At 67.5% G+C, this 56,539-nt stretch carries 52 protein-coding genes (2 of these 52 running past the window's edge); 33 read left to right on the top strand and 19 right to left on the bottom strand.

Going from position 1 to position 56,539, the window contains the following annotated elements; all coding sequences use genetic code 11:
• The 11 genes from ACZ5TO_RS23760 to ACZ5TO_RS23710 all read left to right on the top strand — a co-directional run.
• A protein-coding gene (locus ACZ5TO_RS23760) for an acyl-CoA dehydrogenase family protein (protein WP_184142759.1) crosses the window boundary here: on the top strand, positions 1–321 show its 3' end. It extends 990 nt beyond the left edge of the window; the window shows 321 of its 1,311 coding nt (coding positions 991–1,311); its start codon lies beyond the left edge, outside the window; its stop codon occupies positions 319–321.
• Positions 322–324: 3 nt separating this feature from the next.
• A complete protein-coding gene (locus tag ACZ5TO_RS23755; protein WP_464801109.1) occupies positions 325–1,572 on the top strand; it encodes an alpha/beta fold hydrolase in 1,248 nt (415 codons plus the stop codon).
• Positions 1,569–2,246 carry a TetR/AcrR family transcriptional regulator gene (locus ACZ5TO_RS23750; protein ID WP_464801108.1) on the top strand — a complete coding sequence of 226 codons (678 nt, stop codon included), beginning with the start codon at positions 1,569–1,571 and terminating at the stop codon, positions 2,244–2,246. Before ACZ5TO_RS23755 ends, ACZ5TO_RS23750 begins: the two co-directional genes overlap by 4 nt.
• 2 nt (positions 2,247–2,248) lie before the next feature.
• Positions 2,249–3,592 (top strand): glutamine synthetase family protein, encoded by a 1,344-nt coding sequence (locus tag ACZ5TO_RS23745; RefSeq protein WP_464801107.1) that lies wholly within the window; start codon positions 2,249–2,251, stop codon positions 3,590–3,592.
• 22 nt (positions 3,593–3,614) lie between these two features.
• A complete protein-coding gene (locus ACZ5TO_RS23740; RefSeq protein ID WP_464801106.1) occupies positions 3,615–4,103 on the top strand; it encodes a flavin reductase family protein in 489 nt (162 codons plus the stop codon).
• A 78-nt stretch (positions 4,104–4,181) separates the two neighbouring features.
• A complete protein-coding gene (locus tag ACZ5TO_RS23735; protein WP_464801105.1) occupies positions 4,182–5,624 on the top strand; it encodes an APC family permease in 1,443 nt (480 codons plus the stop codon).
• Between the two features lie 289 nt (positions 5,625–5,913).
• Entirely contained in the window at positions 5,914–7,314 is a 1,401-nt protein-coding gene (gene uxaC, locus ACZ5TO_RS23730) for a glucuronate isomerase (RefSeq protein WP_464801104.1), read from the top strand.
• 54 nt (positions 7,315–7,368) lie between these two features.
• Entirely contained in the window at positions 7,369–8,544 is a 1,176-nt protein-coding gene (locus ACZ5TO_RS23725) for an extracellular solute-binding protein (RefSeq protein WP_184142737.1), read from the top strand.
• Positions 8,545–8,621: 77 nt separating this feature from the next.
• Entirely contained in the window at positions 8,622–9,722 is a 1,101-nt protein-coding gene (locus ACZ5TO_RS23720; RefSeq protein ID WP_464801103.1) for an ABC transporter ATP-binding protein, read from the top strand.
• The gene (locus tag ACZ5TO_RS23715) at positions 9,719–10,597 is read left to right on the top strand and encodes an ABC transporter permease (protein WP_464801102.1); all 879 of its coding nucleotides are present in this window, start codon (positions 9,719–9,721) and stop codon (positions 10,595–10,597) included. Before ACZ5TO_RS23720 ends, ACZ5TO_RS23715 begins: the two co-directional genes overlap by 4 nt.
• Positions 10,598–10,648: 51 nt before the next feature.
• Positions 10,649–11,491, top strand: a complete 843-nt coding sequence (locus tag ACZ5TO_RS23710) for an ABC transporter permease (RefSeq protein ID WP_184142730.1) — start codon at positions 10,649–10,651, stop codon at positions 11,489–11,491.
• A gap of 14 nt (positions 11,492–11,505) precedes the next feature.
• Here ACZ5TO_RS23710 and ACZ5TO_RS23705 read toward each other — a convergent pair whose 3' ends face one another.
• Positions 11,506–12,339: an alpha/beta hydrolase gene (locus tag ACZ5TO_RS23705; RefSeq protein WP_464801101.1), complete on the bottom strand. Its 834-nt coding sequence runs from the start codon at positions 12,337–12,339 to the stop codon at positions 11,506–11,508.
• 301 nt (positions 12,340–12,640) lie between these two features.
• Between ACZ5TO_RS23705 and ACZ5TO_RS23700 the strand changes: the two genes are divergently transcribed.
• The 7 genes from ACZ5TO_RS23700 to ACZ5TO_RS23670 all read left to right on the top strand — a co-directional run bounded on the left by ACZ5TO_RS23700 (position 12,641) and on the right by ACZ5TO_RS23670 (position 19,679).
• Positions 12,641–14,257, top strand: a complete 1,617-nt coding sequence (locus tag ACZ5TO_RS23700; protein WP_184142726.1) for a benzoate-CoA ligase family protein — start codon at positions 12,641–12,643, stop codon at positions 14,255–14,257.
• A gap of 1 nt (position 14,258) precedes the next feature.
• On the top strand, positions 14,259–15,095 hold the full coding sequence (gene kynA, locus ACZ5TO_RS23695) for a tryptophan 2,3-dioxygenase (RefSeq protein WP_464801100.1): 837 nt from the start codon (positions 14,259–14,261) through the stop codon (positions 15,093–15,095).
• Between the two features lie 40 nt (positions 15,096–15,135).
• The gene (locus ACZ5TO_RS23690; RefSeq protein ID WP_184142723.1) at positions 15,136–16,272 is read left to right on the top strand and encodes an ABC transporter substrate-binding protein; all 1,137 of its coding nucleotides are present in this window, start codon (positions 15,136–15,138) and stop codon (positions 16,270–16,272) included.
• An 82-nt stretch (positions 16,273–16,354) separates the two neighbouring features.
• Positions 16,355–17,275, top strand: a complete 921-nt coding sequence (locus ACZ5TO_RS23685) for an ABC transporter permease subunit (RefSeq protein ID WP_184142721.1) — start codon at positions 16,355–16,357, stop codon at positions 17,273–17,275.
• Between the two features lie 7 nt (positions 17,276–17,282).
• Positions 17,283–18,254 (top strand): branched-chain amino acid ABC transporter permease, encoded by a 972-nt coding sequence (locus ACZ5TO_RS23680; RefSeq protein WP_464801099.1) that lies wholly within the window; start codon positions 17,283–17,285, stop codon positions 18,252–18,254.
• Entirely contained in the window at positions 18,247–18,996 is a 750-nt protein-coding gene (locus ACZ5TO_RS23675; RefSeq protein ID WP_464801098.1) for an ABC transporter ATP-binding protein, read from the top strand. The genes ACZ5TO_RS23680 and ACZ5TO_RS23675 overlap by 8 nt, the downstream gene beginning before the upstream one ends.
• The gene (locus ACZ5TO_RS23670; RefSeq protein ID WP_464801097.1) at positions 18,993–19,679 is read left to right on the top strand and encodes an ABC transporter ATP-binding protein; all 687 of its coding nucleotides are present in this window, start codon (positions 18,993–18,995) and stop codon (positions 19,677–19,679) included. Before ACZ5TO_RS23675 ends, ACZ5TO_RS23670 begins: the two co-directional genes overlap by 4 nt.
• 7 nt (positions 19,680–19,686) lie before the next feature.
• Here ACZ5TO_RS23670 and kynU read toward each other — a convergent pair whose 3' ends face one another.
• From kynU to ACZ5TO_RS23650, 4 genes are all read right to left on the bottom strand, one after another.
• Positions 19,687–20,934: a kynureninase gene (gene kynU / locus ACZ5TO_RS23665; protein ID WP_464801096.1), complete on the bottom strand. Its 1,248-nt coding sequence runs from the start codon at positions 20,932–20,934 to the stop codon at positions 19,687–19,689.
• 15 nt (positions 20,935–20,949) lie between these two features.
• Positions 20,950–21,873, bottom strand: a complete 924-nt coding sequence (locus ACZ5TO_RS23660) for an ABC transporter permease (protein ID WP_464801095.1) — start codon at positions 21,871–21,873, stop codon at positions 20,950–20,952.
• A gap of 4 nt (positions 21,874–21,877) precedes the next feature.
• Positions 21,878–22,657, bottom strand: a complete 780-nt coding sequence (locus tag ACZ5TO_RS23655; RefSeq protein ID WP_184142702.1) for an ABC transporter ATP-binding protein — start codon at positions 22,655–22,657, stop codon at positions 21,878–21,880.
• 65 nt (positions 22,658–22,722) lie between these two features.
• On the bottom strand, positions 22,723–23,709 hold the full coding sequence (locus ACZ5TO_RS23650) for an ABC transporter substrate-binding protein (protein ID WP_184142699.1): 987 nt from the start codon (positions 23,707–23,709) through the stop codon (positions 22,723–22,725).
• A 160-nt stretch (positions 23,710–23,869) separates the two neighbouring features.
• On the opposite strand from ACZ5TO_RS23650, the gene ACZ5TO_RS23645 reads away from it, so the two are divergent.
• From ACZ5TO_RS23645 to ACZ5TO_RS23605, 9 genes are all read left to right on the top strand, one after another.
• Positions 23,870–24,607, top strand: a complete 738-nt coding sequence (locus ACZ5TO_RS23645; RefSeq protein WP_184142696.1) for a GntR family transcriptional regulator — start codon at positions 23,870–23,872, stop codon at positions 24,605–24,607.
• Positions 24,608–24,678: 71 nt separating this feature from the next.
• Positions 24,679–25,203, top strand: a complete 525-nt coding sequence (locus ACZ5TO_RS23640) for a MarR family winged helix-turn-helix transcriptional regulator (RefSeq protein ID WP_184142693.1) — start codon at positions 24,679–24,681, stop codon at positions 25,201–25,203.
• Between the two features lie 122 nt (positions 25,204–25,325).
• The gene (locus ACZ5TO_RS23635) at positions 25,326–27,644 is read left to right on the top strand and encodes a bifunctional salicylyl-CoA 5-hydroxylase/oxidoreductase (protein ID WP_464801094.1); all 2,319 of its coding nucleotides are present in this window, start codon (positions 25,326–25,328) and stop codon (positions 27,642–27,644) included.
• Positions 27,644–28,414, top strand: a complete 771-nt coding sequence (locus tag ACZ5TO_RS23630) for an SDR family NAD(P)-dependent oxidoreductase (RefSeq protein ID WP_464801093.1) — start codon at positions 27,644–27,646, stop codon at positions 28,412–28,414. The genes ACZ5TO_RS23635 and ACZ5TO_RS23630 overlap by 1 nt, the downstream gene beginning before the upstream one ends.
• Positions 28,415–28,425: 11 nt before the next feature.
• Positions 28,426–29,268, top strand: a complete 843-nt coding sequence (locus ACZ5TO_RS23625; RefSeq protein WP_464801092.1) for an enoyl-CoA hydratase family protein — start codon at positions 28,426–28,428, stop codon at positions 29,266–29,268.
• Between the two features lie 2 nt (positions 29,269–29,270).
• Positions 29,271–30,452: an acyl-CoA dehydrogenase family protein gene (locus ACZ5TO_RS23620; RefSeq protein ID WP_464801091.1), complete on the top strand. Its 1,182-nt coding sequence runs from the start codon at positions 29,271–29,273 to the stop codon at positions 30,450–30,452.
• Between the two features lie 6 nt (positions 30,453–30,458).
• Positions 30,459–30,890 (top strand): acyl-CoA thioesterase, encoded by a 432-nt coding sequence (locus ACZ5TO_RS23615; protein WP_464801302.1) that lies wholly within the window; start codon positions 30,459–30,461, stop codon positions 30,888–30,890.
• A complete protein-coding gene (locus tag ACZ5TO_RS23610) occupies positions 30,868–31,263 on the top strand; it encodes a RidA family protein (protein ID WP_464801090.1) in 396 nt (131 codons plus the stop codon). The genes ACZ5TO_RS23615 and ACZ5TO_RS23610 overlap by 23 nt, the downstream gene beginning before the upstream one ends.
• A gap of 10 nt (positions 31,264–31,273) precedes the next feature.
• A complete protein-coding gene (locus ACZ5TO_RS23605) occupies positions 31,274–33,253 on the top strand; it encodes a 3-hydroxyacyl-CoA dehydrogenase NAD-binding domain-containing protein (RefSeq protein ID WP_464801089.1) in 1,980 nt (659 codons plus the stop codon).
• A 10-nt stretch (positions 33,254–33,263) separates the two neighbouring features.
• Here ACZ5TO_RS23605 and ACZ5TO_RS23600 read toward each other — a convergent pair whose 3' ends face one another.
• From ACZ5TO_RS23600 to ACZ5TO_RS23555, 10 genes are all read right to left on the bottom strand, one after another.
• Entirely contained in the window at positions 33,264–34,154 is an 891-nt protein-coding gene (locus ACZ5TO_RS23600; protein WP_464801088.1) for a DMT family transporter, read from the bottom strand.
• Between the two features lie 112 nt (positions 34,155–34,266).
• Positions 34,267–36,618 carry a polysaccharide biosynthesis tyrosine autokinase gene (locus ACZ5TO_RS23595; RefSeq protein WP_464801087.1) on the bottom strand — a complete coding sequence of 784 codons (2,352 nt, stop codon included), beginning with the start codon at positions 36,616–36,618 and terminating at the stop codon, positions 34,267–34,269.
• A gap of 82 nt (positions 36,619–36,700) precedes the next feature.
• Entirely contained in the window at positions 36,701–37,606 is a 906-nt protein-coding gene (locus ACZ5TO_RS23590; RefSeq protein WP_464801086.1) for a UTP--glucose-1-phosphate uridylyltransferase, read from the bottom strand.
• Between the two features lie 5 nt (positions 37,607–37,611).
• The gene (locus ACZ5TO_RS23585) at positions 37,612–38,625 is read right to left on the bottom strand and encodes a glycosyltransferase family 2 protein (RefSeq protein WP_464801085.1); all 1,014 of its coding nucleotides are present in this window, start codon (positions 38,623–38,625) and stop codon (positions 37,612–37,614) included.
• Positions 38,622–39,545, bottom strand: coding sequence for a glycosyltransferase (locus ACZ5TO_RS23580; protein ID WP_464801084.1), 924 nt, complete (start codon positions 39,543–39,545; stop codon positions 38,622–38,624). Before ACZ5TO_RS23580 ends, ACZ5TO_RS23585 begins: the two co-directional genes overlap by 4 nt.
• Positions 39,542–40,540, bottom strand: a complete 999-nt coding sequence (locus tag ACZ5TO_RS23575; RefSeq protein WP_464801083.1) for a glycosyltransferase family 2 protein — start codon at positions 40,538–40,540, stop codon at positions 39,542–39,544. The genes ACZ5TO_RS23580 and ACZ5TO_RS23575 overlap by 4 nt, the downstream gene beginning before the upstream one ends.
• Positions 40,530–41,735 carry a glycosyltransferase gene (locus tag ACZ5TO_RS23570; protein ID WP_464801082.1) on the bottom strand — a complete coding sequence of 402 codons (1,206 nt, stop codon included), beginning with the start codon at positions 41,733–41,735 and terminating at the stop codon, positions 40,530–40,532. The genes ACZ5TO_RS23575 and ACZ5TO_RS23570 overlap by 11 nt, the downstream gene beginning before the upstream one ends.
• Positions 41,736–41,746: 11 nt before the next feature.
• Positions 41,747–42,523 carry an endo-1,3-1,4-beta-glycanase ExoK gene (gene exoK / locus ACZ5TO_RS23565; protein ID WP_464801081.1) on the bottom strand — a complete coding sequence of 259 codons (777 nt, stop codon included), beginning with the start codon at positions 42,521–42,523 and terminating at the stop codon, positions 41,747–41,749.
• Positions 42,524–42,525: 2 nt separating this feature from the next.
• Positions 42,526–43,641, bottom strand: a complete 1,116-nt coding sequence (locus ACZ5TO_RS23560; protein WP_464801301.1) for an acyltransferase family protein — start codon at positions 43,639–43,641, stop codon at positions 42,526–42,528.
• 369 nt (positions 43,642–44,010) lie between these two features.
• Entirely contained in the window at positions 44,011–45,489 is a 1,479-nt protein-coding gene (locus tag ACZ5TO_RS23555; protein ID WP_464801080.1) for a lipopolysaccharide biosynthesis protein, read from the bottom strand.
• Positions 45,490–45,612: 123 nt separating this feature from the next.
• On the opposite strand from ACZ5TO_RS23555, the gene ACZ5TO_RS23550 reads away from it, so the two are divergent.
• Positions 45,613–46,572, top strand: coding sequence for a glycosyltransferase family 2 protein (locus ACZ5TO_RS23550; RefSeq protein ID WP_464801079.1), 960 nt, complete (start codon positions 45,613–45,615; stop codon positions 46,570–46,572).
• A 25-nt stretch (positions 46,573–46,597) separates the two neighbouring features.
• The gene (locus ACZ5TO_RS23545) at positions 46,598–47,527 is read left to right on the top strand and encodes a polysaccharide pyruvyl transferase family protein (RefSeq protein WP_464801078.1); all 930 of its coding nucleotides are present in this window, start codon (positions 46,598–46,600) and stop codon (positions 47,525–47,527) included.
• Here the strand turns inward: ACZ5TO_RS23545 and ACZ5TO_RS23540 are convergent.
• Positions 47,518–48,510: a glycosyltransferase family 2 protein gene (locus ACZ5TO_RS23540; protein ID WP_464801077.1), complete on the bottom strand. Its 993-nt coding sequence runs from the start codon at positions 48,508–48,510 to the stop codon at positions 47,518–47,520. The two genes, ACZ5TO_RS23545 and ACZ5TO_RS23540, sit on opposite strands and share 10 nt — an antisense overlap.
• Positions 48,511–48,600: 90 nt before the next feature.
• The gene (locus tag ACZ5TO_RS23535) at positions 48,601–48,924 is read right to left on the bottom strand and encodes an exopolysaccharide production repressor protein (protein ID WP_464801076.1); all 324 of its coding nucleotides are present in this window, start codon (positions 48,922–48,924) and stop codon (positions 48,601–48,603) included.
• 693 nt (positions 48,925–49,617) lie between these two features.
• On the opposite strand from ACZ5TO_RS23535, the gene ACZ5TO_RS23530 reads away from it, so the two are divergent.
• The 4 genes from ACZ5TO_RS23530 to ACZ5TO_RS23515 all read left to right on the top strand — a co-directional run bounded on the left by ACZ5TO_RS23530 (position 49,618) and on the right by ACZ5TO_RS23515 (position 53,938).
• Positions 49,618–50,295 carry a sugar transferase gene (locus ACZ5TO_RS23530; protein ID WP_464801075.1) on the top strand — a complete coding sequence of 226 codons (678 nt, stop codon included), beginning with the start codon at positions 49,618–49,620 and terminating at the stop codon, positions 50,293–50,295.
• 73 nt (positions 50,296–50,368) lie between these two features.
• The gene (locus ACZ5TO_RS23525) at positions 50,369–51,583 is read left to right on the top strand and encodes a polysaccharide biosynthesis/export family protein (RefSeq protein ID WP_464801300.1); all 1,215 of its coding nucleotides are present in this window, start codon (positions 50,369–50,371) and stop codon (positions 51,581–51,583) included.
• A 7-nt stretch (positions 51,584–51,590) separates the two neighbouring features.
• Positions 51,591–52,844: an O-antigen ligase family protein gene (locus ACZ5TO_RS23520; protein WP_464801074.1), complete on the top strand. Its 1,254-nt coding sequence runs from the start codon at positions 51,591–51,593 to the stop codon at positions 52,842–52,844.
• Positions 52,841–53,938: an acyltransferase family protein gene (locus tag ACZ5TO_RS23515; RefSeq protein WP_464801073.1), complete on the top strand. Its 1,098-nt coding sequence runs from the start codon at positions 52,841–52,843 to the stop codon at positions 53,936–53,938. Before ACZ5TO_RS23520 ends, ACZ5TO_RS23515 begins: the two co-directional genes overlap by 4 nt.
• Here the strand turns inward: ACZ5TO_RS23515 and ACZ5TO_RS23510 are convergent.
• Complete coding sequence (locus ACZ5TO_RS23510; protein ID WP_464801072.1) at positions 53,871–55,244, bottom strand: aminotransferase; 1,374 nt, start codon at positions 55,242–55,244, stop codon at positions 53,871–53,873. The genes ACZ5TO_RS23515 and ACZ5TO_RS23510 overlap by 68 nt on opposite strands.
• A gap of 134 nt (positions 55,245–55,378) precedes the next feature.
• On the bottom strand, positions 55,379–56,539 hold the 3' portion of the coding sequence (locus ACZ5TO_RS23505) for an NAD-dependent succinate-semialdehyde dehydrogenase (RefSeq protein WP_464801071.1). Its footprint extends 336 nt past the window's final position; the window shows 1,161 of its 1,497 coding nt (coding positions 337–1,497); its start codon lies beyond the right edge, outside the window — the gene reads right to left on this strand; it ends in the stop codon at positions 55,379–55,381.

Here is a 56,539-nt window from a genome sequence, read left to right as displayed (position 1 = left end):
GGCTTTCCGAGCAAGGCGCAGGTCATGCGCATGTATGCCGCCCAGTACAATGTGATGGAGGGCGTGCAGGAGATCGCGGCGCTCGCCATCCGCACCTGCGGCGGGCAGTCCATGCTGAAATCCCTGCCGCTGGAGCGCATGTATCGCGACAGCCGCTGCGGCGCGCTGATGCTGCCCTATACGTCGGAGATCATGGAGGACTACCTCTCCGTGCTGACGCTCTACGACCTGGACGAGCTCGACAAGGCGCCGGGCGACGAGGGCGGCGCGCGCTCCTCGCTCTGGCGCGGCACGGGCGGAACGCTGAAGGGGCTTCGCTGAGCCATGGCCGAGGAGCAGGTTCAGGTCATCGGGCGTTGCGCGGCGGAACCTGCCGCGGTCTGGGCCGTTGCCGGGAATTTCTGCGGCGCCTGGCACCCGGCGATTGCGGAAATCCGGGCCGAACGCGATGCGCGCGGCGCCCTGATCCGCGCCTTCACGGCAAAGGGCGAGGACACGCTCTACCGCGAACAGCTCACCTACCGCTCCGATACCGACCGGGTGCTCGCCTATACGCATCTCGAAGGCATTGCCGGGGTGGAGCGTTACGACGCCCGGCTTGCGGTTTTCTCCGACGAGGGCGGCGGCAGCCGGATCGAATGGTCGGCACGGTTTTCCGCCTCCGCCGAGCGCGCCCCGGCGATTGCCGCCGGCACGAAGGCGATCTTCGAGATGGGGATCGCCGCGCTCGGCAAGCTTTCGGGAGACCTCGAAACCGTCATCCTCGACGGCGAGCCGCCGCTGGCGCTGACCGTCACGCCGCAAAGGCCGGGGCCGCTCGTGCTTTTCCTGCACGGCATCGGCGGCGGGCGGATGAACTGGCTGGCGCAGCTTCGCGCTGTGGCGCCGGCGGCGCGGGCCGCCGCGCTCGACCTGCGCGGCTATGGCGAAAGCGGGCGCGGCGCGGCGCAAAGCACGGTCGAGGATTATTGCAGCGACATCCTCCGGGTCGCCGATGCGCTGGGCGCGGCGCGGCTCGTGCTCTGCGGCCTTTCCTACGGGTCGTGGATCGCCACGTCCTTCGCCATGCGCCATCCGGAGAGGCTGGCGGGCCTCGTCCTTTCCGGCGGCTGCACGGGCATGTCGGAGGCCGGCATCGCCGAGCGCGAGGCATTCCAGGCCGCCCGCGAAGTGCCGCTGAACGCCGGCAGGACGCCGGCCGATTTCGCGCCGGCGGTCGTCGACGTGCTGGCGGGGCCGGATGCGGACGAGGCGGTCCGGCAGGCGCTGTTCGCTTCCATGGCGGCCATTTCGGCCGCGACCTACCGCGATGCGCTCCATTGCTTCACCCATCCGGCGGAACGCTTCGACTTCTCCCGGCTCGCCATGCCGGTGCTGATGATGACGGGGCGGCACGACCGGCTTGCGCCCCCCGATGAGATTCGCGGGGTTGCGGGCCGCATCGTCGCGGCCGCGCCGCGCGCCTTCGTCCGCTTCGAGGTGATCGAGGATGCGGGCCATGTCTGCAATGTCGAGCGGCCCGAGGCCTACAACAGGGTCCTCTGCGCGTTCCTGTCGGAGGTCGTGCGATGACCGCCCTTCCCAAGCGCCAGCAGAACCGCATCCTGCGCGAACGCCGCATTCTCGATGCCGCGCTCACCGTCTTCTCACAGAAGGGCTTCGTCAGCGCCTCGATGGACGACATCGCGGCGGAGGCGGGGCTCTCCAAGCCGACGCTCTACCAGTATTTCCCCTCGAAGGACGAGCTCTTCACCGCCATGATGACCGAGGAGCGGGACCACATGCTCGAATCCTTCGAGTATCCCACCGCCTCGGGCATGGTCGCCGAACTCCACGCCTTCTCCTGGCACTATGCCGATGTCGTGCTCCGTCCCGACATGCTGAACCTTGCCCGGCTGATCATCGGCGAGGCGCAGCGGCTGCCGGATGTCGGCCGCGCCTACCAGGCGTCCGGCCCCGACCGGGTGCTCGCCGGCATGATCGCCTATCTCGAACGCCAGCGCGCGGCGGGCCGGCTCGTCTTCGACGACGCCGAGCTTGCGGCGGAAGACCTCTGGGGCCTCATCCTCTCGGCGCCGCGCAACAAGGCGCTGCACATTCCCGATGCCGTGCCCGACCGGGCGACCATCGAGCGCTACATCCGCAACGGCCTTCGCGTCTTCCTGCGCGCCTATTCCACGGCGCCGGACAGGGACCTTGCCGTTCTCTCATCCCTGACGCCGCCGCCGGCCACCGAAACGGAGTGACCATGACCCTCGACGCCTACCTCGCCGATCCTGCAAGCCGTTTCGCCACCGTCGCCATGACCGATACGAACGGCCTTCTTCGCGGGCAGATGGTGTCCGTGCGCTCGCTCGCCGGCATCGCCCGCGCCGGCATGGGCATGTCCCCGGTCACCTTCGCGCTGGACCCGACGGACGTCGTCCTCAACATCCCGGGCGTCTCCGACGACGCGTCGGATTTCCACGACGACCCGCTGGTGGTGGATCCCGCGACGGTGCGACGCCTGCCCTGGTCGAAGCCGGGGCACGACCTGCTCGTCCTTTCCAACTATGGCGGGCCGACGGCTGAGCTTTGCCCGCGCTCGCTCCTGACGCGCGTTCTGGCCCGCGCCGGCAAGGCGGGCTTTGCGCCACGCTACGGCATGGAACTGGAATACACGCTGTTCGACGAGACGCCGGAAAGCGCCCGCGAAAAGGGCTACCGCAATCTCAGGACCGCGACCATGCACAAGAGCCACGACCTCGTGCTCTACCAGGTGCAGCAGACGGAATGGTACGAGGCGCTGGCCGAGATCTGCGAGCCGCTGAGGATCGACCTTGCCAAGATGCACGAGGAGATCGGCGGCGGTTTCCTCGAGGCGTGCATTGCGGCCGGCACGGGGCTGGAGCCGGCCGACCAGCTCGTGCTGCTGAAGAATTTCGTGCGGGCGCTGGCGCAACGGCAGGGCAAGTGCGTCACCTTCATGCCGCGCTGGACGGAGGATGCCGACAGCCAGTCGATCCACCTCCATGTCAGCCTGACGGACGGGCAGGGGCGGAAGGTCTTCCACGATCCGGCCGGCCGGAACGGCATGTCGCAGGCCTTCCGCCACTTCATCGGCGGCCTGCAGAGATATATCGGCGACATGACGCTGATCTTCCAGCCGACCGTCAATTCCTACCGGCGTTTTGCGCCCGGCACCTTCGCCCCGCCGGGCCTCACCTGGGGCTTCGAGAACCGCACGACCTGCTTCCGCGTCGTCGGCCACGACGCGGGCTCGCTGCGCGTCGAAAACCGCCTGCCGGGCGCCGACACCAATCCCTACCTGACGGTCGCCGCGACCGTCGCGGCGGGCGTTGCCGGCATTCTGGAAGGCATCGAGCCGGAGCCGGAGGTGATCGGCAACGGCTATGTGCAGGCGGGCGCGGGGCCGGATTTCGCCCGCTCCATGCCGGAGGCGATCGCGCGGCTGCGCACCTCCTCCTTCGCGAAGGACTGGCTCGGCGAGCGTTTCGTCGAGGCCTTCGCCGCCAGCCGCCAGAGCCAGCACGACGAATTCTGCAAGAAAGTGCCCGATGTAGAACTGCAACGCTTCTTTGACCTGGGGTAGCGCCATGAAACCGGAACTTCGCATGCAATTCCTCGAAGGCATGAGCCGTGCGGCCACCTTCGTCGCGGTGGTGACGACGGACGGCGAGGCGGGACGTTTCGGCGTCACGATCAGTTCGCTGACCTCGGTCTCGGCCGATGGCGACCACCCGTCGCTGCTCGCCTGCCTCCACCACATGAGCCCCGTCGCGGCGGCGATCCTGAAGAACCGCACCTTCTGCGCCAATCTCCTCCACGAGGACCAGCATCAGGTCTCCGATCTCTTCGCGGGACGCCTTGCCGCCGGCGAACACGCGGCCCGCTTCGAGCGCGCGCCCTGGTCGCCGGGCGAGCTCGGCCAGCCGGCCCTCGTCGGCGCGACGGCGAGCTTCCAGTGCCAGGTCGCGACCTCCGTGCTCTGGGAAACGCATCACATCATCATCGGACGTGTCATGAACGTCCGCTTGTCGGAAAACCCGGCCTCTCTGCTCTACGGCCACCGCGCCTATCACCGGGCGGTTCAACTGTCGTAGCGCGCAAGAAAAACAAACCGAGGCTGCGGATGCCGGTGCGGTGAGCCGGCGAATGGGGAACCAAAACTGGAGAGAACAATGACAGACGTGACAACGGCGGGGCTGAACCAGCTCCGCAGAAATTCGCTGGGGCTGATCGCCGTGACCTTCATGGTGATCTCGGCCGCGGCACCTTTGACCGGCGTTGCTGGCGCGGTGCCGATTTCCTTCCTCATCGGCAACGGGACCGGCATTCCGGCCACCTTCCTCCTGATGACGCTGATCATGCTGGCCTTTTCGGCCGGCTACGTGGCGATGTCGCGCCATGTCACCAATGCCGGCGCCTTCTACGCCTATGCCGCGCGCGGCCTTGGCGGGCGCATGGCCGGTGCGGTCGCGATCATCGCGGTCGTCGCCTACAACGCCATGCAGTTCGGCCTGATCGGCCTCCTCGGCGGCATCGCCAGCGGCGTCTTCGCCGGCTTCGGCGTCAACCTGCCCTGGTATCTGTGGAGCCTCATCGCCGTCCTCCTCGTCGGCACGCTTGGCTACCGGCAGGTCGACCTCTCGGCCAAGGTGATGATCGTGCTGGTCGTGCTCGAATATCTCGTCGTGCTGCTGGTCGATTTCGCGATCCTCGGCAGCGGCGGGGCCGAGGGCCTTTCCTTCAACTTCTTCGATACGACGGCGATCTTCTCCGGCTCGCTCACCGCGGCGATCCTCTTCTGCCTCGGCTCCTTCATCGGCTTCGAGGCGACGACGATCTATGCCGAGGAGGCGCGGGATCCGGAAAGGACCATTCCGCGCGCCACCTACCTCTCGGTGCTGATGATCGGCCTCTTCTTCGTCTTCACGACCTGGCTGATGATCGCGGGCGTCGGAGCCGACAAGCTCGTGCCGACCATCGGCGCCCTGCCGGATCCGACCTCGTTCTTCTTCGATCTGGCCGGCACCTATGTCGGCGGGCCGGTGCCGGCCATTGCCGGCCTGCTGCTCGTCTCCAGCCTCTTTGCCGCGATCAGCGCCTTCCACAACTACATCGCCCGCTACAGCTACGTGGCCGGCCGCGAAGGCCTGCTGCCGGCCGCCTTCGGCCGCACGCACGACGCCCACCAGAGCCCGCATATCGGCTCGGTCGTGCAGACGGTCATGGCGCTCGTCGTGCTTGCCGTCTTCGCCGGCCTCGGCCTCGATCCGGTGCTCAACATGTTCACCTGGATCAGCCAGATCGGCACGCTCGGCGTGCTCGGCATGATGACGATCACCTCGCTGTCCGTCATCGTCTTCTTCCGCAAGAAGGGCGGCGGCAATCCGGCGCTGACGACGCTGATCCTGCCGGCCGTGTCCGGCCTCGTGATGGCGGCGCTCTTCGTCTACATCTTCATCAACTTCGGCGACCTGACGCAGACTGCCGGCGGTTCGCTCGGCATCATCCTGCCGGCACTCATTCCGGCCGCGGGCATCGTCGGCTTCGCCATGGCGAGCCGGCTCAAGGCGACCAACCCGGCCGCCTATGCCCGGATGGGCCAGAACAACACCTGACGGACCGCGGCGGCGCCGTCGACCGGCGCCGCCGCCCTTTGCCTTGCCGCCGGCCGACGGCGTGCGCGATGGCAGCACCGGCGCCGTATCGCTGCATCTCCCCCTTCACATGGTCCAGACATGACAACCGCGCCGCTCCGGCGCGCGCGTGCTTGCGAAACCCCGCGCCGCCGGGCTCCGCGAGCCGCGCGAAATGTCGCTCGTAATATGGAATCCGTCGGTTGACTCGGTTTTGCATACTAGTATACAAAACTCCCAGAGGACTTGACCGCGGGAGGAGACGGCGGAAATGGCATTGCATCCTGATCGGCTTCTGCCTGCCGAGCCGGGCATCCGGGCAATCGCCCGGCGCCTCTACGACGGCGTGGCGGGCCTGCCGATCGTTTCGCCGCACGGCCATACGGACCCCGTCTGGTATGCGGAGGATCCGGCGTTCCCCGATCCGGCCGCGCTCTTCATCACGCCCGATCACTACGCCACGCGGATGCTCTATTCCCAGGGCGTGCGGCTGGAGGATCTTGGCGTGGCGCGGCGTGACGGAACGGGTGTCCGCCCCGATGGCCGCCGCATCTGGCGGCTCTTCGCCGAGCATTTCCATCTCTTCGCCGGCACGCCGACGCGGCTCTGGTTCGAGCATTCGCTGGAGCTCGTCTTCGGTATCGACGAGCGCCTGACGCCGCGGAACGCCGATGCGCTCTACGACCGGATCGCCGCGGCCATCGCCACCCCGGCGCTGCGTCCGCGCGCGCTCTACGACACCTTCGGCATCGAGGCGATCGCCACGACGGACGGTGCGCTCGACGACCTTGCCCACCACGATGCGGTGCGCCGCTCGGGCTGGCACGGCCGCGTCCTGCCGACCTATCGGCCGGACGCCGTGGTGGACCCGGAGGCGGCCGGTTTTGCGGGCAACGTGGAACGGCTTCTCGCCATGACGGGCGAGCCGGCGACCTGGGCGGGCTACCTTGCCGCGCACCGGACCCGGCGCGCCTTCTTCAGGGCGCAGGGCGCGACGGCGTCCGACCACGGCCATCCCAGCGCGCAGACGAGCAACCTGCCGGCGGATGAAGCGGCCGCCCTGTTCGACAAGGTGCTATCCGGCAAGGCGGATGCGGCGGAGGCCGAGGCCTTCCGCGGCCAGATGCTGACGGAAATGGCGCGCATGAGCCAGGACGACGGCCTCGTCATGCAGCTTCATCCCGGCTCGTTCCGCAACCACAACCCCTCGCTCTTTGCGGCCTTCGGGCCGGACAAGGGCGCCGACATCCCGAAGGCGACGGACTATGTGCGCGCGCTGAAGCCGCTGCTCGATGCCGTCGGCAACGACCCGGCCCTCACGCTCATCCTCTTCACGCTCGACGAGAGCACCTATTCGCGCGAGCTCGCCCCGCTTGCCGGCCATTATCCGGCGCTGCGGCTCGGCCCCGCCTGGTGGTTCTTCGACAGCCCCGAGGGCATGCGCCGCTTCCGCGAGACGACGACGGAGACCTGCGGCTTCTACAACACGGTCGGCTTCAACGACGACACCCGCGCCTACCTGTCGATCCCCGCGCGGCACGACATGGCGCGGCGGGTGGACTGCGCCTACCTCGCCCGGCTCGTCGCCGATCACCGCCTCGACGAGGCGGAGGCGCACGATCTTGCGCGCGACCTTGCCTACGGCCTCGCGAAGAAAGCCTATCGCCTTTGAGATGAAAACGCCGGGCGCCCGGAGACGGCCGGTTTAACGATGGAGGAGAACGAAATGCAGATCACACGCAGAACATTCGTCGGCGGCGTCGCCGGCATGGCGGGCCTCGGCCTGCTTCCCGCCCGCAGCTTCGCGGCCCTCACGGCGCCCGCCAGTCCGGTCACGATCACCATCGTCGACGTTGCGGGCAACCTCGCGCTGACGCAGGGCATGTTCGAGAACTATGCGGCGGCCAAGCCCGAATGGGTTTCGAGCTTCGCCTTCACCAAGGCGCCGGCTCCCGAGCTTCCCGCCAAGATCCAGGCGCAGCAGGCCGCCGGCCATGTCGATATCGACCTCGTGCTGACCGGCACCGACGCGCTCTCCGCCGGTCTCGACCAGGACCTGTGGATCGACCTTTCCGCCCACAAGGGCGAGCTTCCCGATCTTGCCTCGATCTACATCCCGCAGGCCTCCAAGATGCAGGCGCTCGCCAAGGACCGCGGCGTCGTCGTGACCTACTATCCTTCCGGCCCGCTGATCGAATACATGCCCGACCGCGTCGCCACGCCGCCGAAGTCGGCCGAAGAGCTGCTGGAATGGGCGAAGGCCAATCCGAACAAGTTCATCTATGCGCGCCCGGCCAATTCCGGCCCCGGCCGCACCTTCCTGATGGGCCTTCCCTACCTCCTCGGCGACAGCGATCCGCTCGACCCGGTCAAAGGCTGGAGCAAGACCTGGGAATACCTGAAGGAACTCGGCAAGCATGTCGAATATTACGGCACGGGCACCGGCCAGACCATGAAGGAACTCGGCGAAGGCACGCGCGACATCATCGTCTCGACGACCGGCTGGGACATCAACCCGCGCGCGCTCGGCATCGTTCCGGCGGAGGCGAAGGTCGGCACGCTCGCCGGCTTCCACTGGGTCACCGATGCGCATTATGCCGTCATTCCGAAGGGCGTTTCCGACGAGAAGGTGAATGTCCTCCTCGACGTCATCAACTTCATCCTGCAGCCCAAGCAGCAGGCCATCGCCTATGACGAGGGCTATTTCTATCCGGGCCCCGCCGTCAAGGACGTGACGCTCGACATGGCGCCGCAGGCAAGCCAGGACGTGATCGCCGAATTCGGCCGCCCGGAATACGAGGACTGGATCGCCAACAATCCGCTGGAGATCCCGCTGGAACCTGCCCGGATGGTCGATGCCTTCCGCATCTGGGACGAGCAGGTCGGTTCGGCCAAGGGCTGAACGCCAACATGTGCTCTTGCGGCGCCCCGGTCACGGGCGCCGCAATGTCGACAGTGCCGTACAAACAGGAGGCGCTCTTGAGCCAGCAGGCCCAGACCGCAACGACAGTCCCTTCGTCCCGGCAGCGCGCCCGGCTCGAGCTGAATGGCCTGCGCCGTTCGTTCGGCTCCTACAATGCGCTCGACGGGATCGATCTTTCCATCGAGCCCGGGGAGTTCATCGCCCTTCTCGGCCCGTCCGGCTGCGGCAAGTCGACCGCGCTCAACTGCCTTGCGGGCCTTCTGGCGCTCACCGGCGGGGAAATCCGCCTCGGCGACCAGCGCATCGATACGCTGGAGCCGGAAAAGCGCGGCTTCGGCATGGTGTTCCAGAGCTACGCGCTCTTCCCGCATATGACGGTGCGCAAGAATGTCGGCTTCGGCCTTGCCATGCGCGGCATCAAGGGCGCGGAGGCGGACCGCCGCATCGACGAGGCGCTGGCGCTCGTGCGCCTCGGCTCGCAGGCCGAGAAGCTGCCCGGCCAGCTTTCCGGCGGCCAGCAGCAGCGCGTGGCCATCGCCCGCGCCGTCGTCATCCGCCCGCCGGTCGTGCTGATGGACGAACCCCTTTCCAACCTCGACGCCAAGCTGCGTCTGGAGATGCGCGCCGAAATCCGCGGCATCCACGACCAGATCGGCTCGACGACCATCTATGTCACCCACGACCAGGACGAGGCCCTGTCGCTCGCCGACCGCATCGTCGTGATGAGCCAGGGCCGCATCATGCAGATCGGCACGCCGGAAGACCTCTACCAGCGGCCGGCCCACGCCGAGGTCGCCGATTTCATGGGCTTCCGCACGCGCCTTGCCGGCCGCGTCGTCTCGGTATCGGGCGAGGAAGTCCTCATCGAGACCGCCGGCGCGCGCCTTGCCGGGATTGCCCGCGACGCGCTGAAGCCGGGCGATGCCGCCGTTCTCTCCGTGCGGCCGGAGGACCTCGTCGCCGTCGACGAAGGGGAGGGCATTCCCGCCGTCGTGTCGAACATGGAATATCGCGGCCGCGCCTTCTTCGGCCTCGCCCATGCGGGCGACGGGTCGGAGCTGTTCTTCCGCGCCGACAGCCACCTGCCCCGCGGGGCGGCGGCAAAGCTGCAGCCGACCGCCGGCCGGGCGCTCGTTTTCCGGGGTGAGGCGCAATGAGCGGGCCGTCGCTCGGCACGCGCCTTGCCGCGCGCGGCATCGACGGCACGACGCTGCTCGTGCTGCCGGGCATCGCCGTCATGGTGGCACTGTTCGTCTATCCCTTCCTCTACGGCATCGTCGATTCGCTGACCCCGAAGGACGGTGTCTGGTATTCGAACTATATGCGCTTCTTCAGCGATCGCTTCCAGTACGGCACCATTGCCGCCACGCTCTGGCTGGCCTTGCCCGTCACCATCCTCAACCTCGCGCTTGCCCTGCCGATCGCCTTCCGCGTGCGGCTGATGAGCCGGCAGCGCCTCCTGACGACGATCCTCGTCCTGCCGGTGACGCTCGGCACGGTCTTCGTCGCGGACGGCCTTTTGACCTTCCTCGGCCCGCAGGGCTGGTTCAACCGGACGCTGATCCTCGTCGGCATCCTCGATGCACCGGTGAAGCTCACCAACAATTACTGGGGCGTCTTCGCCTCGCTGCTGATCACGGGCTTTCCCTTCGCCTTCCTGCTGACGCTCTCCTACGTGACCGGCATCGACCCGGCCATCGAGCAGGCCGCCGCCACGCTCGGCGCGAAGCCGCGCCAGCGCTTTATGCGCGTCTTCCTGCCGCTTCTCGTGCCGGGGCTTGCGGTCACCTTCTGCCTTTCCTTCGTGCAGGCTTTCGCGGTCTTCCCCTCCGCCGTCCTGCTCGGCGCGCCGGCAGGGGCGACGCGGGTGATCTCGATTGCCGCCTACCAGGCCGCCTTCGAGCAATACGACCACTCGATGGGCACGGCCATCGCCATCATCATGGGCGTCGTCGAGCTGGTCATCGTCGTGGCCGTCCTGGGCCTGCGCTCCTTCTTCTACCGCGGCCCTGCCGGCGGCACGAAGGGATAAGGCCATGCACGCTATGATCCTTCGGACACCATTCATCGGAAAGGGCACGCCATGATCCGTGACCAGGGCATAGGCTCGAAGCTGTGGCGCTTTGCCGTATGGGCGCTCGCCGGCCTCTTCGTTCTCAACCTCCTTGCCGTCATCGCGGCGGTGCTGGTCAATTCCTTCGCGACCCGCTGGCTCGGCACATGGCTGCCCGCCGGCTGGACGACCCGCTGGTATTTCGATGCCTGGCGCGAGTTCCAGCTTTCCAACGTGGTGCTCGTCACCTTCCAGATCGTCTTCACGGTGGTGCTGATCTCCGGCATCGTCGGCGTCGTCACCGCCTATGCGCTGGCGCGCCGGGATTTTCCGGGCAAGCGGGCGGTCATCCTGCTCTTCCTGCTGCCGCTCCTCATCCCCCCGCTCACCTACGGCATCCCGCTTGCGACCGTGCTCTACCAGGTCGGCCTCGGCGGCTCGTTCTGGGGCGTGGTCTTCATCAACGTCGTGCCGTCGCTGCCCTTCGTCATCCTCGTGATGATCCCTTTCATCGAGCAGATCGACCCGCGCATCGAGGCGGCGGCCCGCGTCTTCGGCGCCGGCACCGGAAGCCTCTTCCTGCGCATCCTCCTGCCGCTGCTCCTGCCCGGCATGCTGGCCGCGCTGCTCCTCGTGCTGGTGCGCACCATCGCCATGTTCGAGCTGACCTTCCTCGTCGCCGGGCCGACGACCCAGACGCTGGTGGTCTCGCTCTACTATGCCGTCTTCGCCTCCGGCGTGCGCGCCGGCCAGTCGATCGACGCCATGGCGGTGATCTACATGGTCACGACGCTCTTCTGGCTGGTGCTCGCCCTGCAATTCGTCAGCCCGACGCAGATCGTCGCAAGGGCCAAGCAGCAGCAGGCGGCGTGACGCGAAGCGGGCGATCAGGCCTCCGACAGCAGCGTCCGCGTCAGCGGGTGGTTCGCATCCGTCAGGCCGTCGAGGATGTCGAAGTGGTGCCTGTTCGGCTCGACGATGGCGGCGGTGGTTGCGCCAAGGCCGGTCCAGATATTGGCGAGCAGGGCGTTCTGGCGCAGGAATTCCGCGCGCTCCGTCGCACCGGCCCAGCAGGTGATGCGGGCATTCGCCATCGGGCGGAGGAGGGCGGGGCTTTCCGCAAGCGCTTCCGCCTCGTCGAGGCGAAGCCTCTCGTTCATCGCGGTGAGAAGCAGCGGGCGCAGGTCGTGCAGCCCTGAAATGGAAACGACGTTGCGGATGCGCCGTTGGACCTCGGGCGCCAGCGGCGCCGTCGCCGTGACCATGCGGCTGACGAGATGGCCGCCGGCGGAATGGCCGGTCAGCATCAGCGGGCCGTCGACCAGGCCTGCGGCTTCCGTGACGGCCGCCGCGACCTCCTTGCCGATATCGGCGATGCGCACCTCCGGGCAGAGCGTATAGGACGGCATGGCAACGGCATAGCCGCGCGCCACGCTGCCCGCCGCAAGATGCGACCAGACGCTCTTGTCGAGCTGCAGCCAGAAGCCGCCATGCACGAAGACGACGAGGCCCTTGGGCGCGCCTTCCGGAAGGAAAAGGTCGAGGCGGTTGCGCGGGCGTCCGCCATAGGCAAGGTCCAGCCTTGCGCGCCCCGCCGCGGAAAGCGCGTTGCGGAAGGTCTCGGCAGGTCCCACCCAGGCCGCCGGCCAGCGGTCGCCGCGCGCGATGTTCACGCCGTTGGCATAGGCGTCGTCCCAATCCGAAACGCGGTGTTCCAGCATCGCTGCAATCCTCCCTTTGATGCGGCCAGCGCCATAGCAATCGCCCGGACGGCGGCCAAAGGCAATGGCGTCGCGGAAGAAACTTTAGGCTTGAAATGATTTTTGACAGGTGCCATGCTGCCCCATGTTCAGCGCGGAAGTGGAGGTCTTCGCTGTGCCCATCACCATCGACGACGTTTCCCGCGCGACGACACGGTCCGGCCATGCCCGGCCGGCCGTCCTCGCGCGATCACCCGAAAAACAGCCGGCTTTGAACAGGCCTTTCCGGAAGGCAGGATACGAACAGGGGAATAGCCGCCACATGCTTGGACCGACCGCACATGTCGACACGTTCACCCGCGACAACCTGCCCCCGCCCGAGGAATGGCCGGATTTCCTGCTCGAAGGGTTCGACTATCCCGACCACCTCAACGCGGCCGTCGAACTGACGGATGCGATGGTCGCCCGCGGTTTCGGCGACCGCACCGCGCTGATCGGCAACGGGCGCCGGCGGACCTACAAGGAGCTCTCGGACTGGACGAACCGGCTGGCGCACGCGCTCGTCGAGAATTACGGCGTCAGGCCCGGCAACCGCATCCTCATCCGCTCGGCGAACAACCCGGCCATGGTGGCCTGCTGGCTTGCCGCCACCAAGGCGGGCGCGGTCGTCGTCAACACAATGCCGATGCTGCGGGCCGGGGAACTCGCCAAGATCGTCGACAAGGCGGAGATCGGCCTTGCGCTCTGCGATACGCGCCTGATGGATGAGATGATCGCCTGCGCCAAGGACAGCCGCCATCTCCGGCAGGTCGTCGGCTTCGACGGCACGGCCAACCACGACGCCGAACTCGACCGGGTCGCGCTCGACAAGTCCGTCACCTTCGAGGCCGTGCGGACGGGGCGGGACGACGTGGCGCTCCTCGGCTTCACCTCGGGCACGACCGGCGTGCCGAAGGCGACCATGCATTTCCACCGCGACCTCATGGCGATTGCCGACGGCTATGCGAAGGAGGTTCTCGGCGTGACGCCGGAGGACATCTTCGTCGGCTCTCCGCCGCTCGCCTTCACCTTCGGCCTCGGCGGCCTTGCCATCTTCCCCCTGCGCTTCGGCGCGGCCGCGACGCTCCTCGAACAGGCGACGCCGGCGCTGATGGTGGAGATCATCGAGACCTACAAGGCGACGATCTCGTTCACCGCGCCGACCGCCTATCGCGCCATGCTGAAGGCGATGGATGCGGGCGCCGACCTTTCCTCGCTGCGCGTTGCGATCTCCGCAGGCGAGACGCTGCCCGGCCCCGTCTTCGAGGAATGGAGCGAGAAGACCGGCAAGCCGATCCTCGACGGCATCGGCGCGACCGAGATGCTGCACATCTTCATTTCCAACCGCTTCGCGGACCGCAAGGCCGCCTCGACAGGAAAGCCGGTCGGCGGCTACGAGGCGCGCATCGTCGACGAGGACATGCGCGAGGTGCCGCGCGGCACGATCGGCAAGCTCGCCGTGCGCGGGCCGACCGGCTGCCGCTACATGGCCGACGACCGCCAGAAGGCCTATGTCCGCGACGGCTGGAACCTGACGGGCGACGCCTTCTACGAGGACGAGGACGGCTTCTTCCATTTCGCCGCCCGCTCGGACGACATGATCATCAGCTCCGGCTACAACATCGCCGGCCCGGAGGTGGAAGCGGCCCTGATCGCCCATCCGGATGTGCTGGAATGCGCCGTTATCGGCGCGCCGGACAACGAGCGCGGCCAGGTCGTCGAGGCCCATGTCGTGCTCGTCGCCGGCATCGCGGCGGACGAGCTGACGGTCAAGCGCCTGCAGGACCATGTGAAGGCGATGATCGCCCCCTACAAATATCCGCGCTCGGTGAAATTCCTGGAGGCCCTGCCGAAGACGGCGACGGGCAAGATCCAGCGGTTCCGCCTGCGGGGGAACTGAGATGGGCAAGCCCTACGATCCTTCCGGCGAAGGCGCGCAGATGTCGTTCGAAGGGCGCATGTCCTATAGCGACTATCTCATGCTGGAAAAGGTGCTGACCGCGCAGGAGCCGCTTTCGTCCGCGCATGACGAGATGCTCTTCATCATCCAGCACCAGACCTCCGAGCTCTGGATGAAGCTCGCCCTGCACGAGATCGGCTCGGCGGTGCGCTCGATCCGCGAGGACAGGCTGGAGCCCGCCTTCAAGATGCTGACGCGCGTCGCCCGCATCTTCGAGCAGCTCAACAACGCCTGGGACGTGCTGCGCACGATGACGCCGAGCGAATATACCGAATTCCGCCAGTCGCTCGGCCAGTCCTCCGGATTCCAGTCCTGGCAATACCGGGCGATCGAGTTCCTGGCCGGCAATCGCAACCTCGCCATGCTGCGCCCGCACGCCCATCGGCCGGACATCCTTGAGAAGCTGGAGGCGATCCTTGCCGCGCCCTCGCTCTACGACGAGGCGATCCGGCTCCTCGCGCGCAACGGCTTCGACGTCGGCGGGGAGGAGGAGCGGAGCGACTGGCGCGAGACGCGCGCGGAGAACGAGAAGGTCCTTGCGGCCTGGCAGGCCGTCTACCGCGATCCGAGGCGCTACTGGATGCTCTACGAGCTTGCCGAGAAGCTGGTCGATTTCGAGGATTATTTCCGCCGCTGGCGCTTCAACCACGTCACGACCGTCGAGCGCATCATCGGCTTCAAGCGGGGCACGGGCGGAACCTCCGGCGCATCCTACCTGAAGAAGATGCTCGAAGTAGAACTCTTCCCCGAGTTATGGCATGTACGTACAGACCTTTGATAGAACACAATAATAATCGAACCATAATGAGGAGAACAGCATGAAGCGCATTCTGACGGCAAGCCTCTTCGGCCTTTCGCTGGCAACGTCCGGCCTTGCCCATGCCGAGCCGGTGAAGATCGGCGTCATCACCACGCTTTCGGGCGGCGGCGCGGGCCTCGGCATCGACATGCGCGATGCCTTCCAGCTCGCCATCAAGCAGTCGGGCAACAAGGATATCGAGCTCGTCGTGGAGGACGACGCCCAGAAGCCGGAACTGGCGGTGCAGATCGCCGAGAAGATGATCCAGGGCGACAAGGTCGACCTCATGACGGGCATCATCTGGTCGAACCTCGCCATGGCCGTCGTGCCGAATGCGGTGGCGCAGGACATCATCTACCTGTCGCCGAATGCCGGCCCGTCGGCGCTTGCCGGCGCGAACTGCAACGCCAACTATTTCAACGTCGCCTACCAGAACGACAACTTCCACGAGGCGATGGGCGAATACGCCAACAAGGACTACAAGAACACCTTCATCCTGGCGCCCAACTATCCGGCCGGCAAGGACGCGCTGACCGGCTTCAAGCGCTACTACAAGGGCACGCTTTCCGGCGAGGTCTATACCCAGGTCGGCCAGACGGACTATGCGGCCGAGATCGCGCAGATTCGCGCCTCGGGCGCCGATTCCGTCTACTTCTTCCTGCCCGGCGGCATGGGCATCGCCTTCATGAAGCAGTATGCACAGTCCGGCGTCGGCATTCCGGTCATGGGGCCGAGCTTCTCCTTCGACCAGGACGTGCTGCCGGCCGTGGGCGATGCGGCGCTCGGCGTGAAGAACTCCGCGAGCTGGTCGCCCGACCTCGACAACGAGGCGAGCAAGGCCTTCGTCGAAAGCTTCAAGGCCGAATATGACCGCCTGCCGTCGATCTATGCGGCGCAGAGCTGGGATACGGCGAACCTCATCCTCTCGGCGCTGTCGAAAGCCAGCGTCAAGGACAAGGACGCCTTCCGCGCGGCGCTGAAGGCCGCGGACTTCAAGTCCGTGCGCGGCGACTTCGCCTTCAACAACAACCAGCATCCGATCCAGAACATCTACGTGCGCGAGGTGGTGAAGGACGGCGACGTGCTGACCAACAAGATCATCGCGACCGCCTTCGAAAAGCATAAGGACGCCTATGCCGAACAGTGCGGCCTCTAGGAACCGCTGACGTCCGACCGCCCGGGCATCCGGCCTTCCGCCGGTGCCCGGGCGCTCCCGACCCGAAGTTTGGATCGACGCCGTGTTCACCGCACTCCTGATCGAACAATTGCTCAACGGGCTGCAGCTCGGCGTGATGCTGTTTCTGATGGCCGCCGGCCTGACGCTGATCTTCGGCGTCATGGGCCTCATCAATCTCGCCCACGGCTCACTCTACATGGTCGGCGCCTTCGCCTGCGCGACGATTGCGGCGGCGACCGGCTCCTTCTGGCTCGGCCTTGTCGCCAGCCTTGCGGCGGCCGCCGGCGTCGGCGCGCTCATCGAGGTCGCCGTCATCCGCCGGCTCTACGACCGCGACCATCTCGACCAGGTTCTCGCCACCTTCGCCCTCATCCTGATCCTGTCGGAGGGCGCGCGTTGGCTCTTCGGCTCGTTCCCGCTCTATCTCGACATCCCCAGGCAATTGCAGGGCGCGGTGCCGCTGCCGGGCGGCGGGCAGTACCAGCTCTATCGCCTCGCGATCATCGCCGTCGGCTTCCTCGTCGCCATCGGCCTCTATCTCCTCATCTCGAAGACGCGCCTCGGCATGCGCATCCGCGCCGGCGAGTCCGACCGCGAGATGATCGCTGCCCTCGGCGTCGATATCAGCACGCTCTATACGGTCGTCTTCGCGCTCGGCGCGGCGCTTGCCGGCCTTGCCGGCGCGCTCGTCGGCGCGCTCCAGTCCGTGCAGGTCGGCATGGGCGAGCCCGTGCTCATCCTCGCCTTCGTCGTCATCGTCATCGGCGGCATCGGCTCCATCAAGGGCGCGCTCGTCGGTGCCGTCATCGTCGGGGTCGTCGATACGATGGGCCGCTTCCTGCTGCCCTCGCTTCTGGCGCTCACCATGCCCGCCGCGCAGGCCACCACCATCGGCGCGGCGCTCGCCTCCATGCTGATCTACGTCGTCATGGCCCTCATCCTCGCCTTCCGGCCGAGCGGCCTGTTCGCGGCCGAGACGTGAGGGGCCGATGAACCGTGAATCCGCCGTCAACCTTCTGCTCGCTCTCCTGCTCATCGGCGTGCCGCTGATCGCGTCCGGCATGGGCGAGCCCTTCTACGTGACGCTCGCCACCCGGGTCGTCGTGCTGGCACTCGCCGCTGCCGGCCTCAACCTGGCGCTCGGTCTCGGCGGGCTGCTCTCCTTCGGCCATGCCGCCTTCTTCGGTCTCGGCGGCTATGTCGCGGGCATCCTGGCGACCCATGCGTTTAACGCCGAGCCGCTCTTCGCCGGCATTCCGGGCACGACCTTCATGCCGCTGATCTGGCTCGTGGCCGTCGCGGTTGCCGGCCTCGTCGCCCTGCCGATCGGCGCGATCAGCCTGCGAACCACCGGCGTCTACTTCATCATGATCACGCTCGCCTTCGCGCAGATGATCTACTATTTCGCGATCTCCTGGCCGGCCTACGGCGGCGAGGACGGCCTGTCGATCTACGTGCGCAACACCTTTCCCGGCGTCAACACGGCGAAGCCGCTGCCCTATTTCCTCGTCTGCCTTGCCGTGCTGATGGCGACGCTCCTCCTCTTCCGCCTCGTCGAGGGCTCGCGCTTCGGCAGCGCGCTGCAGGCGGCGCGGCAGAACGGCACGCGCCTTGCCGCCGTCGGCATCCCGCCCTTCAAAATCCGGCTTGCCGCCTTCACGCTGTCGGCGATGATCACCGGGCTTGCCGGCGCGCTCTATGCCGATCTCAACCGCTTCGTCGGCCCGTCCATGCTCTCCTGGCACATGTCGGGCGAACTCATCGTCCTCATCATCCTCGGCGGCAAGGGGCGGCTCTTCGGGCCGGTCGCCGGCGCGATGATCTTCGTCTGCCTCGAATACGTGCTCGGCGGCATCACCGAGCGCTGGCAGTTCTTCCTCGGCCTCATCCTGCTCGCCATCGTGCTCTTCGCGCGCGGCGGCCTGCTGGGGCTTCTTTCGGGAAAGGCGCGCCATGTCTGAGCCCGTTCTCGAAATCCGGGACCTGCGCAAGTCCTTCAATGCGCTGAAGGCGACGGACGGGGTCAGCCTCGACCTCAAGCCCGGCCAGATCCACGCGCTGATCGGCCCGAACGGCGCCGGCAAGAGCACGCTCATCCACCAGATCGCCGGCACGCTCCGTGCCGACAGCGGCACGATCCGCTTCCTCGGCCGGGATATCGGCGGGCTCGACATGGCGGCGCGCGCGCAGCTCGGCCTTGCCCGCAGCTTCCAGATCTCATCGCTCGCCCAGGAATTCTCGGCGCTGCGCAACGTCATGCTGGCCGTGCAGGCGAAGGGGGGCAGCAGCTTCCGCTTCTTTCGGCAGGTGGCGGGCGACAAAAGCCTCATCGAGCCGGCAATGGCCATGCTGGAGCGCGTCGGCCTTGCCGCCCGCGCCCATGTGCCGGCGGCCGAGCTCTCCCACGGCGAGCGCCGGCAGCTCGAAATCGCCATCGCGCTTGCCCTTTCGCCGAAGGCCTTCCTCTTCGACGAGCCGATGGCGGGCATGGGGCCGGAAGGCTCCAAGCAGCTGACCCGGTTCCTCGACGGGCTTCGCCACGAAGCGCCGATGCTTCTGGTGGAGCACGACATGGACGCGGTCTTCGCGCTGGCGGACCGGGTCTCGGTGCTCGTCTACGGCCGCATCGTCGCGACGGGGACGGTCGATGAAATCCGCAGCGACCCGGAGGTCCGCCGCGCCTATCTCGGAGAAGCCGCGTGACCCTTCTCGAAGTCAGGGGCCTTGAAACCTTCTACGGCGCCTCGCAGGCGCTCTTCGGCGTCGATCTCGATATCGGGGAAGGAGAGGTCGTCGCGCTGATGGGGCGCAACGGCATGGGCAAGACGACGACGATCAGCTCGATCATCGGCCTCGTGCGCCCGCGCGCCGGTGCGATCAATTTCTGCGGCACGGCGATCTTCGGCATGCGGCCGCACCGGATCGCGCGGCTCGGCCTCGGCCTCGTGCCGGAGGGAAGGCGCTGCTTTCCCAACTTGACGGTGATGGAGAACCTCCTTGCCACCGCACGCGGCAGCGCGTGGACCTTCGAGAAGGTCGTGGACCTCTTTCCCCGTCTCGGCGAGCGGCGCGATCAATATGCAAGGACGCTCTCGGGCGGCGAGCAGCAGATGCTCGCCATCGGCCGGGCGCTGATGACCAATCCGCGCCTCGTCGTCCTCGACGAGGCGACGGAGGGGCTTGCCCCGGTCATCCGGCAGGATATCTGGTCGGCGATCCGCAAGCTGAAGGCGGCGGGACAGTCGATCCTCGTCGTCGACAAGACGCTCGCCGAACTCCTGCCGGTGGCAGATCGCTGCTTCGTGCTGGAAAAGGGCAGGACGGTCTTCGAGGGCGCGCCGGCGGCGCTGACGCCGGAGCTCCAGGACCGTTATCTCGGCGTCTGACTGCCGCTCAGGTCACGGCGGACCGGACGGCGAAGCGCGCATCCTGCCACGCGCCGGTGCGCAGGATCTCCTCCAGGATTTCGACCGCCCGCCACACATCGGCATAGCGCAGGTAGAGCGGCGTGAAGCCGAAGCGCATGGTCGAGGGGGCGCGGAAGTCGCCGATGACGCCGCGGGCGATCAGCGCCTGCATGATCTCGTAGGCGTGCGGATGGCGGAACGAGACCTGGCTGCCGCGCTTTTCCCGCTCGCGCGGGCTTTCGAGTTCGAGACCGTAGGCGGCGCATTTTTCCTCGACGAGCGCGATGAAGAGGTCGGTGAGGCCGAGACTCTTTTCCCGCAGCGCCGCCATGTCGACCTCGTCCCAGATGTCGAGCGCGCCCTTGAGCGCGCGAAGCGAGAGGATCGGCTGCGTGCCGCAGAGGAAGCGGCGGATGCCTTCCCCGGCCGCATAGTGCTTTTCGAAGGCGAAGGGCCGGGCGTGGCCCCACCAGCCGCTGAGCGGCTGGCTGATGGCCCCATGGTGGCGGGCCGCGGCATAGACGAAAGCGGGCGCGCCGGGGCCGCCGTTGAGATACTTGTAGGTGCAGCCGACGGCGAAGTCGGCCTTCGCCTCGTCGAGATCGACCGGCAGGGCGCCGGCCGTGTGGCAGAGGTCCCAGATGACGAGCGCGCCGTGTTCGTGGGCCTTCTGCGTCAGCGCCGCCATGTCGCGCAGCTCGCCGGACTTGTAGTTGACGTGGTTGACGAGGACCACGGCGACATCGCCGTCGATCAGGTCCTCGATCTCCGGAGCGTCGACGCCTTCGAGGCGGAGCGATGCGCCCGGACGCGTCGAGACGACGCCCTCGGCCATGTAGATGTCCGTCGGGAAGCTGCCGGCCTCGGCGACGATGATCGTGCGGTCCGGCAGCAGCGCCATTGCCGCGTGCAGGGCCTTGTAGATGTTGATCGACGTCGTGTCGCAGACAACCGTCTGGCCGGCGGCCGCCCCGACGAGGCGCCCGACCCGGTCGCCGAGCGTGAGCGGCATGTCGAACCAGCCGGCCGTGTTCCAGCTTCGGATGAGGTCCTGCCCCCATTCCTCGGCGGCGGCCGCCTGCAATTCCGTGAAGGCGGCTTTCGATGCGACGCCGAGGGAATTGCCGTCGAGATAGACGAGCCCTTCCGGCAGGATGAAGCGCTTGCGCATGGCGCGCAGGCCGTCGGCGGCGTCCATGGCCTCGATTGCGGCAAGATCGGGAAGTGCGGTCATGAGGGCAGTCCTTGGCTATTCACGGAAGGTCTCGCGGGCGGGCGCCGGCCCGCGGCTGCGCTTGAGGCTCGGCAGGGCCAGCATGGCGAGCACGAAGAGGCCCGTCGCCAGCTTGAGGTCCGGCGGCGGCATGCCGGCGGCAAGGCAGAAGGAGACGAGCTGGTAATAGACGACCGCGCCGACGAAGGGGGCGGCGAGCTGGCGCAGCACGCTCTGCTTGCCGACGATCGCCTCGCCGATCATCAGCGCCGCAAGCCCGTTGATCAGGATGCCGAGGCCCATATTGACGTCGGCGAAGCCCTGCGACTGCACCATCAGCGCGCCGCTCACCGCCGAGAACGCGCCAGCAAGCCCGACCCCGCCGATGGTGGCGAGCCAGACATTGATGCCCTGCGCCTCGGCCATTTCGGGGTTGGCGCCGACGGCGCGCACGGCCGTGCCCTTCTCCGTGCGGAAGAAATGCAGGAGCAGGAGGAAGGCGAGGAGGCCGATGGCGCCCGCCATCACGATCTTGCTCGCCGGGAAGCCTGGCTGCAGGAACGGCACCCGGTCGAAGACGGTCGGCGAACCGAACACCGAGAGGTTCGAGCGGCCCATGATGCGCAGGTTGACCGAATAGAGCATCGTCATCATCAGGATGCCGGCGAGCAGCGTATGGATGCGGAAACGCAGGTGGATGAAGGCGGTGCAGCAGCCGGCGAGGAAACCGGCGAGGAGCGCGGCGAGGATCGCCGGAACCGGCGGCATTCCGGCCGCCATCAGCACGCCGCAGACGCAGCCGCCGAGCGGGAAGGCGCCCTCGCTGGTCAGGTCCGGAAAGCTCAGCATGCGGAAGGGGATCATGATGCCGAGCACGACGAAGGCGAGGATGAGGCTCTGCGCCAGCGTGACGGGAACGAGCGAGACGAAACTCGCGAGGGTGTCTTGCAGGAAATCCATGATCTCAGCTCGCCAGGAACATGCGGTCGGTCTTGACGGAGAAATGGCCGATCAGGTCGGGGACCGTGACCGCCTTCTTCTCATCGCCGGCGATTTGAAGGCGCACGCGGCCGGCATCGAGCATGACGACCCGGTGGCCGAAGTCCACGGCGTGCTGCATGTTGTGCGTCACCATCAGCGTCGTCAGCTTCAGGGCCTCGACGGCGCGGACCGTCGCCTGCATGACGATGTCGGCGGTGCGCGGATCGAGCGCGGCCGTGTGCTCGTCGAGCAGCAGCAGGTCCGGCGAACCGCCGACCGCCATGATCAGCGAGAGCGATTGCCGCTGGCCGCCGGAAAGCAGCTCCACGCGCGTGTCGAGGCGGTTTTCGAGGCCGAGGCCGAGCAGCGAAAGGCGCTCCCGGTAGGCGGCGAGCCGCGCCGGGTTCAGGCCGCGGCGAAGCGTCCGCCGGCTCGCCCGGAGCTCGGCGAGCAGCATGTTCTCCGCGACCGTCATCGAGGCGGCCGTGCCCTTCATCGGGTCCTGGAACACGCGGGCCAGCCGCATGGCGCGCTTGTGGACGGGCATCGCCGTCACGTCGTCGCCGTTGATGACGATCCGGCCGGCATCGAGGACGAGCGCCCCGGAAATGGCGTTGAGCATGCTGCTCTTGCCCGCGCCGTTCGAGCCGATGACGACGCCGAACTCGCCTGTTTCGAGCCGCAGGTCGAGATCGTCGAGGGCGATCTTCTCGTCCGCCTGCCCCTTGTAGAACACCTTGCGGGCCGACCGGATTTCCAGCATTGGCTCCCCCTGTTTTCTTGAGGAACGGCGCGGCAAGCGCCGTTCCCGTCATGGCCGAAGGTCCGTCAGTCGATCTGGCAGCCGCAATCGGCAAGCGAGGCCGGTACTTCGGCGCCGAAGGCGGCGAGCGTCTTCCTGGAGATCAGCGCGCGGTGGTCCTCGTAGGCCGGACGCCAGGGGGCGATGGTCTTGGGATCCTTGCCCTTGAGGATTTCCGCGGCGATCCTGCCGGCGGCAAGGCCGACCTGCTCATAGTTCACGGCGAAGCTTGCCGGAACGACGCCGTCGCGCACGGCCCCGTCGTCGGAGTTGACGATCGGGATCTGCGCCTGGCGCGCGGCGGCGGAAACGGCGGCGATCGCCGGCTGCAGCAGGTTGGAGGCCGGCGTATAGATCACGTCGGCCTTGCCGGCGAAGGAGGCGATGCGCTGCTGGATGTCGTTGACGTTGTCGACGCCGACGGCCACGACCTCGAAGCCGGCCGCGGGGGCTGCTTCCTTGATCTTGTCGAGCAGCGCCGTGTCGTTCGCCTCGCCCGGATTGTAGGGCACGCCGAAGCGCTTGGCATTCGGCAGCAGCTTGTGGGTGAATTCCATCACGGCGGCGACGTCCTGAAGGTCGGTCGCGCCGGTCATGCCCTCGTCGCCGGCCTCCCAGGACGGCACCAGCTTGGCGGCGACCGGATCGGTGACGGCCGAGAAGACGACCGGGATGCCGGAGCCGGCAAGCGCCTTCTTGGCGATCTGCGAGACGGGCGTGGTGATCGTGTAGATCAGCTTCGGCTGTTCGGCCTGCAGTTTGGCGATCATCTGCGGCACCAGCGACGCGTCGAAATTGGTGTGGCTCTCCGAATAGACGACGTCGGTTCCCTCGACGAAGCCGTTCTCCGCCATCGCCTTCTTGAAGCCGGCGATGGATGCGGCGAGCTGCGGATGCTCGCCGAAATTGGCGATGCCGATGCGGATCGGCTCGGCCGCCGCCGTGCCCGCGCCCAAGGCGAGCGCCCCGGCGACGAACAATCCCGAAAGCCATGTCTTTGCAAGCCTGCTCATGTAACCCTCCCAGATATGACAAGCGGCCGCCGTTCCCTCAGCGGCTTGCGGGGAATGATGGCGGGGGCGGGGTGGCTTGTCAAATAATATATATATTTTGATCGAGAGGCCGGAACTATATATATTTGCGCCAGCCGGAATCAGGCGCTAAGGGAGCCCGATGCAGGATCAGGTGCAATCGACCAAGACGGAATCGGCCTATCGGCTCTTGCGGCGGGATATCCTCGCAACGCGCCTGAGGCCCGGTGCGCCGATGAAGCTCGGCGCGCTGCGCGACCGTTACGAGATCGGCTGGACGCCGCTGCGGGAGGCGCTGTCGCGGCTGGAGGCCGAGGGGCTCGTCACCGCCGTCAGCAATCGCGGCTTCGCCGTCGCGCCCGTCTCCCGCGCCGAACTGGAAGACCTCACCCGCACGCGCATGGTCGTCGAGCTTCCCCTTCTTCTCGAATCCATCGGGAACGGCGGCAGCGAATGGGAATCCGCCGTCGTCACCGCGCATTACCGGCTTTCGCGCTGCAGGCTTTCCATCGACAACGTCTCGGAAAGCGAGATCGACGAATGGGACGAGCGGCACGCGGCCTTCCATGCGGCGCTGATCGGCGCGGCGCGGTCGAACTGGCTCTCGCGCTTCCAGTCGACGATTTCCGACCAGTTGCGCCGCCACCACCGCTTCCTCAGCCTTGCCCCGACGCTGCGGGCTGCGGAAGGCATGAGCGAGGGATACCGGGAGGCCGTCGCCGCGCTCGAGGACGCCATGGCGATCGAGCATCACACGGCGCTGATGGAAGCGGCGCTCGACCGCGACATCGACCGGGCAAGGGCGCTGATGACCGACCATATCGGCTTTACGATCCACGTCTTTTCGCAGTCCGAGGACGGCGGCCGCGCCCTTGCATGACGTCCGCCCTGTCCAAGAGCGGGAAACATCTCTAAAAGGCAAGGCGACGGGATAGAAAGCGGGCGTTTGCAATGACGGGTGACGACACGTTCGACATCGCGCCGGACTGGGTGGATGGCGAAACCAAGGCTCTCGAGGCGCCGCACGACCATCGCGCCGAGCTTCGGCTGTGGCTGCGCCTGCTGACCTGCTCGACGCTGGTCGAAAGCGAGGTGCGCCGCCGGCTGCGCGAGGAGTTCGATTCCACCCTGCCGCGCTTCGACCTGATGGCGCAGCTCGAACGCGCGCCCGACGGCATGGTGCTCGGCGAAGTCTCCAAGCGCATGATGGTCTCGCCCGGCAATATCACGGTCCTGGTGGAACGGCTGACCGAGAGCGGGCATCTGAGCCGCTCGACCCTGCCGACGGACCGGCGCGTGCAGATCATCGCGCTCACGCCCTTCGGCCGCGCCGAATTCGAGAAGATGGCGGCACGCCACGCGGACTGGATCTCCGACCTCTTCGCCGGCCTCGCGCCGGACGACGGCAGCGTGCTGATGGACGAGCTCGCCAGGCTCAAGCGCTCCATCATCGCGTCGCTTGCGCGCGGTGCCTGACCGGCCTTTTCTCCGCGGCGTTCCGCCAAACAATTTTAAGCTTGAAATTTCTTCGGAACGAGTCCACCCTGCCTTTCGCAGTCCGGAATGCGGAAACGGCATCGGCGCGGGAGGAGAACGACATGCGGATCGTTTGCATCGGTGGTGGACCGGCCGGTCTCTATTTCGCGCTGCTGATGAAGCGCCAGCATCCCGCCCATCATGTCACCGTCGTCGAGCGCAACCGGCCCTTTGATACTTTCGGCTGGGGCGTCGTCTTCTCCGACGCCACCATGCAGTCGATGCGCCAGTGGGATCCGGAAACGGCCGAGGCGATCGAGGTCGCCTTCAATCATTGGGACGATATCGAGCTCGTCTTCAAGGGCCGCAGGATCCGCACCACCGGCCACGGCTTCGTCGGCATCGGCCGCAAGAAGATGCTCAACATCCTGCAGGACCGCTGCCTGGAGCTCGGCGTCGAGCTCCTCTTCGAGCGCGACGTGGAGAGCGATACGGAATTTCCCGACGCGGACCTCGTCATCGCCGCCGACGGCGTCAATTCCCGCATCCGCAACAGATATGCCGACGTCTTCCGGCCCGACATGGCGATGCGCCCGAACCGCTATATCTGGCTCGGCACGAACAAGCGCTTCGACGCCTTCACCTTCGATTTCCAGCGCACCGAGCACGGCTGGTTCCAGGCGCATATCTACCGTTTCGACGAGACGACCTCGACCTTCATCGTCGAGACGACGGACGAGGTCTACAAGGCCCACGGCCTCGACAGAATGGACCAGCAGCAGTCCATCGAGTTCTGCGAAAAGCTCTTCGCCGAAACGCTCGACGGCCATGGCCTGATGACCAATGCGCGGCACCTGCGCGGCTCGGCCTGGCTGAACTTCGGCCGGCTGATCTGCGAGAAATGGAGCCATTTCAACGGCAACAGCCATGTCGTGCTGATGGGCGACAGCGCCCACACCGCCCATTTCGCCATCGGCTCGGGCACCAAGCTCGCCATCGACGACGCGATCGAGCTCACCCGGCAGTTCGATACCCTCGGCCACGACACGGCCAGCATCCCGGCCGTGCTCGCCGCTTACGAGGAGGTGCGCCGCGTCGACGTCGCCCGCATCCAGAACGCCGCGCGCAACGCCATGGAATGGTTCGAGGTGGTCGGCACGCGCTATGCCGATACGCTGGAGCCCGAGCAGTTCATGTACTCCATGCTGACGCGCTCGCAGCGCATCAGCCACGAGAACCTTCGCCTGCGCGACAAGGACTGGCTCGAAGGCTTCGAGCGCTGGTTCGCCGGGCGGGCGGGCCTGGAGCCGTCGGCGAACGGGACGGTTCCCCCGCCGATGTTCACGCCGTTCACCATCCGCGGCCTGACGCTCCGCAACCGCATCGTGGTCTCGCCCATGGCCATGTATTCGGCGACGGACGGCGTTCCGAACGATTTCCATCTCGTGCATATCGGCGCGCGCGCCATGGGCGGGGCGGCGCTCGTCTTCCCGGAGATGACCTGCGTTTCGCCCGATGCCCGCATCACGCCCGGGTGCCTCGGCCTGTGGAACGACGAGCAGCAGGCGGCCTTCAGCCGGATGGTCGATTTCGTGCATCGCGAAACGCCGGCCAAGATCGGCGTCCAGCTCGGCCATGCCGGGCGCAAGGGCGCCACGAAGCTTGCCTGGGAAGGCATCGACCAGCCGCTTTCCGAAGGCGGCTGGCCGCTGATCTCGGCTTCGGCCCTGCCGTATCTGGCGCATTCGCAGGTGCCGCGCGAGATGACGCGGGCGGACATGGACCGGGTCGTTGCGGATTTCGTGGCCGCGACCGAACGGGCGCGCGACATCGGCTTCGATATCCTCGAACTCCATGCCGCGCACGGCTACCTGCTGTCGAGCTTCCTTTCGCCGCTCACCAATCGTCGCACCGACGACTACGGCGGCGACCATGCCGCCCGCGCCCGGTTCCCGCTCGAAGTGTTCCGCGCCATCCGCAAGGCCTGGCCCGAGGACCGGCCGATCTCCGTGCGCCTGTCGACAAATGACTGGCACGAAGGCGGCAACACGCCGGAGGATGCGGCCATCTTCGCCGGCCTGTTCAAGGAGGCCGGCGCGGACATGATCGACTGCTCTTCCGGCCAGGTGGTGACGGACGACAAGCCGGTCTACGGCCGCCTGTTCCAGACGCCGTTCTCCGACAAGATCCGCAACGAGATCCAGGTTCCGACCATCGCCGTCGGGGCGATTTCGGAGGCCGACCACGCCAATTCCATCATCGCCGCCGGCCGCGCCGATCTTTGCGCCATCGCCCGCCCGCATCTCGCCGACCCGTCCTTCGTCATGCACGAGGCGGCCAAGATCGGCTACGAGGAGCAGCATTGGCCGAAGCAATATCTTTCCGCCCGCGCGCAATATGTGAACAACCTCGCCCGCGCGGCGACCACGGCGGGCAAGTGATGAGCAGGCGCCACGCCTTCGTCACGGGCGCCGGAAGCGGCATCGGAAAGGCGATCGCGCTGGCGCTCGCCGGAAGCGGCCATGCCGTGAGCCTTGCCGGCCGGCGTGCGGCGCCCCTTGAGGCGGTGCGTGACGAAATCCATGCATCCGGCGGAAAGGCCTTCGTCCATGACGGCTTCGATGTGACCGACGCCGAAGCCGTCGAGCGCGGCGTCGCCGCCGCCATCGAGGCGGCAGGCGAGATCGCCGTCCTCGTCAACTGCGCCGGCGAGGCGCCGTCCGCGCCGTTCGAGAAGACGGACCTTGCGCTCTGGCAGCGCATCCTCTCGATCAACCTCACGGGCGTCTATCTTGTGACGCAGGCCGCGCTCGCCTCCGTGCGCCGGGCCGGAAACGGCCGCATCGTCAACGTCGCCAGCACCGCCGGCCTTACCGGCTATCCTTACGTCTCGGCCTATTGCGCCTCCAAGCACGGCGTCATCGGCCTGACGCGGGCGCTGGCGCTGGAGCTGGCGCGCACGGACGTCACCGTCAACGCCGTCTGCCCGGGCTTCACCGATACGCCGCTCATCGACGGCGCGCTCGAGACGATCAGCCGGAAGACCGGCCGCTCGCGCGAGGAGGCGCGCGCCAGCCTCGCGCGCTCCAATCCGCAGGGCCGGCTGGTGACGCCCGGCGAGGTGGCCGATGCCGTGTCCTGGCTCGTCTCGCAAGGGGCGGGCGCGATCACCGGCCAGGCCATCGCGGTCGCCGGCGGCGAAATTCTCTGAGGGAGGACGACATGACCAATCCCATCGCGGCGAAGAAGCGCTCCTTCAAGGATCACAAGGCACGGCACTTCCAGTTCGAGACGGACGGCGACGGCCGGGTCGCCACGATCACGCTCAACCGCCCCGACAAGAAGAACCCGCTGACCTTCGAGAGCTACGAGGAGCTCGGCGATCTCTTCCGCTTGCTCGCAAATGCCGCCGACGTCCGCGCCGTGGTGCTGACGGGTGCCGCCGGCAATTTCTCCTCGGGCGGGGACGTGTTCGAGATCATCGAGCCGCTGACGCGGATGGCGATGCCGGATCTCCTGGCCTTCACCCGCATGACGGGCGATCTCGTGCGCCAGATACGGGCCTGCCCCCAGCCGGTCATCGCCGCCGTCGACGGCATCTGCGCCGGCGCGGGGGCGATCCTGGCGATGGCCGCGGATTTCCGCGTGGCGACGCCCGAGGCGAAGACGGCGTTCCTCTTCACCCGCGTCGGCCTTGCCGGCGCCGACATGGGGGCCTGCGGCATCCTTCCCCGCATCATCGGGCAGGGCCGCGCCGCCGAGCTTCTTTTCACCGGCCGGGTCATGACCGCTGCGGAAGGCCACGCCTGGGGCTTCTACAATGCCCTCCATCCGCGCGAGGCCCTGCTTGCCGAGGCGCAGGCATTCGCCCGCACCATCGCCGACGGTCCCTGGTTCGCCCATGCCATGACGAAGAAGATGCTCGACCAGGAATGGGCGATGGGCATCGACCAGTTGATCGAGGCGGAAGCGCAGGCGCAGGCGATCTGCATGGCGACCGGCGATTTCCGCCGCGCCTTCGAGGCCTTTGCCGCCAAGGCGAAGCCCGCTTTCGAGGGGAACTGACCATGCCGCCAAGGGCCCCGACCCGCGATCATCTCGACTGGCCGTTCTTCGACGAGGGCCACCGCGCCCTTGCGGCCGAGCTCGACGGCTTTGTCGCCGGCGGCGGCCTCGGTTCGATCGATCATCACGATGTCGATGCCGCCTGCCGGGAACTGGTCGCGAGGCTGGGAGCCGCCGGCCTTCTGCGCCACTGCGTGCCGAAGGCCTTCGGCGGGGCGAGCGAGGAGATCGACAGCCGGGCGCTCTGCCTCCTGCGCGAAACGCTCGCCTATGCCGATGGCCTTGCCGATTTCGCCTTCGCCATGCAGGGCCTCGGCACGGGTGCGATCAGCCTCTCCGGCTCGCAGGCGCTGAAGGAAAAGGTTCTTCCCAAAGTCGCGCGCGGCGAATGGATCTCCGCCTTCGCCCTTTCCGAGCCCGATGCCGGATCGGACGTCGCCGCCATGGCCTGCGCTGCCCGGCGCGAGGGGGACGACTTCGTCCTTAACGGCGAGAAGACCTGGATTTCCAACGGCGGCATCGCCGACGTCTACACGGTCTTCGCGCGGACCGGCGAGGCGCCCGGCACGCGCGGCATCTCCGCCTTCGTCGTCTTCGCCGATACGCCCGGCTTCACCATCGCCGAGCGCATCGAGACGATCGCGCCGCATCCGCTCGCCCGCATCCGCTTCGAGAATTGCCGCATTCCCGCCGCGCAGCTTCTCGGTAATCCGGGGGAGGGGTTCAAGATCGCCATGCGCACGCTCGATATCTTCCGCCCCTCCGTCGCCGCCGCCGCGACCGGCTTTGCCCGCCGCGCGCTCGACGAGGCGGTTGCGCATGCGAAACGCCGGAAGATGTTCGGCGCGACGCTCGCCGACCTGCCGACCGCGCAGGGCACGCTCGGCGAGATGGCGACGGCCATCGACGCCGCCGCACTCCTGACCAGCCGTACCGCCTGGAGGCGCGACGTGCAGAAGCTTCCGACGACCCGCGAAGCCGCGATGGCCAAGATGACCGCGACGGAAAACGCGCAATGGGTCATCGACCAGGCCCTCCAGCTCTTCGGCGGCAGGGGCGTGCAATCCGGCGAGATCACGGAACGGCTTTATCGCGAGATCCGGGCGCTGCGCATCTACGAGGGCGCGACGGAAGTCCAGAAGCTCATCATCGGCCGCGAGCTGATGAAGGGCGCAGCGGGATAGGGGGCCATCGTGTTCACGACCAGCAAGCCGCTGCGGTTCGGCGATTGCGACCCTTCGGGGATCGCCTATTTCCCGTCCTATCTCGATATCCTCGTCGGGGTGCTGGAGGATTTCTTCACCTCGCTCGGCTTGCCCTGGCGGGCGATGAACGAGGTGCGGCGCATGAGCGTGCCGACGGTGCGCCTCGACCTCACCTTCAGGAGCCCGGGCTTTCAGGGTGACCGGCTCGATTTCGCCCTTGCGGTGTGCGCCATCGGCCGCTCTTCGCTCGACCTGGAGCACACGGTTTCGAGGGGAGACACCGTGCTCTGGACGGCGCGACACCGCATCGTCGCCACCTCGCTCGACACCAATACCTCGCTTGCCTGGCCGGACGATATCCGCGCCGCGCTGACTCATCATCTGGAGACGGCCCATGCACACCATCCTGCAACCTGAAGGCTGGGCAAAGCCCATCGGCTATGCCAACGGCGTGGCGGCGACCGGCCGCACGCTTTTCGTCGGCGGCCAGATCGGCTGGAACGGGAACTCCGAATTCGAGACCGACGATTTCGTCGGGCAGGTGCGCCAGACGCTGAAGAACGTCGTCGCCGTGCTTGCCGCGGGCGGCGCGGAGCCCCGGCACATCACCAGCATGACCTGGTATTTCACCGACAAGCAGGAATATCTCGCCAACCTCCGCGGCCTCGGCGAGGCCTACCGCGAGATCATCGGCAGGCATTATCCCGCCATGGCGGCGATGCAGGTGGTCGCGCTGGTGGAGGACCGCGCGAAGATCGAGATCCAGGCCACCGCCGTCGTTCCCGAATAGGCCTGCCGTGATGGACGAGATGCGTTTTTCGGAAAGTGTAACGGCCCGCCTGCAGGAGGGCGTGCTGGTCGTCGCCATCGACAATCCGCCGGTCAACGCCCTCTCGGCCCATGTCCGCTCCGGCCTTGCCGCGGCACTGGACCACGCCGCAGTGGAGCCGGCTGTCACGGGGCTCGTCCTTTCCGGCGCGGGCCGCACCTTCATCGGCGGAGCCGATATCCGGGAATTCGGCAAGCCGCCGGCCGAGCCGCAGCTTCCCGCGCTTGTCGGCCGCATCGAAGCCTTCGGAAAGCCGGTCGTCTGCGCCGTGAACGGCGCCGCGCTCGGCGGCGGCTGCGAGGTGGCGCTTGCCTGCCATGGCCGCATCGCCGGCGGGAAGGCGTCCTTCGGCCTGCCGGAGGTCAAGCTCGGCATCGTTCCCGGCGCCGGCGGGACCCAGCGCCTGCCGCGCCTGATCGGCACGGTCGCGGCCGCCGAGCTCATCGGCACGGGGCGCGCGGTCAGGGCGGATGAGGCCGTCGCGCTCGGCCTTGCCGATGCCGTCGTCGCCGATCCGGTTGCCGCGGCCATCGCCGCCGTGCGCGAACAGGCCGGACGGCCGCTCCGCCGGACGGGCGAACTTGCCGTTCCCGCTGCGGATTCCGCTGCCCTTGCCGCGGCGCAGGCGAAGGTTGTTGCAAAAAGCCGGGGGCAGGCGGCGCCCGCCGAGGCCATCCGGCTCGTTGCGGCGGCAGGGCAACTCGGCCTTGAACAGGGGCTTGCGGAGGAGCGCGCGACCTTCGTGCGCCTGCGCGATTCCGTCGAATCCGCGGCCCTGCGGCATGTGTTCTTCGCCGAGCGCGCCGCGGGCAAGATCGACAAGCTCGACGGGGTTTCACCGCGGCAGGTCGAGACCGTGGGCGTCGTCGGCGCGGGGTTGATGGGATCCGGCATCGCCGTCTCGGCGCTCGTCGGCGGTTATCGCGTCGTCGCGCTGGAGCAGACGCCGCAGGCCGCCGCGGACGGGCGCGCCCGCATGGCCGGCCTTCTCGACAAGGCCGTGCAATCCCGCCGCCTGACCGGCGAGGCCCGCGATGCCTGCTTCGCGCGGCTCGAAACGACCGCCGAGGCGGCCGACCTTGCAACGGCGGATCTCGTCATCGAGGCCGTCTTCGACGACCTTGCGGTCAAGACCGACCTGTTCCGCAGGCTCGACGGCATCGTCGCGCCGGACGCCATTCTCGCGACCAATACCAGCTATCTTGATCCCGATGCGATCGCCGCCGCCACGGCCCATCCCTCCCGCGTGGTGGGCCTCCATTTCTTCTCGCCGGCCAATGTCATGCGGCTGGTGGAGGTCGTCGATTGCGCCGCCACGGCGCCCGGCGTGCTGGCGAGCGCGCTCGCCTTCGTCAAGCGCCTCGGCAAGCTCCCTATCGTCTGCGGCGTCACCGAGGGCTTCATCGGCAACCGCATCTTCTCGGCCTATCGCAGGCAGGCGGAATTCATGCTGGAGGACGGCGCGCTGCCGCACGAGGTCGACGCCGCCCTGGAAGCCTACGGCTTTCCGATGGGTATCTTCGCCGTCAATGACATGGCGGGCCTCGAGATCGCCTGGGCGCGCCGCAAGCGGCAGGCCGCGAGCCGCAATCCCGCCGAGCGCTACGTCGAGATCGCCGACAGGCTCTGCGAGGCCGGCCGCCTCGGCCGCAAGACGGGCCTCGGCTGGTATGCCTACCCGGACGGGAAACGGACGGACGATCCCGCCGTGACGGCGATGATCGAAGCGGCGCGGGCGGCAAAGGGCATCACGCCCCGCCCGTTCACCGCGCAGGAGATCGTGGACCGTCTCCTCGAAGCGATGGCCGACGAGGGGAGAGCGCTGCTTGCCGAGGGTATCGCCGCCCGGCCGGGCGATATCGACCTGGTGATGATCAACGGCTACGGCTTTCCCGCGCACAAGGGCGGGCCGATGTTCACCGCAGGGCAGGAAGAGAAGCGGTCGGCCTGAACGGCCGTGATCAGCCTGGCGAGTTGCCGGCGGCCGTCCGCCGGATGAGCTGGTGCTCGCGCCAGATCGTGAAGAGGCCGGCGCCGACGACGATCAGCGCGCCGACGACCATGTGGAGCGACAGCGCCTCGCCGAAGAAGGCGACGGCGATGATCACGTTGAGCACGAGCTGGAAATAGGTGACCGGCTGCACCTCCGCCGCCTGCAGCAGCCCGTAGGCCCGGATGAGGTAGTAGTGGCTGAGCGTGCCGCAGACGCAGAGCGCGGCAAGCGCGAACCAGTCGGCCGGCTCGACATCCGTCCAGTAGAACGGGCCGATCAGCGAGATCGCCACGGCGCCGACGATGCCGGCGTAGAAGAGGCTGGTCACGGCCGAATCTTCGGAGCCCACCTTGCGCGTGGCGATGCTGTAGAGCGCGAAGAGGAGGGAGGCGCCGAGGGGCAGGAGCAGCGAGAGGTCGAAGTGGAGGCCGACAGGGTTGATGATGACGAGGACCCCGACAAGGCCCACCAGCACGGCGGTCCCGCGCCGCCAGCCGACGGCCTCGCCGAGCAGCGGGATCGACAGGACCGTGACGATGAGCGGCGTTGCCTGGAACACCGACTGGCTCATGGCAAGGCCGGCATGCACATAGGAAAAGACGATGAGGACGATTTCCGCGACGAGCAGGAGCCCGCGTGCGGCCTGCAGCCAGGGCCGGCGGGTGCGGACCGCCGCGCGGATGCCGCCCGGCGAGGAGGCGGCAAAGCCGCAGACGAAGAGCGCGAAGGCCCAGAACCGGATCATCGTGATGAAAAGGGCGGGATAACGGTCGCCAAGATATTTGGTGATCGCATCCTGGCCGGCAAAGATGCAGATGGCCAGGAAGGCGAAGAGATAACCGCGGGTCTTTGGGCTCATTGGGGCATACAACTCGGATCTATTGGAACCGCTGATAGCACAAGGCCGCGGCGAAGGCTCGACCCAAATCTACCCCGTGATTTTCGATAGAGGCCCGGCCGCCGCGCCGCGATCAGCGCGGCGCGCCCTGCAGGCTGTCCGTATAGTAGCGGTCGTAGAGGTCGCGGTATTTCTCCGCCGCGCCCGCGTCGCTGTAGCGGGCAAGGGCGTCCATGTCCGTCTTGTTGAGGATGACGCCGAGGGTCTTGCCCTCGATCCGGTGCTCGGCGGCAAGCAGGTCGCGCACCAGGTTGGCGGAGGTCTTGCCCCATTCCACGACGAAGAGGAACCCGTCGGCCAAGGGCTCGAAGGCCTTGGCGTCGATGACGGGGCCGAGCGGCGTCAGGTCGACCACGACATAGTCGAAGGTCCGGCGCGCCTCGTCGATGAGCTTTTTCATCGCCGGCGAGGACATCATCTCGTTCGCCTCGTAGCGACGCGCCTCGCCCGGCCGCAGCGCGATCGGCAGGATGGCGAGCTGCGAGCGGCGGTCGGTCTTGAGCGCCTGCGCCCATGGGACTTCGCCACGCAGCACCTCGACGAGGCCGACCTGCGGGGTGGGCTTCATCATGGTGCTGAGGCCGGGCCGGCGCACGTCGGCGTCGATCAGCAGCGTGCGCTTGCCGCTGACGGCAAGGAGAGCCGCGAAATTGGTCGCGACCGTGGATTTTCCCTCGCCGGGCAGCGCCGAGGTGACGCCGATCACGCGGCTTTCGCGGCCTTGCAGCATCGTGTCGGCGGTGAGCCTTGCATTGCGCAGCGTCTCCGTGAAGGCCGAGCGCGGCGCGTCCAGAACCACGCGCGTCATGCGTTCGAGCGGAATGACTTCCTCCTCGGCGTCGGCTGGCGGTTCGGCCTTCACAGCCTTGGCGCCGATCATCGCGGGCTTGCGCTTCTTCCGGCCGCCGCCGACGAGCGGCAGGTAGCCGAGCGGCTTCAGGCCGAGGATGGTGCGCACGTCGTTCTCCAGCCGGAAGGCACGCTCGCGCATCTCCTGCACGAAGGTGAGCGCCCCGCCGGCCATCAGGCCGAGCACCAGCGAGAGGCCGAGCACCATGGTCTTGCCCGGGCTCGACGGGGAGACCGGCACGCCGGCATCCGAGATCACCCGCGCCTTGGGGATCGGGAAGGACTGCTTCTGCGAGGCCTGCTCGTAGCGGGCGAGATAGGATTCCGACAGCGCCTTCAACGCCGTCGCCTTCTGCTCGAGCTCCTGGAGGCGCACCGAGGAGCGGTTCGCGTCGGCATTGCTGCCGGCGACCTTCTTGATGCTTTCCCGCAGCGAGACCTCGCGCGAGCGGGCGACGTCGTATTCGTTGCGGTAGCTTGCCGTGAGCTGCTGGAGCTCGCGGTAGATCTGGCCGGCGAGGTCCTTCTTCTCGGCCTGGAGCGCGACGGCCTGCGGATGGTCGGCGCCGAAATTGCGGGTGATGTCCTCGGCGCGCTTGAGGATGGAATTGTATCGGCCGCGCAGTTCCTGCAGCGCGGTGACGTCGGCCTGCTGCACGGGAATGGTCGCATTGGCGACGGCCCTGTCCGGCCCCTGCTCGACGATCGCCTTGAACTGGGCGTAGCGGGCCGAGGCGCTTGCCGCATCGGCCTGCGCCAGGATGAGCTGGCTGTTGAGGTCGGCGAGCTGCTGTTCCGACATCAGTTCGCCGCGGGAGGTGGTAAGGCCGTTCTCGGCGCGGTAGCGCTCGACCTCCAGCGAGGCCTCCTGGGCGCGCGCCTGGATGTCGGTCAGCCGCTCCTGGAGCCAGGTGGAGGCCTGTTCCGTCGCGGTGAAGTTGGCGCTGAGCTGCTCCTCGAAGAAGGCCTGCGCATAGCGCCGGGCAATGGCGGCGGCCAGTTCGGGATCGGTGGAGCGGAAGGAGACGGCAAGCACGGCGCTGCGCGAGACGCGTTCCACCGCCAGCGATTTCTGCAGCATGGCCGCCGCCTTCTCGCGCCGGCCGTTGGCAAGCGCCTCCGCGGAGGCCTCCGGCCCGGCCGAGCCGAACGATGCCAGCGCCTTGACCCAACCCTTGACGACGGCGACGGGCGATTGCGGCGGGTTGAGGACGGTTTCGTTGTCGGCGAGCTTCAGGTCGTCGACGACGCGCAGCGCCAGCCGGCCGGATTTCAGGATCTCGGCGGCGCTGGCGATGCGCATGTCGACCTGCTGGCTGCTCTGCGGCGAGGGCTCGCTTTCCTCGGCATAGCGCGACAGGTCCTCGTCGAGCAGGATCTGCGTCATCGACGTGTAGACGGGCGTCGCGAAGAGGAGATAGGCCACGCCCAGCGCCACGGCGAGCGCGACCGAAAGGCCGAACAGCCGCGCCCGGCGAACGAGGATCGTCAGCAGGCGGTCGAGATCGATGAAGGAATCAGCGGGGTCCGGTCCCCGGCTGAGGATGCTGCTGTGCGATACGGTGCGTTGATGCATGGGGCTCCGTTCTGCCTTTCGGCGCGATGGAAACTCTGTCCTCCCGGAGGCGGCCCCGGATCCTCCATCCGGGGCCCTGGTATCATGCCGCGCGAATCCGGCCCTCGTGCGACATCATCATGTCGCGGAGGGATTCGTAGATCGCGCCGCCGATGTCCGGCCGCGCCAGCGCAAAGGCGACATTGGCCTCGATGAAGCCGTGCTTGGAGCCGCAGTCGTAGGTCCGCCCCTCGTAGACATGGGCGTGGAACGGCTGCTTTTGCGAGAGTTTCAGCATGCTGTCGGTCAGCTGGATCTCGTTGCCGGCGCCGCGCTGCTGGCGGGCGAGATGATCGAAGATCTCCGGCTGGAGGATGTAGCGCCCGTTGAGGAAAAGATTGGATGGCGCCTCGCCCGCCTTCGGCTTTTCCACCATGTGGGTGACGGCAAAGCCGTGGCGCACGGCCGCCCCCCTGCCGACGATGCCGTATTGCGAGACCTCTTCCGGCGCGCATTGCTCGACGCCGACGACATTGCCGCCGACCTCGCCGTAAAGGTCCATCAGGCCGACAAGGCAGCCGCGCGGGCCGAAGGAGATCATGTCGGGAAGCAGGAGCGCGAAGGGCTTGTCGCCGATGAGGTCGCGGGCGCACCAGACCGCATGGCCGAGGCCGAGCGGGGCCTGCTGGCGGGTGAAGCTGACCGATCCGGCCTTCGGCAGCAGCCGGCCGAGCTCGTCCACCTTGTCGTCCTTGCCGGATTTCTCCAGCGAGGCGATGAGTTCCGGCGTGTCGTCGAAGTGATCCTCGATGACCTGCTTGTTGCGGCTCGTGACGAAGACGACATGCTCGATGCCGGCCTCGCGCGCTTCGTCGAGGGCATATTGCACGACGGGGCGGTCGACGATGGTCAGCATTTCCTTGGGCATGGCCTTGGTGGCCGGCAGGAAGCGCGTTCCGTTGCCGGCGACGGGAATGACGGCCTTGCGGACGGTCTGGTTTCGCTCCATGGGCGTTATCCTTTGTTCTTGAGCGCCGGGTCCGGCGCTGTCGATGGGGAGAGGGCCGCGCCATGGGGCGCGGCTGCCTTGGTATGGGGCGACGGCGCCGTGAGGCGGCGCCATCGGGCGGCGAGCGGCATCGAAAGATGCCGGAGCGCGACGGGATCGCCGAGCGCCACCTTGAGGGCAGGCCCGAACGAACGGTTCTTGAGATGCTGGACGAGAGCCAGGAAGGCCCGCGTTTCCTGAAGGTTGCGGGTGCGGCGGCGCTGCGCGGCGGCCGCCGCGGCGGCCATCAGCGGGAAGCGGGCGAGGAAGCGCCGGTCGCCGGCCAGCATGGCCTCGACATGATGGAGGCGCAGCACGCGCGAGATCGAGCCGTCGCGGATATGGTAGACATAGCCGGCTTCCGGCGCGACCGCGCAGCGGCCGCCGGCGGCCAGCACCGAGGCGAGCAGCAGGTAGTCCTCGCCGATCCGCAGCGCCTCGTCATAGGCGAGCCGCTTCTCTCCAAGGAAGGCGCGGCGGAAGACCGGCTTCATGTAGCCGAAATTGTGCGTGCTGCGGAAAATCCGGTTGGAATCGATGAAGTCGGGAAGCGTCAGTTCGGCACGGGCGAGGAGATCGTCCGGGAACATTCTTTCGGTACTGCCGTCCACATGCCGCACCTCGATATTGTCGACCGCGACGGCCGCTTCCTCCCGCTCGGCGAGCGCGATCATCCGGCGCAGGCGTTCGGGCCGCATCGTATCGTCGGCATCGAGCACGGCGATCCACCGGCCGCTTGCGGCGGCAAAGCCGGCATTGCGCGCGCCGCCCGGGCCGCGGTTGCGGTCGAGGGCGACGAGCCGCACGGCCGGATCGCCGAAGGCGGCGACGGCTTCACGCGTTCCGTCCGTCGAGCCGTCGTCGGCGACGATGACCTCGACCGTCACGTCCTGCTGGGCAAGGGCGCTACGGATCGCTTCGATGATCGTGTCCGCCGCATTGTAGGCGGCAATGACGATGCTGGCTTCGGGGGCGGTCATCGCACCGCCTCCAGCTTGCCGTAGGGCTCGATGGCGCGGGCGCCGAACAGGCCGCCGACGGCGCCGGCATGAAGGAGGGCGCGCAGCGCGAAGCGGTTGCGCCGGACTGGAGACGGCGCAAAGGCCGCCGCGCCCGCAAGGCAGGCGGCGCATTTTGCAAGGGCGACGGCGGCAGCCCCGATCCGGGCTGCACCCTCTTGGCGTGCGGCGAGGAGCCGGCCGTGCGTCTGGCCCATGCGCAGGCGGCGCTGCGCGAGCCAGGAAAAGCGCGCGCGGGGGGCGGGAACCGCCTCTTCCACCCAGGCATCCGCGGCGAAGGCAAAGCGCCCGCCCGCGCCGTGCACGGCGCTGAAGAAGGCCGTGTCCTCGCCGCCGCTGCGGCCGAGCGCAAGGTCGAAGCGGCGGCCGGCAATCGCCGGCGCGGCAAGGCGCATCAGGACATTGCAGGTATAGCCGGTGCTGATCTCGCCCTTCACCCAGACGGGGCGGGTGGCGTGGAAATCGCCGCGCTGCATCCAGCGGGGCGCGTCCGGCCGGTAGAGCGCACGCACCGGGCCGAGCACCACGTCCGCATCGCTTTCCTCGGCGGCGGCGAGCAGCCGGTCCAGCCATTGCGGCTCCACGGTCTCGTCGTCGTCGACGAAGGCGAGGAAATCGGCATCGCTCCGCTCGAGGCAGGCATTGCGGGCAATGGAGATGTTGCCGGCCGGGCAATGGACGTAGACGACCTCCATCGCCAGCAGCGCCCCTGCCGTCTCGACGCAGGGCCGGGCGCTCGGTTCGATATCGTTGTCGGCGACGATGACGCGGGGGCGAACGCCGGGCGGCACGATGAGGCGCGCGAGCGAGGCGAGCGTGTCCATGAGCGCCTTGCGCCGGAACGTGCAGACGGCGATGTCGATGCGAAGCGGCGCGCTCATGCCGGAACCCTCCGCCGGCGGATGTCGAGGAGCTCGCGCCAGAAGCCGGCCGACCAGGCGAAATGCATGATCATGGCCGAGACGGCGGCAAGCGGGCCGTAGGGATTGCGCTCGCCGAGCGCCATCCAGGCGCCATAGCCAAGGCAGGCGGCCGCCCACAGAACGAAGGGCACGGCCGCAATCCAGGTGAGGGCGGCCAGGAACGCGCCGATAGCGACGGGCGCCACCATCAGCGGCAGCATCTGGCGCAGGCTCGGCCGCGCGCGGTGCTTGAGGAAGTTGCGCGCCCGGCCGCGGCCGTAGCCGAAATACTGCCTGAAGAGCGGCAGGGCGCTCTCGCGCGGATAATAGATCATGCTGGTGCGCGCGGTCATCCAGATGCAATAGCCGGCCTCACGGAGCCGGTAGTCGCATTCGGCATCCTCGTTGGCGGTGAACGTCTCGTCATAGCCGCCCACGGCGCGGAAGGCGGCGATGCGCATCAGCGCGTGGTGGCCGTGCTCCGCCCAATGGCTCTTTGCGCCGACGCGATGTTTCGCCCCGCCATTGCCCAGCACGGAGTTCTGCGCGACGGCGGTCGCCTTCTGGAACGTGCCGAAGCCGACGGTCTGCATGGCGACGACGACGGAATCCGCGCCCGTTTCCAGCGCTTCCTCCACCAGGACGCGGCAATAGTCCTGCGGATAGGTGCCGTGCGCGTCGATGCGGATCAGGTAATCGTGCTCGACGCCGAAGGCCTCGACGGCGAGATTGACGGCCGCGCTCTGGATGCGCTTGGGATTGTCGAGCACCCGCATGGCCGGCCGGGCCCCGGCGAGGCGGTGGGCGATCTCGCGCGTGCCGTCCGTGCTGCCGCCGTCGACGACCACGAGCGTCGCGTTGAGGCCGGCAAGGCCCGGTTCGAACTGGCGGACGAGCGCCTCGAGGTAAGGCGCCTCGTTGAGGCACGGGATCACGATCAGGCAGCGCACGGCTGCGACGGCGTCAACGGTCATGGCAGTCCACCTTGTTTGCGATGAGGGAGGGAACGGGGTGTGCAGCCGCGGCCTGCCCGGCAGGCTGGCGCAGGGCGGCAAGGCGCTGGACGAAGGCGGCGCAATCGGCGCGGTCGAGGACCCATGGCCGCGTCCCGTGCCGGGTGAGATCGGCCCGGAGCGCCTGGTAGGCGGCGGCGTCGAGGGCGGCGAAGCGCTCGGCGAGCGTCTCCGGCCGCGCATCGGCAAGCGCCACGCCGATGCCGTAGCGCGCGGCAAGGCGAGCCGTCTCCGTGCCTTCGAGAACGATCGGCAGGACGCCGTGGCGGCAGCCTTCGTAGAGCCGGTTCGGCAGGAGCCAGAGCGAGTTCTGTCCCTCCTCGAAGAAATCCATGGCCCAGGCGAAATCCACCTCGCCATAGATGGCGGCAAGGTCTTCCGGGTTGCGGTAGGGGCCTTCGAAGCGAAGGAAGGGCTCGCGGGCGACGAGGCCGTCGAAATCGGCAAATTCGCTGCGCACCGGCCGGCCGCGAAGCACGACCTCGAAGCGGCCCTCCATGCGGCGGGTGAAGGCGGCGAGCAGGTCGAGGGATTTGCGGCAGCGGATCGCGCCGAACCAGCCGATGCGCCACGGCGCGCCCGCGGGCCTTGACCGTACGGGCAGGTCCGTTTCGTCGCCGTCGAGTTCCAGCACCCGGTTCTCCAGCAGGTGCACGGGCGCGCGGACGCCGGAGAGCGGCCTGAAATACTGCTCGACGAAGGCCGGGGAACTGGTGACGAGCAGGCCGGCATTGCGGGCGAAGCGGCTTTCCGCCGCCCGCAGCGCCTTGCCGGCGAGGCTGTCCTTCAGCAGGAGGCGGTGCACGTCGAGGCATTCATAGGCGATCGGGACGCCGCCGAAGCGGGCCGAGGCGCGGCCGGCAAGCGCCAGCATTTCGAGGTTGCGCGCGAGGATCACGTCCGGCCGGGCGATGCCGGTAAGCCGGCGCGCAAGGCCGGCCGCGGCGCCGGCGACGGCGAGGAGGCGCTGGGCGAAACGGGCGTCGGCGGTGGTGCCGAGCTCCAGCGGCGTGACGCCCTCGATATCGGCGAGCCGGTTCTCGCCGCGCCGGAAGCCGGCGAGCGTCACCTCCGCCCCGCCGGCCGCAAGCATCAGCACCCGCCGGCGCACGGCAGGATCGGAAAGGTCGTGGACGAGGTAGAGGACGCGCAGCATCGCCAGCCCTCTCAGTTCACGAGGCAGGCGACGGAGCCGTCGAACTGGCAGGGCTCGCCCTCGGCGGTGAAGGCGATGCGCTCGACCTGGAGCGTCGCCTTGCCGGCAAAGGCGAAGCGGCCCATCCAGTCGGAAAGCGTGTCGGTGCCCCAGAGCGAGAGGAAGACCTTCTGGGCATTCGACGGCAGCTTCTGCGGGTCCGTCACCTCGTGCACGAGCGCGCCGTTGACGTAGTAGCGCAGGCGATCCTTCTGCCAGACGAAGGCATAGTCGTTGAAGCCGCTGTCGGCGCCGCCCTTCACGGGCACCAGCTTCTCGTTGCCGCCCTTGCCGGCGACATACTGGTTGAGCTGCACGCGGTTCGTATCCTTGCCGAGGACCTCGAAATCGATCTCGTCGTGCGGCTTCTTGTCGGTGGGGCCGATAAAGGTGAAGAAGGCCGAGTTGAGGCCCGGGCCCGTCGCGGCCTTCATGCGCACCTCGTAGGTGCCGTAGCCGTAGCGCTTGCGGGTCTGGATCTCGCCGCAGGCATATCGGCGGTCGCCGGCGGGCTTTGCGTCGAAGGCGAGCGACAGCCTGCCGCCCTCCACCGAGACCTCGTTCTTCGACCAGGTGCAGTTCTGGTGCGCGCCGTTGTTCCAGCCGTCGGAGACGTACCAGAAGGCGGTGTCGAGCCGGTCGAATTCTTCCACGAAGGAGGCGCCGTTCGCGCCGTCCTGCGCGGCGAGCGGGCCGGCGGAAAGCAGGAGCGCGGCGGCGCAGAAGGTCTTTCTCAGGGGAATGTGCATTGTCACCTCCGTTGGGCGATGGAGCCGGTGGGCTTCATCTGCGGATGGCCGGCCACGGGCCGTTTCTGGCCGCCCATGCGGCGGCCGGTGAGGACGGCGGAAAGGCCGGGCGCAAAGCGCCGTGCCGCTGCGTGGGTCGATACGAGGATGGTAAGGGCGAGAACCGGGCTTGCGGCGTAGAACAGCGGGTAATCCGCAATGCCGAGCCGGTTCCACACCATCCAGAACAGGATGAGCAACGGATAATGGCCGCAGAAGATCCAGAAGCTGAGGCCGCCGAGCCGCGACAGCGCCCGGCCGGTGCCGGTGCGGATGAGCAGCGCGGAAAGCGCCCAGGCGCCGAAGATGCCGGCAATCGCCGCGAGGCTTCGCAGCATGTCGAGCCAGACCGGGAAATCCGGGCCGTAAGCATAGAGCGCGAAGGAGAGGAGCACGGCCATGGCGAGCGCGGCGGCGACGACCGGGACGGCGAAGCGGTCGAGACGCCTGATGTCGATGCGGTGCAGGGCGAGCGCGGCGCCGAGGCTGAAGCCGAACAGGATGGATTTCTTGAGGAAGATGCCGTTCGGCAGCGGCAGCACCGCATAGGCCAGCATCAGGGCGAGCACGGTGCGCGGATAGCGCCGGACGGCAAAGGCGATCAGCGGCGAGAGGACGAGGCAGAGCAGGAGATCGCGCAGGAAATAGAGCGGGATGTTGATCGGCCAGGCCTCGACGGCAAGGGCGAGGTTGATCCAGTCGCGCGGGCCGGCATGCACGACGTCCGGCAGGTAGCCGAAGCCGATGCCCTGCGACTGCGCGGCATAGACCAGCACGAGGAAGGCGGTGTTCCACAGAAGGAAGGGCAGGAGGATCGTCGAGGCCTTGCTGCGCAGGGTTTTGCGGTAGTCGAAGGCCGCAAGGCCGCGGTGGAAAAGCAGGTAGCCGGAAATGGCGCTGAGGCACGGCACGCCGATGCGAAAGAGGCTGTCGGCAAGGAACACCCGCAGCCAGTCGAGCCCACCGAACGTGCCCGCATAGGGGCTCGTCGCCGGATCGTAGGGAACATGCACGAAGATGATCCCGGAGATCAGCACGATGCGCATGAGGTTGATGCGCGCTGAAACGGTCGCGTCGATATCCACGATGTCCGTCACCCTCTGCCGGCCGTCCCCCCTGGACGGCGTTCAAACAAGTTGAGACTTGCGTCTGCGAAGAGAAGTGTGGGTGATGGGCGGGCGAAAAATATGGCGGCGCAGCAAACTTGTCGGCTCGGAAGGTTGCATTGCAGCAAATTCCGCCGGAGCGGCAGAGCTTGAAATCAGTCTTTTCCGGCGTGGGAAAGCAAGTGCGATCCGGTGGCGTTCAATACCTTGCGGACTATTCGCATATACTGATCTATACGCAATTTCTGGGTGCAGGCGGGGCCGAAATTTTTTCGGGGTTCCTCGGCTATCCTGCCGGGGAGACTCGCGATTGGGGCCGGCCGGGCCCGAATTGGGGCGGGCTCAAGGCAGGCTGGCGACGGCGGCGGTCCTCGGCCGGCGGACGAGTTCGAGGAGCTTCCTCAACAGCGGACCCTCGGTGAGAAGGACGAGGATCGCGTAGAGGAGGCCGCCGAGCGCGATGCCGATGCCGACCTGCAGGACCGGGTGGACGTGCTGGGCGAGGTAGTGGTCGAGCGCAAGGCGCACCACGAACGCCATCAGGGCGGCCGTCAGCATGGGGCGGATCGAGCGGTAGAAGCCGGAGAGGAACGGCGTGCCGTCCGCCCGGAACACCACCCAGGAATAGCCGACGAGCACGACGGCGTTGACGAGGCAGAGCGCGACCATGGCTTCGATGAGCGTGCCGTTGTGGGCGCCCCAGGCGACGGCGGCGGTGGTGGCGGCGGCGCGGCCGACGGCCCACCAGAACAGCGCCCCGCCGTGGCCCGAGCCCTTGAGGTAGGGGATGAAGGTGCTGCAGGGCGTCAGGAGGCCCTTGGAAAGGGCGAGCAGGCCGAGCACCGGCCAGGCCGCAGCCCATTGCGGGCCGAACAGCAGCAGCATGGAGGGTTTCGCGAGCGCCCATAGGCCGAACATCATCGGCGCGAGCATGAGGGTCGTCACCTGCGTGCTCAGCATCAGCGCCTGCGAGCGGCGCTCCCGGTCATGCATCATCGTGCTGAAGGCGGGAAAGAGCACGCCCATCACGCCGGAGAGCACCACTTGGTTCGGGATGCTGGAAAAGCGGTTGGCGGCGGAGTAGGCGCCGGCATCGGCAAGGCCGAGGAAGCGTGAGATCACCACCATGGGCGACTGGAAGGTGACGAAGTTGGCGACCTCCGAGCCCATCAGCCCGAGGCTGAAGCGCGCAAGACGCACGACGCCCTCCAGGCGGAAATGGAGGCGCGGCAGGTAGCGCGAGACGAAGAAGAGGCCGACAAGCCGGATCGCCCCGGCCACGAAAAGCTGCGCGACCAGCGCCCAGACCCCGAAGCCTACGAGCGCGAGGATCACGGCGGCGATCGCCGCGATCGATTCGGAGATCATGCTCCACAGCGCATCCCGGCTGAACTGCATGCGCCGGGCGACGAGCGCATAGGCGACGTCGCCGGCAAGCTGGAGCGGAATGAGCAGGCACATGAGACGCAGAAGGTATGCGGCGTCCGATGCACCGAACCAGCCGGCAAGCGGCTCGGCGAAGACGTAAAGCCCCGCCGCCATCGAGAAGGCGAGGGCGAGATTGGCCCAGAAGACCGAGTGGATCGTCTCGGCATCCTCCTTCGGCTCGAGGATGAGGGCGGAGGCCAGGCCCGCCCCGCCGATCATGGCGAGGAACTGCACGACGGCGAGCGCGACGGCCACCGCGCCGAACTCTTCCGGCGTCAGGAGCCGGGCGAGAATGGGCACGGTGACAAACTTAAGCCCGAATGTGCTTGTCTTGGATAGGACGCTCCAGCCGACGTTCCGGGTAACCGATCTTGCATTCACGGGCTGGGACATGGCGGATTCCTGTTTCGCAAAAGGAGCTTTGACGACGACGACAAGCCTGCGCCGGAAACGGCCGCGCCCCGGTGGGAGGAGACCAGACGAACCTCTTTCTAGAGAAACCACAGGGACGAAAAGATGGCGAAGCTGACAGTAATCATCCCCTTCTACCAGAAGGAGCCGGGTATCCTCAGGCGTGCGCTCACGTCGGTTTTTGCCCAGAGTTTCAAGGACTTCGACGTCATTGTCGTCGACGACGAATCCCCGTATCCGGCCGATGGCGACCTGATTGACTTTTGCGAGGCGCAGCAGGCGCGCGTGCGCGTCGTGCGCCAGGAAAATGCCGGCCCCGGCGGTGCCCGCAATGCCGGGCTCGACCATGTCTCCGCGCAGACCGAGCTTGTCGCCTTCCTCGATTCGGACGACACCTGGACGCCGGGCCACCTTGCCGCGGCGGAGGCGGCGATGACGCGTTTTAACGCCGATTGCTACTTCGCCTCGATCACCGGCGGCGATGAATTCTACTATCATTTCGGCGTCGCGGACCTTGCGGCGAGCGAGGCCGTCGTCCGGCTTTCCGACGATCCGCCGCTGATCGAGATTCCCGGCCTCACGCAGGTCATGCTGAAGAACTGGAGCTTCCTCCACCTCTCCGCGATGGTGATCGGCCGGCCGCTGTTCGAGCGCGTGCGCTTCGACGCGGCGCTGCGGCTTGCGGCGGAAGACGTGCTCTTCTTCTGCGACTGCGTGCTCGCCGCCCGGCGGGTGGTGCTGAGCGCGGCCGCCGGCGCCGTGCGCGGCGAGGGGCTCAACATCTTCCACGGCGTCGACAACGATTCGCCGCAGTTCCTGCGCCAGCAGTTCAACACCTGGGTGGCGCTCGACCGGCTGGAGCAGCGCTTTGCCGAGCGGCCGGCCGAGATCGCCTCGCTGCGCTCCTACAAGCAGACGGCGCGGCGTCAGGCGCTGTGGAGCCAGGCCCGGCGCGTGAAACATCGCAAGCTGCCGCAATTCGACATGCTCGCCCGCTGGGCGATCCGCGATCCGCGCCTCTTCACAAGCGCCTTCGCCCTTGCCGTGGGAAAACTTTCCCGCTGAGCCAACCTTTTTCCAAGGAGAGGACATGAAGCCCTATTACTGGGAATCGCAGCACGGCAATTTCGGTGACGACCTCAATCTCTGGCTCTGGGATTTCCTGCTGCCGGGGTTCCGCGAGGTGCATCCGGACGTGCTTCTCGTCGGCGTCGGCACGGTGCTGAACAGCGCCCTCCTGCCGAAGGAGGGCCGCAAGCTGGTGCTCGGCAGCGGCTTCGGCTACGGCAGCCCGCCGGATATGCGCGACAGGGATCTCTGGGACATCCGCTGCGTGCGGGGGCCGCTCACGGCCGAAAAGGTGGGCGTGCGCGAGGAGCTCGGCATCGTCGATCCGGCGGTGATGGTCGCCGACATGCCTGACTTTACGGATCGGCCGAAGCGCTACAAGCGCGCCTTCGTTCCCCATTGGGAATCGGCGGTGGCGGGGCTCTGGCCGACCGTCTGCAAGGCGGCGGGCCTCGACTATATCGATCCGCGCGGCGAGGCGAAGGCGGTGATCCGCAAGATCGCGCAATCCGAGCTGATCGTCGCCGAATCCATGCACGGCGCCATCCTCGCCGACGCCTTCCGCGTGCCGTGGGTGGCGGTCTCGACCTCCGCCAACATCAACAGCTTCAAATGGCGGGACTGGGCCGCAACGCTCGGTGTCGAGCACCGGCCCCGGCGCATCCCCATCTCCACGAGGGCCGAGGCGATCGTCAAGGGCGCCCGCTTCTGGGGCGTCGACTACGAGGGGGCGGCGCCCGCGGTGGCGGAGGGGAATGCGGTCGCCGTCGCCGAGGCGCCGCCCCGGTCGGGCCTGCGCCATGCGGCCAAGCATGCCCTTGCGGTGCCATCGACGCTGGCGCTGTGGCAGGCGGCCCGGGCCGAGCCGCAACTCAGCAGCGATACGCGCCTTCGCGAGCGCAAGGCGCGCTTCCATGCGGTGCTGGAAGGCGTTCGCCGCGCCTATTTCTGATCGATGGGCAGGAGGTAGCGCAGCCCGCCCTTCGGGGCGGGTTGCGGCGGCTTTACGCGCCGCTGCGCCGCTGCCAGCTTGTCGCGCACGATGCCGCTGGCAATGGCCGGCATGGCGGCGGGGTTTTCCAGCGCATAGGCGAGCACCCCGCCCATGCCGTCCGCACGCTTGCGGTCGAGGAAAGCGCGCAGGGCATGCCGCCGGCCGATCTGCCGATGGTGCCGGCGCATCGCGTCCGCCGCGCCGGAAGGCACATTCCCCGCCGAGAGGATCGCACGTTCCGCTCCAAGCAGCGCTTCGAGGTCCTTCGTGCGGTGCCGGCCGCTCAGCGAATCGGCGCGGACCACCGCGCCGTAGCCGCAGCTTTCGATGAGCGTGTAGCGCGCGCCCGCCATCAGTGCCCGGACATAGAGGTCGTAGTCCTCGCCGAGCCGCATGTCCTCGCGATAGGCAAGGCCGTGGGCGGCAAGGAACGAGCGGCGCATGACGGGCTTGAGGAAGCCGAGCTCGCCGCGCGCCGCGCCGCGGCGGGAGATATTGCCGAGAACGAAGGCTTCGAGGTCGAGCGGGCACGGATTGGGGGCGAAGTCCGCCGGCAGGCGGGCGGGCTCGGCGCGCTCCATGAAGGCGATATTGTCGGCGATGAAGTCCCAGTCCCGGCAGGCGAGCATGGGCTGGAAGCGGCCGGGGAAGAAGAAATCGTCCGCATCGAGAATGGCGATCAGCGGCGCGCGGGAATGGCTGATCGCATGGTTGCGCGCGGCCGACGGCCCGCGATTGGCCGGGAAGCGGACGATGTCGAGCCGCCCGCTTCCGTCGTCGGCAGCGCCGGCCGCCGCCATGGTGCGGTCGTCCGAACCGTCGTCCACGACCACGACTTCCGCCACCTCCGGCTCGGCCAGTGCCGAGCGCACGGCGCGGCCGATGGTTTCTTCCGCATTCTTCGCGGCAATGATGACGCAGACCGTCTCGTTTCGGGTCACGGCAACCCCCTTTTCACGCGTTAAAGGCGCGGCGGGCCGCGCTGCAATGCAGCATGAAAGGGGAAAGGGGCACAAAAACGGCCCCTCGGGTCAGGATTGCGAGTGGCCGGGCTTGTTCATCGAGACGGGGACCTGCGTCTTGGTCTTGTCGAGGCCCGATGCACCGCGCGCGCCGCCCTCGAAATCGGCCTTGCGGGCCCTGGCGGTCCGCCGGACGAGGAAGAGCACCGCAACGAAATAGCCGATCTGGATGAGAACGGCGCAGATGAGGGTCTGGATCGCGGTCGTGGCGAGCGAGCCGCTGGAGAGGTAGGTGACGACCGCGAATGCCGCCAGCGCGAAAACCATGCTCAGGAAGAAACGCGGCCCGTAAGCCGGGCTTTCCCGCCATCTGGTTTCCTGCGTGCGTTTCATCGGTGGAACTGCCTTCTCCTCTGAGGCTCCCGAGGACTATAGGATGCCGCCGCCATCCGTGCAATCACTGGTATTAACCAGTCGCAAGCGGGACGGGTTCCTGATTCTCGCCGGTTTGTGTTGTGCTTCGGTTAATCGGAATCGCCCGCCCCCGTTTTTGCCCCGATTCCGACACGGTTGGGGAGGGTTCGCAGGAAAGCCACTCCGATGACGCGAAACGCCATTCCGGGCTGCACCCGAGGGGTTGCGCGGGAAGCGTGGCGCGATCAACTTTTGTTACAATCCGAGAATCGCCGCTCCGAAAATTTTGCGCTGCAAAATGATATTGCGTTGCGAAATTGTCCTTCCATCGAACGTCTTTCGGACGGAAAACAGGTAGGAACGTTCTGCGGGCGATGTAAAATCACGTATAGTTTCGCCATGGCACTATGTCAAAAGACGTGATTTCGGGGGCGGATTCCGTATTGATACGGGCGTATTGTGGGAGGTTATTTGCATCTGGTCGAAAATATACTGAAGGAGAGAGAGGAGGAATCGAAATTTAGGACATTAAAATCTTCTCAAATTCACCGATGGGAATCTTTATCCCCGGCCCGCGCTTCAAAAAACAAACTGTGACCATACACTCCCCGTTGGATGTTCGAACGCGTCCCAAGGACCCGACCAAATCGCAAATCCAATGGAGCCATCTCTATGAAGTCCGCGACCCGATCGGCCAGTTCGCCGCTTTTCAGTTCGCCAGCAGCCGGTGCTCCGCCGGTAGGGGGGATATCGAAACGGAGCTTTGACATTCTGGTGGCACTCGCCGCCCTCGTCCTGCTCAGCCCGATCTTCGTGCTGGTCATGGCACTCGTGAAATATTCCGACGGCGGCAGCATTTTCTATGGCCACCGCCGCATCGGCTACAACGGATCGACCTTCCGTTGCCTCAAGTTCCGCACCATGGCGGAAAATGGCGATGCCCTCCTCCAGGAGTATCTGGAGCAGAACCCGGCCGCCTACGAGGAATGGCGAAACACGCGAAAGTTGCAGTACGATCCGCGCGTCACGGTCGTCGGCGCCGTGCTGCGCAAGCTCAGCCTCGATGAGCTGCCGCAGCTCGTCAACATCATCCGCGGCGAGATGAGCCTCGTCGGCCCGCGCCCGGTGGTGGAGGACGAGCTGGAGCTCTACGAGGCCGCCGCCGTCTATTACCTGCAGACCCGTCCCGGCCTCACCGGGCTCTGGCAGGTCAGCGGGCGCAACGACGTGTCCTACGAGACGCGCGTCGCCTTCGATACGCACTATGTCCGCAACTGGTCGCTGGCCTCCGATCTCGTCATCGTCGCCCGCACCATTCCGGCCGTCTGCCTGTCGCGCGGCAGCTACTGATCCGAAAGAAGGACAGGTTTTCATGAAGACGTTCCCGAACGCGGCTTCCGCCGCGACCGCCTTTCCCGTGAGAATGCTCGGCGGGCTGTGCCTTGCCCTCGCGCTTGCCGCCCCGGCTGCCGCCTTCGCGGAGGAGTACCGGCTGGGCGTGATGGACAAGCTGCGCATCCGCGTTGCCGAATGGCAGACGGCGGAGGGCGCCATCCGGGACTGGAGCGCCGTCAGCGGCGACTACAGCATCGGCGCGGACGGCGCGCTTTCCCTGCCGTTCATCGGCACGCTGCCGGCGGATGGGCGCACGACCGCCGAGCTTGCCGCGGAGATCGGCAGGAAGATGCAAGTCCTGTTCGGCCTCAAGGACCTGCCCTCGGCCTCGGTGGAGATCGCCGAATACCGGCCCGTCTACCTTGCCGGCGAGGTGCAGACGCCGGGCGCCTATCCCTATGCGCCGGGCCTCACCGTCCTCAAGGCCGTCAGCCTTGGCGGCGGGCTCAAGCGGGCCGATCCCGGCCAGCGCTTCGCCCGTGATTTCCTGCGCTCGGAGGGCGAGGCCGCCGTGCAGCTTGCCGAGCGCAACCGCCTCCTGATCCGCCGCGCCCGCATCGCCGCCGAGATGGGTGCGGCGAAGGATATCGTCATGCCGAAGGAGCTCGGCGATTCGGACGAGGCGCGCGCCATCCTCGAAAGCGAGAAGGCGCTGATGGCCTCGCGCGAAAAGCGCCTGCGCCTGCAATTGACGGCGCTGGCCGACCTCAAGTCGCTGCTCACCAACGAGATCGATGCGCTCGGCAAGAAATCCGAGACCCAGACGCGCCAGCTCGAACTGGTGCAGGGCGACCTGACGAAGGTGGATTCGCTTGCCGAGAAGGGCCTTGCCATCAGCTCCCGGCGCCTCGCGCTGGAACAGCGCGCGGCGGACCTGCAGGCCGCGCTCCTCGATATCGACACGGCCTCGCTGAAGGCCAAGCAGGATATCAACAAGGCCTCGCAGGACGAAACCAATCTCCAGAACGACTGGGATGCGCAGCTCGCCCAGGAAATGCAGAATACCGAGCAGGAGCTGGATACGCTCACCCTCAAGCTCGGCACGAGCCGGGACCTCATGTCCGAGGCCATGCTGCAGTCGGCCGATGCCGTGACGCTGAAGGGCGGCGCCTCCGCCGCCAATATCGGCTATTCGATCCTGCGCACGGTGAAGGGAAAGGCCGAGCAGATCCGCGCCACCGAGACGACGCCCATCCTGCCGGGCGATGTCGTCAAGGTGGATCTCAGCCTCGCGACGCAGTGAGGCGGCCATGCGGATCGCGAAGGCGCGCCTGATCGGACCCGTCGGCAACGAGGCCTATGCCGCGTTCGCCCTGGCGCTCTCCTTCTTCGTCTTCGCCTATTCCTTCCGCTTCGGCCAGGTCTCGATCCTTTTCTATTACGCGCTGTGGCTGCCGCTCGTCGCCCTCGATTACAAGCGGGTGCTCGGCAATTACGCGCGCTATGCGTGGATCTTCGCCTTCGCGCTCTTTGCCTGCCTTTCCGTCTTCTGGTCGCAGGCCCCGGGCACGACGGCGCGTGCCGGCGTGCAATATCTCTCCCACGTCATCTGCGCGCTGATCGCCATGCGCGTTGCCGATACGCGCATGCTCGTGCGCGGCGGGCTGATCGGCACGGGGCTGGTGCTCGCCTATTCGCTCGCCTTCGGCGTCTATCATCTCGATCCGCTCGACGGCACCTACAGCTTCGTCGGCGCCTTCGCCTCGAAGAACCAGCTCGGCTTCTATGCCTCGCTCGCCGTGCTCTTCGCCTTTGCCGCGCTCTTCCTCGGTGTCGAGCGCGGGGTCTGGAAGCTTCTCGCCGTCGGCTGCATCCTCGTCGCGCTCTATTGCCTCAAGGCCTCGCAGTCGGCGACTTCGGTGCTGACCACCGTCGTGATCGCCGGCCTCTGCCTTTCGCTGCGGGCGCTCGAGCGCCTCGCGCCGCGCCATCGCAAGATGCTGTTCCTGTCGCTTAGCGTGCTTGGCGTTCTGGCGATCCTCGCGGCCGCCTATGGCGGCGGCTACCAGATGCTCCTTGCCGCCTTCGGCAAGGACGCGACGCTGACCGGGCGCACCTATCTCTGGCAGCAGGGCATCGAGGCGGCGGGCAGGGCGCCCTTCGTCGGCATCGGCTACCAGGCGTTCTGGGTGCAGGGTTTCGCCGATGCGGAGCGGCTCTGGGCGGATTTCTTCATCGGCACGCGCAGCGGCTTCCATTTCCACAATACCTTCATCGCCACCACCGTCGAGACCGGGCTTGTCGGCTGCCTGCTCCTGACCATGGTGCTCCTCGTCACCCTCGGCGGCCATCTCGGCCGGCTGCTCTCGGCGGCGCGGGACGGGGAGGCGCTGGTGCTCTTCACCGTCGCCGCGCTGCTGACGGTGCGTACCTTCGTGGAGATCGACATCCTCAATCCCTATCACGTCGGCTCTTTCCTGCTCTATTTCGCCGCCGGCAAGCTGGCCGACGGGCGCAGGAGCCCGGCCCGCCAGCCTCTTTCCTATCGGGCGGCGCTCGCATGACGGCGCACAGCCCGCCGGCGGAGAGCCGGGAAACGCTCTACGGTATCCAGTACCTGCGTGCGTTCGCCGCGCTTGCCGTCGTCGTCTTCCATGCCGCCGAGCGCACCGGCCATGCCTTCGCCATCGGCGCGGCCGGTGTCGACGTCTTCTTCGTCATCAGCGGCTTCATCATGTGGGTGATCGTCGAGCGGCGTCCCGTCTCGCCCGGCTGCTTCCTTGCCGAGCGCATCCGCCGTATCGTGCCGGTCTACTGGCTCGCGACGGGCGTGATGGTGGCGGGCGGGCTTGCCGGCCTCTTCCCCAATCTCGTGCTGACGGCCGGCCACGTCGCCGCCTCGCTCTTTTTCGTGCCGGCGCGCTCGCCGAGCAGCGGCCAGCTCTGGCCCGTGCTCGTGCAGGGCTGGACGCTGAACTACGAGATGTTCTTCTACCTGGTCTTCGCCGCCTGCCTGATGCTGCGGCCGCGCATTCGCTTCGCCGTCATGGCCGCGGTCTTCTGCCTGTTGGTCGCCATCGGCCTTGTGGTGAAGAGCGACGCTCCGCTCATCGTCACCTATACGCGGCCGATCATCCTGGAATTCGTTGCCGGCATGGGGATCGCCCGGCTCTGGCTTGCCGGCTACGTTCCGGGTCGCCCGCTGGCGCTCGGGCTGGTCGCCGTCGGCCTTCTGGGCTTCGCGGCCATCGGCATCCTCAGGCTGCCTTTCGATGAATGGACCTGCGGGCCGCTCGCCTGTGCGCTGGTCTATGGCACCGCGGCGCTGGAAAGGCGGGGCGGCGTTCCGCGCCTTTCGGTTCCGGCCCTCCTCGGCAGCGCGTCCTACTCCATCTATCTCTGGCACACCTTCGCGGTCTCCCTTGCCGCAAGGGTGGGCCCGATGCTCGGCTTGCCGGAGGGCGTGACATTCGCCCTGTCGGTCGGCGCCGGTATCGCCGTGGGGATCGCGGGCTACTCCCTGCTCGAACGTCCCCTCTTGCGGCGTGGCCGGGGCGGCGCGGCGGCCGCCCCGGCTGTTTCGATCCCGGTCAGCCGAGAACCGACTTCACGGCGTCGGCCGTGGCCTTTACCACGATATCGGCCTCCTCTTTCGTGAGGCAGAGCGGCGGGGCGAAGCCGAGGATATCGCCCTGCGGCATGGCGCGGCCGATGACGCCGCGCTCGGCAAGGGCGGCGGCGACTTGCGGGCCGACCTTGCGGGCCGGATCGAAGAAGGCGCGGTCGTCCCTGTCCTCGACGAATTCGATGGCGGCCATCAGTCCGTCGCCGCGCACTTCGCCGACATGCCTGTGGTCGCCGACGGCCTTTGCCAGCCCGTCCCGGAAATAGGCGCCGGTGGAGCCGGCGTTCTCGACGAGGCCGAGTTCGTCGATGAGTTCGAGATTGGCGACGCCCGCCGCCGCGCAGATCGGATGGGCCGAATAGGTCCAGCCGTGGCCGATGGCGCCAAGCTCGTCCGAACCCTTCACCAGCACGTCCCAGACCTTGTCGGAGACGATGGTGCCGGACAGCGGCGCGTAAGCCGAGGTGAGGCCCTTGGCGATGGTGATGAGCGCCGGCTTCATGCCGTAATGGTCGGAGCCGAACATGGTGCCGAGGCGCCCGAAGCCGGTCACGACCTCGTCGGCGACGAGCAGGATGTCGTACTTGTCGAGCACGGCCTGGATCTTCTCCCAGTAGCCCTTCGGCGGCGGCACGATGCCGCCGGTACCGAGGATCGGCTCGCCGATGAAGGCGGCGACCGTCTCCGGGCCTTCGGCGAGGATCATCTCCTCCAGCTTGTCGGCGCAATGTTGCGAGAACTGCTCCTCGTCCATCGCGCGGTCCGGCCGGCGGAAGAAGTAGGGCGCTTCCGTGTGCAGGATCGGCGCGCGCGGCAGGTCGAAGGCGTTGTGGAAGAGGTGAAGGCCGGTCAGCGAGCCGGTCATGACGCCCGAGCCGTGATAGCCGCGCCAGCGCGAGATGATCTTCTTCTTCTCGGGCCGGCCGAGGATGTTGTTGTAGTACCAGATGAGCTTGATGTTCGTCTCGTTGGCATCCGAGCCCGAAAGGCCGAAATAGACGCGGCTCATGCCGTCCGGCGCGCGGTCGATGATCATCTTGGAAAGGGTGATCGAGGCTTCCGTGCCGTGGCCGACATAGGCGTGGTAGTAGGCGAGGTTCTTCGCCTGGCTTGCAATGGCGTCGGCAATCTTCTGGCGGCCATAGCCGACGTTCACGCAATAGAGGCCGGCAAAGGCGTCGAGGCTCGTCTTGCCGTTCGTGTCGGTGATGTAGACGCCCTCGCCGCCGCCGATGACGCGGGTCGGCGTCTCGCCGCGGGCGTGCATGCCCATATGGGTGGAGGGATGGAAGAAGTGGTCGCGGTCCCAGGCGGTGAGTTCGTTGCGTCTGTCGGCCATGGTCTTTCCTTTCGAGGTCGGTTTATTTCAAGCCGTACACCCTTTACCTCCGTCATCCTCGGGCTTGACCCGAGGATCCATGCGGCACCCGGGTTGTGGATCCTCGGGTCAAGCCCGAGGATGACGTGGGAGAGTCAGGCAGCGGTGTCGATGCAGAGATACTTGAGTTCGGTGAAGGCCTCCATGCCGTGGCGCGAGCCCTCGCGGCCGAGACCGGATTGTTTCCAGCCGCCGAAGGGGATGGGGCCGCCGGTGATCTTCACCCGGTTGATCGCCACCATGCCGTATTCCAGCGCGCGGGAAAGGCGCATCTGCCGTGCGCCGTTCTCCGTGACGACATAGGCGACGAGGCCGTATTCGGTGTCGTTGGCCCGGGCGATCACCTCTGCCTCGCCGTCGAAGGCGGTGACGGCGGCGACGGGGCCGAAGGTTTCCTCGCGCATGATCAGCGCATCGTCCGGCACATCCACCAGCAGCGTCGGCTCGTAGAACAGCGGGCCGGTCTTGTGGCGTTTGCCGCCGGCCAGCAGCTTCGCGCCGCGTTTCAGCGCGTCGGCCACCTGCTCCTCCACCTTGGCGATGGCACGCTCGTGCATCAGCGGGCCGATCTCGCTGCCCGGCTCCAGGCCGGGGCCGACCTTCAGCGCCGCGATACGCGCCTCGAAGGCCCTGGTGAAGGCGGCAAGCGCCGGGCGCTCGACATAGATGCGGTTGGCGGCAAGGCAATCCTGGCCGGAGGTGGCGAACTTGGCGTTGACCGCGATGTCGGCGGCCCTGTCGATGTCGGCATCGGCAAAGACGATCAGCGGCGCGTGGCCGCCGAGCTCCATGACGAGGCGCTTCATGGTCGGGGCGCTCTCGGCGGCGATCCGCCGGCCGATCTCCGTCGAGCCGGTGAAGCTCATCGCCCGAACGCGCGGATCGGCATTCATGCGGCCGACGATGGTGGCCGCATCCCCCGTCACCACATTGAAGACGCCGGCCGGAAGCCCCGCGCGCTCACCGAGTTCGGCAAGGGCGAGGGCCGAGAGCGGCGTCTCGCTCGAAGGATGGGCGACGACGGTGCAGCCGGCGGCGAGCGCGGCGGCCGCCTTGCGGGTGATCATGGCGGAGGGGAAGTTCCACGGTGTGACGATGCCGACGACGCCGAGCGCCTCGCGCCGCACGATCATCTCCGCGCCGGGCAGGTGGCTGGTGACGCTCTCGGCATTGAGGCGCTTTCCTTCCTCCGCGTACCACTCGATGAACGAGGCGGCGTAGTCGATCTCGCCGCGGGATTCCGCCAGCGGCTTGCC

The organism is Shinella sp. Sh6 (assembly GCF_055392685.1).
Note: the sequence above shows the minus strand (reverse complement) of the source record. Positions and strands in the feature narration are given on the sequence as shown.

Bases quoted from the DNA above. Each gene is read 5' to 3' on its own strand.
- ACZ5TO_RS23640 (WP_184142693.1), top strand. From the start codon at position 24,679: ATGACGGGTGACGACACGTTCGACATCGCGCCGGACTGGGTGGATGGC.
- ACZ5TO_RS23605 (WP_464801089.1), top strand. From the start codon at position 31,274: ATGGACGAGATGCGTTTTTCGGAAAGTGTAACGGCCCGCCTGCAGGAG.
- ACZ5TO_RS23525 (WP_464801300.1), top strand. From the start codon at position 50,369: ATGCTCGGCGGGCTGTGCCTTGCCCTCGCGCTTGCCGCCCCGGCTGCC.
- ACZ5TO_RS23625 (WP_464801092.1), top strand. From the start codon at position 28,426: ATGACCAATCCCATCGCGGCGAAGAAGCGCTCCTTCAAGGATCACAAG.
- ACZ5TO_RS23595 (WP_464801087.1), bottom strand. From the start codon at position 36,618: ATGCATCAACGCACCGTATCGCACAGCAGCATCCTCAGCCGGGGACCG.
- ACZ5TO_RS23590 (WP_464801086.1), bottom strand. From the start codon at position 37,606: ATGGAGCGAAACCAGACCGTCCGCAAGGCCGTCATTCCCGTCGCCGGC.
- ACZ5TO_RS23570 (WP_464801082.1), bottom strand. From the start codon at position 41,735: ATGCTGCGCGTCCTCTACCTCGTCCACGACCTTTCCGATCCTGCCGTG.
- ACZ5TO_RS23520 (WP_464801074.1), top strand. From the start codon at position 51,591: ATGCGGATCGCGAAGGCGCGCCTGATCGGACCCGTCGGCAACGAGGCC.
- ACZ5TO_RS23715 (WP_464801102.1), top strand. From the start codon at position 9,719: ATGAGCGGGCCGTCGCTCGGCACGCGCCTTGCCGCGCGCGGCATCGAC.
- kynA (WP_464801100.1), top strand. From the start codon at position 14,259: ATGGGCAAGCCCTACGATCCTTCCGGCGAAGGCGCGCAGATGTCGTTC.
- ACZ5TO_RS23635 (WP_464801094.1), top strand. From the start codon at position 25,326: ATGCGGATCGTTTGCATCGGTGGTGGACCGGCCGGTCTCTATTTCGCG.
- ACZ5TO_RS23675 (WP_464801098.1), top strand. From the start codon at position 18,247: ATGTCTGAGCCCGTTCTCGAAATCCGGGACCTGCGCAAGTCCTTCAAT.
- ACZ5TO_RS23550 (WP_464801079.1), top strand. From the start codon at position 45,613: ATGGCGAAGCTGACAGTAATCATCCCCTTCTACCAGAAGGAGCCGGGT.
- ACZ5TO_RS23735 (WP_464801105.1), top strand. From the start codon at position 4,182: ATGACAGACGTGACAACGGCGGGGCTGAACCAGCTCCGCAGAAATTCG.
- ACZ5TO_RS23630 (WP_464801093.1), top strand. From the start codon at position 27,644: ATGAGCAGGCGCCACGCCTTCGTCACGGGCGCCGGAAGCGGCATCGGA.
- uxaC (WP_464801104.1), top strand. From the start codon at position 5,914: ATGGCATTGCATCCTGATCGGCTTCTGCCTGCCGAGCCGGGCATCCGG.
- ACZ5TO_RS23620 (WP_464801091.1), top strand. From the start codon at position 29,271: ATGCCGCCAAGGGCCCCGACCCGCGATCATCTCGACTGGCCGTTCTTC.
- ACZ5TO_RS23610 (WP_464801090.1), top strand. From the start codon at position 30,868: ATGCACACCATCCTGCAACCTGAAGGCTGGGCAAAGCCCATCGGCTAT.
- ACZ5TO_RS23660 (WP_464801095.1), bottom strand. From the start codon at position 21,873: ATGGATTTCCTGCAAGACACCCTCGCGAGTTTCGTCTCGCTCGTTCCC.
- ACZ5TO_RS23705 (WP_464801101.1), bottom strand. From the start codon at position 12,339: ATGCTGGAACACCGCGTTTCGGATTGGGACGACGCCTATGCCAACGGC.
- ACZ5TO_RS23700 (WP_184142726.1), top strand. From the start codon at position 12,641: ATGCTTGGACCGACCGCACATGTCGACACGTTCACCCGCGACAACCTG.
- ACZ5TO_RS23535 (WP_464801076.1), bottom strand. From the start codon at position 48,924: ATGAAACGCACGCAGGAAACCAGATGGCGGGAAAGCCCGGCTTACGGG.
- exoK (WP_464801081.1), bottom strand. From the start codon at position 42,523: ATGCACATTCCCCTGAGAAAGACCTTCTGCGCCGCCGCGCTCCTGCTT.
- ACZ5TO_RS23710 (WP_184142730.1), top strand. From the start codon at position 10,649: ATGATCCGTGACCAGGGCATAGGCTCGAAGCTGTGGCGCTTTGCCGTA.
- ACZ5TO_RS23510 (WP_464801072.1), bottom strand. From the start codon at position 55,244: ATGGCCGACAGACGCAACGAACTCACCGCCTGGGACCGCGACCACTTC.
- ACZ5TO_RS23530 (WP_464801075.1), top strand. From the start codon at position 49,618: ATGAAGTCCGCGACCCGATCGGCCAGTTCGCCGCTTTTCAGTTCGCCA.
- ACZ5TO_RS23690 (WP_184142723.1), top strand. From the start codon at position 15,136: ATGAAGCGCATTCTGACGGCAAGCCTCTTCGGCCTTTCGCTGGCAACG.
- ACZ5TO_RS23650 (WP_184142699.1), bottom strand. From the start codon at position 23,709: ATGAGCAGGCTTGCAAAGACATGGCTTTCGGGATTGTTCGTCGCCGGG.
- ACZ5TO_RS23515 (WP_464801073.1), top strand. From the start codon at position 52,841: ATGACGGCGCACAGCCCGCCGGCGGAGAGCCGGGAAACGCTCTACGGT.
- ACZ5TO_RS23645 (WP_184142696.1), top strand. From the start codon at position 23,870: ATGCAGGATCAGGTGCAATCGACCAAGACGGAATCGGCCTATCGGCTC.
- ACZ5TO_RS23680 (WP_464801099.1), top strand. From the start codon at position 17,283: ATGAACCGTGAATCCGCCGTCAACCTTCTGCTCGCTCTCCTGCTCATC.
- ACZ5TO_RS23580 (WP_464801084.1), bottom strand. From the start codon at position 39,545: ATGAGCGCGCCGCTTCGCATCGACATCGCCGTCTGCACGTTCCGGCGC.
- ACZ5TO_RS23745 (WP_464801107.1), top strand. From the start codon at position 2,249: ATGACCCTCGACGCCTACCTCGCCGATCCTGCAAGCCGTTTCGCCACC.
- ACZ5TO_RS23740 (WP_464801106.1), top strand. From the start codon at position 3,615: ATGCAATTCCTCGAAGGCATGAGCCGTGCGGCCACCTTCGTCGCGGTG.
- kynU (WP_464801096.1), bottom strand. From the start codon at position 20,934: ATGACCGCACTTCCCGATCTTGCCGCAATCGAGGCCATGGACGCCGCC.
- ACZ5TO_RS23585 (WP_464801085.1), bottom strand. From the start codon at position 38,625: ATGACCGCCCCCGAAGCCAGCATCGTCATTGCCGCCTACAATGCGGCG.
- ACZ5TO_RS23725 (WP_184142737.1), top strand. From the start codon at position 7,369: ATGCAGATCACACGCAGAACATTCGTCGGCGGCGTCGCCGGCATGGCG.
- ACZ5TO_RS23545 (WP_464801078.1), top strand. From the start codon at position 46,598: ATGAAGCCCTATTACTGGGAATCGCAGCACGGCAATTTCGGTGACGAC.
- ACZ5TO_RS23750 (WP_464801108.1), top strand. From the start codon at position 1,569: ATGACCGCCCTTCCCAAGCGCCAGCAGAACCGCATCCTGCGCGAACGC.
- ACZ5TO_RS23755 (WP_464801109.1), top strand. From the start codon at position 325: ATGGCCGAGGAGCAGGTTCAGGTCATCGGGCGTTGCGCGGCGGAACCT.
- ACZ5TO_RS23600 (WP_464801088.1), bottom strand. From the start codon at position 34,154: ATGAGCCCAAAGACCCGCGGTTATCTCTTCGCCTTCCTGGCCATCTGC.
- ACZ5TO_RS23655 (WP_184142702.1), bottom strand. From the start codon at position 22,657: ATGCTGGAAATCCGGTCGGCCCGCAAGGTGTTCTACAAGGGGCAGGCG.
- ACZ5TO_RS23555 (WP_464801080.1), bottom strand. From the start codon at position 45,489: ATGTCCCAGCCCGTGAATGCAAGATCGGTTACCCGGAACGTCGGCTGG.
- ACZ5TO_RS23575 (WP_464801083.1), bottom strand. From the start codon at position 40,540: ATGACCGTTGACGCCGTCGCAGCCGTGCGCTGCCTGATCGTGATCCCG.